Raw genomic sequence first — 57,671 nt, forward strand, 5'->3', positions numbered from 1 at the left:
GGATATGACAAATTCCTGAAATGCATTTTCCTGAAAATCAGCCACTCCATTTTCAGCTTGAAGTTCCTGAATTCTATTCTCCGCTATATCGCGTTTGCGGTCAAAATCCGCTATTTCACGGGCTACTTTTTCCGCATCAATTGAATGCCGGAATAAGTGAATTAATTGTTCCTCATCCCTGAATCCATGCTGTACTTTCAGCGATTCAAATTCTGAGGTGAGTCTTTCAAGCTTAGCTTGGCTTTGCTCCCACAGCCGGATGAAATTTTCTAAATCCGCCAGATTTATATCTCTTTTGCTTCTTTGGTCGCGAAGATGCCTTTGCTTTCCTTCGAGCAATTGCAGTGCTTCTTCTATGTCCTTCTCCACTTTGTCAATAGTGGCTTGGATTTGATCGGGCTCTTTGGTGAAAAACTGCTTGCAGAAGGCCATATCCCGGATTTCTTCTTTCTTGGAAGAAATATTGGACTGCACAGATTGCAGTTTCAACTGCGCCTGCTGAAGTTCTTTCTCGGACTGAGTGATCAGTTCCCGATCAGCTTCCCAGTTTTTTCGAAGTATTTTTACTTCTTTGAGAAGTCGCTCCCGCGCCTGACTGCTGTGTTCTATAGCGCTGATTTTGGCTTGCAGACTCTCCTGAGAATCTATCTCATGATCAGTGAGTCCGGTTTTTAATGCGGTAAAATTCTGTGTTAGGAGATGAATTTCATCGTTCTTGGCACCTAGGGTTCTTTGATGGTTTTCGAGTTTGTAGAGCAATTCATTTTGCGTAGAAGCTAAAACTTGAGTTTTCTCAAGTAGGGATTTGGCTTCATGGATCTCATGGGATTTCAGCTCCAGCTCATTTCCTCCATCACCATCCAAGGGATCTGGGTGCTCCAAAGCACCGCAAAGTGGACAAGCTTCACCTTGATGGAGTAAATGAACGTGAGCGGCAAGCCCTTGCTTTTGTATGAGCAGATCCCGCTGCTCTTCCAAATTCCTTATGCTGTTTTTTTGTAAAACAACCCATGTTTCGAAAGAATCGGCTACATCAGGAATTCTATGCTTAAGTTCATTTAGTTTGAGCTGAATTTCTTCCGCTTCTCTTTTTGCCTCCTCTGCTTCAAGCTGAACTTTGTTTAATTGGTTTGTCGTGTGCTGCCAGTCTTTTGCAGAACTTAAGAGTTGTGCTAAAGATGTACTGTCTACGGTATTTACCTTTTCTGCCTGATTCTCCAGATCAGCGATTTTTGTTTCTAACTCTTTCTGGCTTTGCTTTTTGGTCTCTATAGCCGGTGACAGTTTCACTAAAGTTGAATTTACATCCTCGCGTTGAGTTTCCAGCTTTTGAATCTCAATGACTTTCTTCAGGTCTCTGATTTTACTTTCCCGCAGAGGTCTTTCCTGATTCTTCTTCTTTAGCTCTTCTTCTTCTTTTTCGAGGTCAGAGACTTCCTTGGCAAATTCAATTTTGAAGCGCTCGCAGTCAATGACACTTACTTTATACTTTTCAAAGTCTGATTTGGTATCCCTGATCTGCTCCCATACCGGTCGCAGATAAGTGGTGGCAGTAATGAATTCTGAGTGCAGCTGGCGCTGTTTTTCTATTTCCGGCAGTTGAATATTTAAGTTCTCCCGCTCAGTTCTGAACTTCAGCAATTGCAGATATTTATCCTGGAGGTTTTCTTGGGTTCGGATTTCTATTTCTGCAGTTTTCAGCTTGAGAGAAGCTTCGGTCGCTTGGCTTTTCAATACTGAAAATTGCGCTTGTTTTTCAGTGAATATTTCTTCTGTGATCTCCTCCAGTCCCTGCAATTGAGTTTCAAGTCGGATTTTCTGTTCTTTGACAGTTTTTAATAGAATTCCGGTCTTGAATGAAAGGTCAAATCTCTCCAAGCCAAAAAGCTCCTTCATCATCTTTGCCTGGTCTGTGGGTTTCTGATCGATGAATTCACGGAATTTTCCCTGAGGAATAATGACAGTCTGCTTGAAGTGCTCCTTACGCATGCCGATTATCTCCTCGGTCCTGGCTGTAATTGGTTGCCAATTCCCATCTGTTTTTTCATAGAAGGTGTGTTCGGCGGGTTTGATGTCGTCAAAGTTTTTGGTATTCCTCTTTGCAGCATAGCGGGCCAGGTAAGTTTTGGCATTGTTTCTTCCTGAGCTGAATTCGAAGTTTACGAGCAACTGATCGCTTTGCAGATTGACCATGCTATTCTTTTCTCCGCGATCAGAAAGACGCTCAGTACTCCCGTAAAGTGCCAAAAGTACCGCCTCCAGAATGGATGATTTCCCGCTGCCTACCGCACCAAAAATCCCGAACAGTCCGGCAGCCGTGAGTTTGTCAAATTCTATGGTCTGTTTTTCTTTATAGGAATATAATCCCTGAATATCGAGTTTGATAGGAATCATATTTCTTCGTTTTGGCTGATGACTTCTTTGAAGATTGCGAGTAGTTCTGCGTTTGGTTTCTGGCCTTTGTCGCTTTCATAGAAAAGTTTGAAGAGGCTTTCCATGTCTTTTCCCAGATCTTCTACCTGCAAACTTTGATTTTCCCTGCCCAAAGGGTTTTTGATTTGTGGGATTAGATTGACGATGCCGTCGTGGGCTTTCATTATCGCTTTTCTAGTCGCGGCTTCAATCGAATTTTCGGTAGCATAGGTTAATTCTACAAAGCAATAAGGGTTTTCTTCCAGCCAAGCCAAGGTTTCGGGTAGCTTATCGAAGGTTTTGCGATAGAGGGGTCGTCCTTCTTTGAGACCGATGGGATGGAAATGTACGGGATTGCCCGGCTCTGCTTCGATGATCACCACTTGCTTCTGTTGGTCTGCTTCGCTGAAGGAGTAGGCGAGTGGCGAGCTGGAATAGACGACAGGGCAGTGCTCGTGGCTTACAGCATGATAGCGATGCAAATGGCCCAATGCAGCGTATTGGATCTGATGGGGAATGTTTCTGGTGAAAAGTGCCTGAGTTCCCCCTACATGAAGTATTGGGCGCTCGGACTCAGGTTCAGGTTCTTGCTTTTCTCCTTCTTTCATAAAGAAAAAATGTCCTGCAAATAGATTCACACCTTGTTCATCACAATACTGATCGGCCAGATTTTTCCAGTTTTTCCCCATTAGATTACGGAATTCCTCCTCACGATCAACTTCTCCGAGATAGGTTTTCATGGAGACTTCATTCGCATAAGGTGCCAGAATGATCCGAACCGGAAAATCAAATTTGGGAAGTTTTATTTCTACGAATCCCATGGCTGATTGAGTGATTTCTATGCCGTTGTCCAGCTTCCCGCTAGGGATTATGGTGTCGTATTTACCATAGAAAAATATTCCCATTTCCCGGGCCAAGGGATCGGGAGCTTCAACGAACTGTATACTGTCATGATTTCCGGAGATGGCAACAATCGGACGCTTACCTCCATTGGTAAGTCTTCGAAGTGATTTGTAAAGTAATTCTACCGCTTCATGACTTGGATTGAATGTGTCAAAAATATCTCCTGCCAAAAGAATTAAATCGACATTTTCGCGATCTGCTATAGTCCTGATTTCCTCCAAAACCAATTTTTGCTCTTCTAATCTGGAGAATTCCTGAAGCCTTTTACCCAAGTGCCAATCTGCCGTGTGGAGTATTTTGATCATATACGTAGCCTAAAAATGAATGAAAGACTAAATTACTTCAGCAGATCACCAGCTGCAAGCCATTTGGTCTAAATGACAATAATTGGCATCTTTATTGAAAAGGCAGGCGATAATCCGAGAAAAGTTTATGTGGAATTGGTTTCTGATATTGATAGCAGCTCTGTCGTCTGATACTTCTCCGTCAGCATTACCCCCTGATGCTTTATTGATACAGGAAGGAACGGCTAGTTTTTATGGGAGAAGATTTCATTTAAGAAAAACCTCCAATGGCGAGATCTTTCATATGGACAGTCTTACCGCGGCTCACAAAACTTTGCCTTTCGACACCAGAATAAAAGTAACAAGAGTAGATACCGGCGAATTTGTCTGGGTAAGGGTGAATGACAGATTGCCTAAAAACTCCAGGCGCATCATAGATTTGTCCCGTAAAGCCGGGACTCAGCTAGGGCTTCTTCACGATGGAATTACCAAAGTAAGAATCGAAGTAGAAAATCCCGGAGAAATAAATCGACTGATTGAATATTTTGGAGAGGAACCTCCTGCTACTTTGCGGCTGCGGCCTGTGGAGGAACCGATCAAAGTCCCCGAGGGTGGACTGGATTTTTCAGTAGGAAGTCTTTAACCTCGATAGTGCTGAGGGGTATAGCGTCCCGAGCTATAAATGATCTGAAAATGAGATTTATGCCTCTCCATCGGGAATTTTATGGATACGGCAAATTTATTTCCGCCAACTGATAGCTAGGGTTATAGATAATTCACTTTTTTTAACTGTATTCGTGCAATAAAGATTTTGACATTGAAGAATTAGTTAGTTTCTTAATAGTCGAAACTACTATTTAAATGAAAAACTTTACTCCAACACTTTTGGGTTTTTTAATAGTCCTATTCTCTGCCTGTCAAGAAGATACGAAAAAGTCCGAAGAAGCTCCTACAGAATCCTTTCGAAACCAGGTTGCTGCTACTGAAGTGAATGTTGCCACTGCGGAGCGAAAAAGCTTTGATTATCTGATCAATGCTCCCGGCAAACTCGAAGCCGGAGCGGAAGTTCTGGCTGTGATAGAGCAGGCAGGTTATCTGCTCGAGGTCCATGTGCGGGAAGGACAGTCAGTGAGCAAAGGTGATGTAATAGCGAAGCTGGATCCTACCGAGCCGGAGTTTAGACTGGAAAAAGCTAAAATTGCTCTTCGAAATGCAAATGCAAATTATGAATCAGACAAGATGGGCTTTCCAAATGTGTTTTCATCAGAGGATATTGACGGGCAAACTATAATAGATGAACAGCTGAAAGCCAAAAATGGCGTTTTCTTATCAGAATTAGAGCTTAAGGAAGCTCACATGAGCTTCGATAGAAGTGTGGTGCGGGCACCTATCTCAGGGCAAATTGCTGACCTGAAATTCAAAGCCGGTAGTTTGGTGGGTGCGAACGAAGTGCTTTGCCAGATTTTAGGAACCGATCAGTTTATTCTAAAGGTAAAGGTGCTGGAATCCGACATCAGTTTTATTTCCCTCAATCAGAAAGCAGAGGTTTATCCTATATCAAATACCCAAGCAGCTTTGGAAGGGAGGGTGACCGGGATCAACCCAAAAGTAGATGAAAGTGGTTTGGTGCAGGTTTCTATTACCCTGCCGGCCAATAAGGCGTTGCTTCCGGGAATGAACGCCAGAGCAGTCATCCGTTCTCCGCAAAATAATTCTCTGGTGGTACCTAAGGATGCGCTGGTCTATAGATCCGGCAGGGCAGTGGTCTTCACCATAGAAAATAAGGAGTCTAAATGGAACTACGTGGAAGTGGGTAAAGATAATGGGGAGGAAGTGGAGATTCTTGAGGGAATTGAAGAAAACAGCACAGTAATCACCACCAACAATCTGCAGCTTGCACATCAGGCACCGGTTCAAATCATAAAAGAATAAGCCATGGTTAGATTTTTACTGGCCCGGCCTATAGCAGTTTTTATGACTTTTGTGGCGCTGATGGTGTTTGCTTTTATCGTTTTGCGTACGCTGCCTATTTCGCTTTTGCCCCCGATCGATGTACCGCAGATCGTGGTGAAAGTCAATTATCCGAATGCCTCTCCCGAGGCTATCGAGCAAAATGTGTTGAGCCGAATTCGTGAAGGATTGATCACTTTGAATGGCTTACAGGAAATGGATTCCAAAGCAGGATCCGAAGTGGGTACGATCCGATTGACATTCGACTACAACACCAAAATGGAGTTGGCTTACATAGATGTCAATGAGAAAATAGACAGGTTGACAAATGGATTGCCTGCAGATCTGGGACGCCCGGAAGTGATCCGGATCAATACCTCTGATATACCTGTGGCCAGAGTGCAGGTGGTACCAAGGGCAGGAGTGGATGAGGTGGAGGTAAGTCTTCTTTCAGAGAATGTCCTAAAAAAGCGGATAGAGCAATTGCCGGGTGTCTCTCTCGTGGATATCAATGGGAAAAAGGAGCGGATCATCACGGTAGAGCCCAATGTTGAGGCTTTGTCTGCACTTGGAATTACTCAGCAGAATGTAATCTCCGCGATCGAATCAGGCAATAGAGAACTTCCGGGGATCTCTGTAAAAGACGGTCAATTCCGCTATTACCTTCGTCTGGCGACCCGGGTGGATACACCAAGGGATATAGAGAGTCTTCCTGTAGCAGCCCCCTCGGGAGTAATTGTCCCTTTGGGAAAACTGGCTAAGGTAAGTTATGAGACGCAGGAGACACTTGGCTATCATCTTTTCGGAACAAAGGAAAGTCTGGTAATAACTGTTCATAAGCAGGCTTCTGCCAAAATGAATGAGTTGATTCCTGAGTTGAAAAAATCCCTGGAGTTGTTCAAGGCGGATTATCCTCAGGTGGAATTTGAGCTTACCCAAGATCAGTCCAATCTCCTGAATGCTGCGATTTCCAACTTGGAAACGTCCTTACTTTTTGGAGGTGTTTTCGCATTTGCAGTGCTTTTCCTTTTTATGAAGGATTATAGGATTCCGTTGATTATCGGTGTGAGCCTACCTTCTTCTTTATTGATCAGTTTCTTGATTTTTTACTTCTTTGATCTATCCATTAATATCATTTCCCTTTCGGGATTGGCGCTGGGAATAGGGATGTTGATCGATAATGCGATTATTGTCTTGGATAATATCACCCGCAAGCGTGAAGGTGGCCTGCCGCTTTTCGAAGCATGCGTGGAAGGAGTGAACGAAGTAATGGGTGCATTGATCAGTTCAGTACTTACTACGCTAGCGGTATTTGTGCCACTGATATTTCTGAGTGGGATCTCAGGCGCGTTGTTTTTTGATCAGGCAGTAGCGGTGACAGCGATTCTGTCAGTGTCCCTTGCAGTGGCTTTTATTCTATTGCCGATGCTTTATTTCCTGATGTTTTCCCGGAGCAAAAAAGCCTACGATGATGGGGAAGGTGTTTTTTTTAGCAAGGTGTTGGGCTTGTATGAATTTGGCTATCGCAAAGTGATCCGAAGCAGAAAAGTGTCCATGCTGGTATTTTTGCTTTTGATTCCGCTTATGTTGGCTGTCAGTTTGATGCTGAAAACGACCGGCTTGCCGGAGATAGAAAAGCTGGATGCTACGCTGGATGTGGATTGGAGTGAGCCGATTTCCGCAGCTGAAAACAGAGACCGTGTGGTTATGCTTTTGAAAAGCATGGAAGGAAGCTATTCTCAGGTAGAGGCGGATGTTGGGGTGAAACAATTCCTGCTTTTTGACGGAGAGAATTCAATACAGCAATCTTTGCTTTATTTCCTTTTTCCTACTGTGGCAGAAAAAGAATCCGCTATCAAGGAATTGGCGGCAACTCTAAAAAAGAATTATCCTGAAGCGGCTTTTAACCTTGGTGATGCGCCAAATGCTTTCGATCAATTGTTTAATTCTACCATGCCTTTTTATGAGGTGAGATGGAAAGACTTGGGCTCAAAAGAACCGGTGCCGGAAACTAAGATGGATCCTTGGCTAAGTCAGTTTCCTGTGCAGGAATGGGAGCGTGGCCCTGGATTGCAGAAAGAAGCTTCTGTGGTCTTTACGCTTCGGGCGGATAAAATGGCTACCTACCAAATCCCAGTTGATGCAGTCCAAACGCAGATTTCCAGGCTTTTTGGCAGCTTCACGATTACGGATATCAGACGTTTTGGTCAGATTACCCCGATTCGCCTGAAAGAGGCCAATGCACGATTTGAAGATCTATTGCGTACTACCAGGGTGGTTGCCTCGGATACGACTTCTTATGTGCTGGGGGAATTTGTGGACTATCAATATGAAGATCATTATAAATATGTGACTGCTGACAAAGGGGGGATTTATCAGTCGCTGAATGTGACCACTGAGAATCCTGATGAGCATGCCCGTGAGTACATTCGCTGGGGTCAGGACAAAAATCTCGGAGTCACCACCGTCGGTCAGTATTTCAAGGACAAGGAAAATATCCGTCAGCTCATTGGGATTTTGATGATTTCAGTGTTGCTTTTGTACTTTATTTTGGCTGCACAATTTGAGAGTTTTATCCAGCCTTTGATAGTGGTATTTACACTTCCGCTTGGCATAGGAGGAGCATTTTTGGTACTGTTTGTTTTCGGAGCCTCGCTGAATGTGATGTCTGCCATTGGCTTGGTGGTGATGCTGGGAATCATGGTGAATGATGCGATTCTGAAGATCGATACGATCAACCGACTTCGTAAAGAATATGTGGAATCGGATACTGTTTCAGCCGGGGAAGCATTGGAGATGGCTTTGCACAAAGCGGGACAGATTCGTCTCAAACCAATCCTGATGACTTCGATTACGACGATTCTGGCATTGATACCGATTGTGTTTAGCAGTGGTTTGGGAGCGGATTTACAGAGACCTTTGGTATTTGCGGTGATTGGTGGCTTGACTATAGGTACACTTACAGCTTTGTATTTTGTGCCGTTGGCTTATTGGTTTACTGTTTCCAAGAAATCTCTGAAAACGACCTAATATGACCCCATTCAGAATCCTGATAGTCTTTGTGGTCGTGTCAATTTTGGGATTGGCGGTGATTCCTATGCTTTCTGTGGATTTGAACCCCAAAGAAAAATCTCCGGTTCTCTCCATCGGGTTTGGGATAAACAATGCTTCTCCGGAGATCGTGGAAAAGCTGGCTACTTCGCCCTTGGAAGGGGCTTTTTCAAGGCTATCTGAGCTCAAGGAAATCACATCAACATCTAATTACAATGGAGGGTCTATTAGGCTGACTTTCGATAAGAAAGCCGATATGGAGATGAAGAAGTTTGAAATTTCTTCTATGATCCGCCAGATTTATCCACAGATGGATCCGCGGGTAGGATATCCCACGGTCTCACAGACTGATCAAGCTCGGTCAGATGCCAAAGATCCTATTCTGATTTATAGCGTCAATGGACCTTTTGTCTCGTTTGAGATCAAAAAAATAGCGGAAGACATCCTGAAGCCGGCACTGACAGGCTTTGAAGAAGTGGAGGAAGTGATTGTACGTGGGGCAAATGATCTGCAGCTTTTTGTGACTTACGATATCCAGAAGATGCAGGCTTTTGGTGTCACCAGAAGTCAGGTGGAATCCAGTGTGAGAAGTGCCTTTGGATTGACATTCCCCGGCGCGGTGATAAACAATCAGGGCCAGACGCTTTTCGTCCAAGTGGATCGTTCCCTTAAAGGAAAAGACCAGCTGGAGAATTTGGTCGTAAGCGAAAAGCATGGGATGGAGGTACGACTCCGTGATGTGGCCAGCTTGACTTTGGAAGAGGCTGAACCTGAGAGATTCTTCAGGATCAACGGAAACAACTCCGTCACCCTCTCGGTGTACAATCGTGATGGAGTCAATAAAGTCCTGCTCGCACAAAACCTGAAGCAAGCCATCCAGAATGCCGGTGAACTGCTTCCTGCAGGCTTTGAAGTACGATTGGAAAATGACGATACCGAATTTTTAGAAAAAGAGCTGAATAAAATCTACAAGCGATCCGGGCTATCTATTCTGATTTTGGTTGTGTTTATATTTCTAATAAACAGGAATATTAAGTATTTGACTATTCTTTTTTTGGGGATTCTGGCAAATCTTAGCCTATGTGCAATTGTGCTTTATTTTCTCAAGGTCGATGTTCATATGTATTCCTTGGCAGGATTGACAATTAGTTTTGGTTTGATCGTGGACAACGCGATCATTATGATTGACCATCTGCATAAGCACAAAAACCGTCGGGTTTTCCTAGCACTTTTGGCAGCTTCACTCACCACTATTATGGCGCTGATGATAGTCTTTTTCCTACCTGAAGAAGAGCGGAAAAACCTGACCGAATTCTCCATTGTCGTTTCAGTAATGCTCGGAATTTCTTTATTGATCGCATTGGTTTTTACCCCCGCTTTTTATCAGGTGATGTTCAAAGAATCTGTGCGTCAAGGAAGAAAATTGACTGTTCCAAAATTGAGAAAACGGGTCAAAGCTTTGCGAGGCTATGAAAAAGCAATTGGCTGGACGGCCAGATACCGAAAGACATTTATTATGCTATTGGTCTTGCTTTTTGGGTTGCCGGTGTTTTTCCTCCCGGCCAAATGGGAAGGCCACGAATGGTATAACAAGACAATCGGTAATACCTTCTATCAGGAGGAGATCCGGCCTTATGTGGACAAGGCATTGGGCGGTTCTATGAGAATGTTTGCCAGGGGGGTGTATGAAAAAGGCGGCTATAGGGAGGCAACAAAGACAAGGCTTTACGTTTATTGCCGATTGCCCTTTGGGAATACGCTGGAGCAGATGAATTTTATCATGCGCGAGTTTGAGACTTACCTGAAAGACGTGGAAGGCATAGACCAGTTCGTGACTACCGTGAATTCCGGACAAAGTGCCATGATAGCAATCACCTTCAAGGAAGCTTATGAAAATGGTGCCTTGCCCTATCAGCTTAAGGGTAAGCTCTCTGTGAAATCAACTGATTGGAGTGGCGCGCAGTGGAATATCTACGGTGTGGGACAGGGATTTTATACCGGTGGGGGCGGAGATCAGATTCCTAGCTACCGGGTGAAAATGATGGGGTACAATTTCGATGAACTGGAGCGGCAGGCGAATGTATTGGCTGAGAAACTTTTGGTCCATAAGCGGATACAGGAGGTGAAAACCAATGAGCGAATGGGCTATGGGGAGCAGAAAACCGAAGAATATGTCCTTCGTCTGGATCAGAATAAAATTGCACTTGGACAGACCAACCAAAACGAAGTGATCACGGCCATGCAGGATATGTCCAAGCCAACTTCCTCATCGACTACGCTGACATTGGACAACAAAAACTATGAACTTGTAGTCCGTGAGCGCAAGTCCGATGGTTTCAGTAAGTTCGATCTGGAGCAAAAAGGCCTGATAGGAGGAGAAAATAGGGTTTTTAAAATAGCTGACTATGGCACACTCACAAAGGAGACTACAACTAATTCCCTTAATAAAGAAAATAGACAATACATCCGTATAGTCGCTTTTGAGTACATGGGGTCTGCGAAATTTGGCAATGAGTATCTCGAAGAAGTACTTGATGAGATGAAGAAGACCATGCCTATAGGATATGAAGCCAAGAAGGATTCCTATTCTTGGAATTTCGATCAACAAAAGCGTCAGTATTCCCTCCTGGGACTGTTGATTATCGGGGTTTTTATGATTTGCTCAGTATTGTTTGAGAACCTCAAACAACCGGTATACATCATCGCGATTATTCCGATTAGTTTCATTGGCTTATTTCTGATTTTTGCTCTCTTCGATTTTTACTTTGACCACGGAGGTTATGCTGCTTTTGTGATGCTGGGAGGATTGGCCGTGAATGCCGGGATCTTTATTGTCAATGATCAGAACAATCGAAGTCAGGGACTTTATAACCGAAATGTGCTTAAGTCTGTAGCAGGAAAAGCAATTCCGATTCTGTTGACGATTATGTCCACCTGCTTTGGGTTGATTCCATTTATCATGGAAGGGCAAAATGAGGTGTTCTGGTTCTCCCTTGCCATCGGGACGATTGGCGGATTGACATTCAGTATGGTAGGGGTCTTTTGGGTGTTGCCCGTGTTGTTGTGGAAGAAGCCTAAGGTGATGGTGAAGGAAGTAACTCCCGCAAAGTCGCCAAGGCGCAAAGGGGTGTTTAGGTTTTTCGCGCGGCGACACGACAGATCGCAATAACCTTTGGTCTTTTTTATGACTTGCTGTAGGGAGAAATGCATCATCTGAAAAGTCTAGCCAGAAAGCACTTCCATGAATTTCTGTAAGCCCACGACCTGAATGTTATTTGCGATGGGATAATTTTCGTCTCTGGGAATAATGACATGCAAAAGCCCGATTCCTAAATCTTCTACTGCAGTATATGTTCCTTTGGTGAGTGTTGGATTTACGCTGAATTTGATCTCTGCAGCAGCTAGCCATAGGTTATTACGTTCGTTGAATCATCCCTGCAAATTTAAATACAGTATTTAAATTTGCAGGGATGATTCGTTTTGTCTTAGAGCGGTTCTTGAATTATTTTTCTTGTATCTCAAATTGGTGATTTGGCTCCCTCGAACCTGTCAAGGAGCAAAGAGTTTAGTCTACAAATCCTTCAATTTTTTTGAGTGATGGTATATTGTCCAATCATTCTTGTCCTATAAATCCCTTTCTTCCCGACTAACTATAAATTCATTGCTATGATCAAATCCATTCTTTTTGTATTTATTGCTCTTATTTCAGTTACACTTTTTTCCTGCTCCAAAGAAGAGTCCACTACCACCTCTCTTGATCCAATCCGTGAACTTCAGTTTGAAGTGGTTGATTCGATCATGGTGGATGTGATGGAAGATTTGGTGATTTTAGATTATCAGGAGAAATTGGATCAGTTCCTTATGAAGGAACGTCGCGGGGGTAAAATTTTCCTGGTAAATGGAAACGGAGAGATGATCGGGGAAGTAGAGCTGGCGGGAGAAGGTCCCAACCAAGTTTCGATGATCTGGGAAGGTAGATTTTTGGGTAAGGATCGGTTTATTTTTAAGGAGATATCAGCGACTATGGATTTCCATATTTTTGATAGGGACTTTAAAAAACTGAAAAAAATCAACGGACCGGCTATTGGGTTAAATGCTATTTTCATTTCTTTTTTTAGACAGACGTTTACTGCTTGGGTAGAGGAGGGAAATGACTTTATTCTGGGAGAGGAAGTGAATTCATATAATCCGGCAGATGTGGAGCCTGACAAAATTGGAGGGGACTTTTATAATCTCGTGAAAACCGGGTTCTTATATGATTTGGGCCAAGATTCCATCAAGTATTTGAATTTGTACCCCGAATCATGGGCGCCGCGAAAGACCACCCGTTGGATTGGGCAAAGTTTCCCTTTTTTGACAGTTGATTTACCTAGAAAGAAGGCTGTAATTCTTCCTCCGATAGGAGATCATCTTTTCCTGTATGATTTTGACGGGAATTCATTGACAAATGAAAAAGCGGTGGCACTCTCTCATCCTGATAGACGTCAGGAAATCCCTGATGTATCTCGGGAGCATGTGTTGTATCCTTCTTTTAGTGATGTGAAGAGTTTTGGAGATTACCGGTTGGTGATTTTTTATACGGCAGTTCCGGAAGATGTATTCAATGAGTTCCGGGCAAAAGGGGAGAATTATTGGCAAGATCCCGAGTGGGGCAAAGCGCAGGCTAAGTATAGAAATCCACGCTACATTGTCGTAGAAGGAGACCGGCAAATTGGGATACTAAATAAACTTCCGGTAGAAGGTAATGTCAATCTGGGGCTTTTGGACGGAACCCTTATCGTAAAAGCCGACGATGGAGAAGTGGAGCGGGATTACAATCTGTTTTATAAGCTCAGGCTGGTGGAGAAATAATCAGGACCTTTTTACCTAAATACGTCATACAATACTAGTCCCACTGAAGATATAAAAAGAAAAAGGGGAATGAGTATGAATTTTCGCATGTCGTATCGTTAGGGTAGCATACGGGAGAGGAGTAGGGGTTTGTTTAGTTTAGTACTTAAAAATGCTCCTAAGTGAATATAATTGTTCTTAGTTTCAGTCCCCGAGTTGATCGGCTTTATTATCTTAAGCTTTTCAAACCTACAATAACCCATGAACACCTCAGACTCCCGTAGGGATTTTCTCAAGAAATCCGCATTACTCGGCACAGGCCTTGGCTTAGCTACCGGTACTTCACTTCAGGCTTTTGCCGAAATCGCCAAATCCAAAAACAAACTGCCTGCTTGGAAGGGGTTTAACTTACTTGATTTTTTCTCTCATGATCCTAAAGGAAGCAGGCCTACCAAACCCCAATATATCCAATGGATAGCGGATTGGGGATTTGATTTTGTTCGGATTCCTATTTCTTATCCAAGTTACCTTGATATAGATCGCTCACGACCGATTCGTCCCGATGAAGTTCTGAATTTTGATGAGAGCCGCTTGGAGCAAGTTGATAAACTTATCCAGCAGTGTATAGATCATGGTTTGCACGTAAGTTTGAACCTCCATAGAGTGCCCGGGTTCTGCATCAATGCAGGCTTCATTGAGCCTTACAATCTTTGGAAAGATAAGGAAGTACAGGATGCTTTTTGCGCACACTGGGAGATGTGGGCTGCCCGATACAAAGGGATTTCCAAGAAGAAATTAAGCTTTGATTTGGTGAATGAGCCCTTTCAGCGTCTCGATCCCAATGATCAGCATAGTCCCGGCGGACCGGTGGATATACAGGATTATTATCGAGTAGCTGAAGCTGCTTTAGACACGATCAAATCCGTGAAAAAATCCAGGTTGGTGATCGCCGATGGAAATGGAGGAGGGGGCACAGCCATGCCGGAATTTTCGGATTTGGATCTGGCACAGAGCTGTAGGGGGTACCATCCATTTCCGATTTCACATTACAAAGCAAGTTGGGTCTACAAGGACCCGTCTTCTGTTCCACCGGTGAATTGGCCATTGACTCAAGATGGAAATGTCTTGGGAATTGACAGTATTCGGGAGTACTATGCGCCATGGAAAGCTTTGGTAGATCAAGGGATTGGGGTGCATTGCGGAGAGTGCGGGTGCCACAATGAAACTCCCCACGATGTTTTTCTCAGCTGGTTTGGTGATGTGCTGACCGTACTGAAAGAGAATGGGATTGGCTTTGGAATCTGGGAATTCTCCGGATCATTCGGGGTTATGAATTCCGGACGTAAGGATGTGGAATATGAAGATTGGTATGGAGAAAAGCTGGACAGGAAGTTTTTGGAATTGCTTAGAGCGCAGATTTGATATTCTTTTATGTGATTATCCGCAATGATGTCAGGCTCCTTAGTGCCTTGGCTTATTTGGCAGGAAGACAGGAGACCGAAGACAGAAGTATCAGAACTGGTTTTTCCGAATAGTATGACACCTTTCTTCCATTACTGGTAGAAAAGGGGATAATCATATTCTTTTAACTAAGCTAATAAACTCCATGTCGGAGCTTATTTGTTTAGAATAATCTCATTTGTAAAGAGGGACTTTGATGCCCACATACACATCTGTGCTTTTAGAATTGTTGGAAATTAAGTTGGTCCAAATGGATCCTGATCCCACTATCACCGGACCTGCTCTTACGCCGATTCCCCATGCTAAGCTTGAGTCGTATTGCCTTACACTGAATGGACTGTAAACGCTGATCCATCTTTTTTCAAACCTAGGCGTGACTGTGAAGGAATTAATGAGGTTGTTGACCGGATTTTCCCTATTGTTTTTTATCGAAATAGCTCCTTGCGCGCTTACAAAGAATTTCCCGTCGATATTATAATCCACAAACATCTGAAGGGATGTGGGAAGTCCTATTTTTGTTTTAGTTATTAGTTCAGTCCCCTCAAAATTATCTTCCAGCACTTCTTCCAGATTTTTGAGTTCAAATTCTTTGGTATTAACGCTGGCATTCATGGTATAAATTCTGCTATTCGTCTTATCATAGTTGACCGCTCCGACGTCCATTACTGATAGGCCGATTTTGAATTTATAGGGATTATAATAGGTGTTGACATGCTGCTGCTTGAATTCATATACGAGACCTATGTCTGTGCCAAATCCGGATTTGATGTCCGAGAAAGTAATGTTATTTGAATCAAATCCAGAAGTATGACCATAGTTCAAGACCCCTGAAGTAGTCAAGAGATTGGATTCATTGTCAAACTGGGCATGTAGCATTTGACTCGATCCAAAAGTGCCTCCCGCGCCGGCGAGATGCTTCAGAGTTATGCCTGCCTTGAGGGCATGAGTACCATCTTCTATGATCAATCTCCCATAGGTGGCTCCGATCTCAGCCCATGCGTGGACCAATCCAGAAGCGTCTTCCATGGTAAGATTAAAGTTAGTCCTATCGTTATAATCCAGATTGACCAGCTCATAAAGATCTCCCCCCACATTGGTGATGTTGAAGAAAGCCCGAGCCCTAGTCGTGAATGCAAAGCTATTCTTATGATCTAAATTGAATAGAACTGATGGGCCAAGGATATCCACATTTCCAAAGAAATTATTGTGGTTGGAAGAGTTTCCGTTTCCTTCTGACTTAATTTCAAATCCATTGCGAAAACTGTTCAGATTGCTCAGATCGACACTCAGGTAATCACTTCCGACAAAAGCACTGGTTGAGATCAGGTTGATATCCCATCTCATTTTTGAATCCACCGCAGTGGCAGGATTAAGAAGAAGGGAATGAACTCCGGCATGACCGTCAATTGTGCTCCCAATAAAAGTCTGAGCAATAGTAGTAGAACTAAAAAACTGCAAAATCAGCAGGCTAGGTAAAAGGCAGTGGAAAAATCTTTTCATTATCAAATAGTAAAACTTGAGTGGTTCGAGGTTAGAAACAATAGTAAGCTCACTACAGGAGCGGTAGATTTTAGATCAATTAGTATTCCAAAAGGCGGGACACCTTTTCTTTAAATCGCTCCACGGGCAGAAACTGTTTTTCCAGATTAGGGGCAAATGGAACAGGAGTGTCCAAGCTGCCTTCCCGCATCACAGGAGCGTCCAAGTATTCAAAACAATGCTCCGAAATCCATGCGCAAATTTCCGCACCGATTCCGCCTGATAAGCAATCTTCATGAAGGAAAATCACCTTGCCTGTTTTTTGTACAGTTTTTCTCACTGCTTCCTTATCCCACGGTAAAAGGGTGCGCAGATCCAGAATATCAGCCGAAATACCTAAATCCTTCACGGCTGTACTGGCCCAGTGAACTCCCATTCCATACGTGATGATAGAAAGTTGGTCTCCGGCTATTGATAGCTCAGCTTTGCCAATTTCAACTGTATAATAATCATCAGGAATTTCTGCTGAAAGGGATCTATACATGCCTTTATGCTCAAAGTAGAGGTAAGGATTAGGGTCCTCGATTGCCGCATTCAGCAGCCCTTTGGCATCATAAGGGTTGGATGGGTAGACGATTTTAAGACCAGGGGTGTGAAAAAACCAAGCTTCGTTGGACTGTGAGTGAAAAGGTCCGGCGGCCATGCCGGCACCTGTTGGCATTCTGACTACTATGTCAGCATTTTGCCCCCAGCGGTAATGGATTTTGGCGAGATTATTTACGATCTGGTTGAAGCCTACGCTTACGAAATCTGCAAACTGCATCTCGACCATGGCTTTGTAGCCTTTGATAGAAAGTCCCAGTCCGACTCCAATGATAGCACTTTCACATAGTGGCGTGTTTCGTACTCTATCCCCTCCGAATTCGGCCTTGAAGCCATCAGTAATCTTGAAAACTCCTCCATAATCTCCGATGTCCTGCCCCATAAGAATGAGGTTAGGGTACTTTCTCATCGATTGTCGCAACCCGTCAGAGATCGCATCTACCAGCCGCTTTGGAGATTTGCTTCTATTTTTTGGAGGGGATTTTAGCTTCTGCGAAAATGGCGCATAGACATCCATAAGTTCCGTTTCTAGGTTCGGAGAAATTGCTTCTTCGGCAAAAGCAATGTCCAAGGCATCGTTGATGGCATTCTTAACTTTTCTATTTATTCTATCCTTAGTCTTTTGATCTAAAATTCCTGTTTCTTCCAAAAAGCTTTCGTAGTTTTCTACAGGATCCAATTTGCTCCAATCTTCCATGAGTTGTTTTGGGACGTATTTTGTACCGGAAGCTTCTTCGTGTCCGCGCATTCGGAAAGTGATGGCTTCCACGAGAACCGGACGCGGATTATTTCGGATATCTTCTGCCAGATTTTTGATGGTTTCATAAACCTCCAGCACATTATTTCCCTGAATTCGAATCGCTTCCATTCCATACCCAGGCCCTTTATCTGTAAAATTTTTGAATGCAAACTGCTCTTCACTTGGAGTGGAAAGTCCATAGCCGTTATGTTCTACCACGAATATCACGGGCAGTTTCCATACTGCTGCCACATTCAAACCTTCGTGAAAATCCCCTTCCGAGCTGGCACCATCACCGGTAAACACGACGGTAACCTTCTTTTCAGTTGAAAGTTTGTCTGCCAGTGCTATCCCATCAGCAATTGCGAGCTGTGGTCCCAAATGTGAAATCATTCCCACCACATGATGCTCGATCGATCCAAAATGAAAGGAGCGGTCCCGACCTTTGGTAAAACCTGATAGCTTTCCCTGAAACTGGGAGAAAAGCCGTTGCAATGGCATGTCTCTTCCCGTGAAAATCCCAAGATTTCTATGCATGGGAAGGATGAACTCCTCTGCTCGGATGGCATGTACTACTCCGATGGAAATCGCTTCCTGCCCCCATCCGCTAAACCATTTAGAAATCCGACCTTGACGGAGCAGAATGAGCATTTTCTCTTCGATCCGACGAGGCATTAGGAGAGATTCATACAGATCCAGCAGTGTTTTGTCAGAAAGATTTTTACAGTCAAAAAAGAGTGCAGCTGAAGTAGTTTCCATAGTAAGGTGATTTCCATTCTAAGTTACAGGAAGCAGGGAGAAAGGCAAAGTGTGTGACTTGTGTCCTGCAAAATGGCCCCGATATATGAATCGGGGCGAAAAATAAATGCAAGGAGTTAAAAAGTTTGCTGTACGTATCAAAAGTAGAAAAAAGCGGTTGCTCTAAATCACTAAGCGAGTTAAGCTTAGTTTAACAATGTGTCATGTGAAATGATCTTTAGATAATATTGGCTTTTGCGCTGAAAAAATCAGGTGTTATGATCCCTGCTTGTCAGCATAGCCAAATACTTTTTGGAGTAATATGGTGCTTCTGGCGGCAGCATTTTCCCTGATTTTCAATTCTTCTTTTGCAATCTCGTAGAACAAGCCATCTATTGCTTTTTGAGTCACATAGTTTGAAAGATCCGTTTCTATTGGAGTAGCTAGCGGGATTTTATTGTACCTGCCGATTACATCACTCCAGTACTTGGTAGCACCTACTTTCGTCAAGCTGCTTTCAATAATAGGTTTGAACTTGCCTTCCAAAGAAGTGGTGGTTTTGCTCTCAAAATATTTTGTGGCGGCATTTTCAGAACCGAGAAGAATGTTTTTCACATCGGTGATACTCATGTCTTTGATCGCTGCTACAAATATGGGTTTTGCTTCGATTGCTGCATTTTCTGCTGCCCGATTTACACTGGTGATCACTTGATCACAAAGGCTTCCGAGACCAAGGGAACGCAGTGTGTTTTCCACTTTTTTAGCCTCTTCGGGAAATAAAATTTTGATGGCTATATTACCCAGATAACCATCTTCTTTCGAAAGACGGTCCGAGGCATAGCTCGCTCCATATTCCAAAGCCTGCTTCAAACCGGAGTTGATCTCGGAATCGGTTGGAGTTCCCAGATCCAATGCGCTTCCAAGTTGACTAAGCGTATCGCAGCCTGCAAGCAACAGAGCGGTAACCAGTGAAAAGGTGATTGAGAATTTCTTGAATGGGGTATTTTTTGATTTCATGGAAATTGAGTTAGATAGTTTTAGATGCACTCAACAATGATACCTTAATTAAGTTTCAATGTGATTTAAGACAATAGCCTAAGATAAAACAGGAGGAAGGATTAATGAATTATTTTTTCATTTTATCAATAAAAATGTGATAATTTTTGAGATATCGTAATTATTTATTAAAATAGATGATAAAGTGCTAATGAAATGAATCTAAGACTTAATTCTGAATTCGGTACACTCAAAGCTGTTTTGATGCATAGACCGGGAAAAGAGATTGACAGACTTACTCCTTACAATAAGGAGTTTTTACTGTTTGACGACGTGCCTTATCTGGAAGCTCTGCAGCGTGAGCATGATACTTTTTCCAACCTGATTAAGGAATCCACCGGAGCCAAGGTCTATCAGTTGCGTGAATTATTGATCCGGGTGCTCTATGATCAGAGCATTTTGCTTCAGCTGATGCGGGAGTCATTGAAAAGATCAGGTATGGTCCATCTGGCGGAGGATATCTTGGATCGGTATTCTACGGCAGAATGTGCCGGGATCTTGACTGCAGGACTTAAGGTACACGAACTTCGAAGAAAACTACCGAAGTTGAATGTGGGCGAGCTTATGGAGTTTGCCTTTGTGATATCTCCCTGCCCAAATTTATACTTTCAGCGTGATCCTATGGCCTTGACTCCGGGAGGGGTTATTTTCTCCAGCATGCGGATGGAGGGAAGACAGCGAGAGGCGGATTTGCTTCGGACTATTTTTGAGAATCACGTTGATTTCAAGGACAGTATCAATCAATTGTACCCAGTACTTGGCCATGATAATCCACCAAGTATAGAAGGTGGTGATGTGATAATTTTATCTCATAAGGCCGTGGCAATAGGCAATTCCGAGCGGACGGATGAAAAGGCTATTTATCATGCTGCCAAAGCAATGCTAGCCGAAGGAACTGTGGAGCGGGTGTATGAAGTTCACTTGCCTCAAAAAAGACAGTTTATGCACTTGGATACCGTGTTTACGATTTTGGATGAGAATCTGGTGCTGACCTACCCCGATGCCATGAATGCAGTGTTGCAGACTTCTCTTTATACCCTGAAAGAGATCAAGGATGATAAAGTCCATATCAAGCGGGAGGTGCTGAAGGAGTCTTTGCTTACTGTTCTGGAGCGGGAGATTCCACATTTGGAGATCCTGCACACAGCAGCAGGCAATCCGGATTATGCCATGCGTGAGCAGTGGTTTGACGGTGCCAATGTCTTTGCAATAGGTCCTCGAAGAGTGATTTCTTACAACAGAAACATACACACAAATCGGGCCTTGAGAAATATGGGAGTGGAGGTATTGGAAATTCCTTCTTCAGAGCTTTCGAGAGGCTTGGGCGGGCCGAGATGTATGACTATGCCTATAAGCAGGTCGAGAGTTTGAAGGAAGTATGAAATAGAAAGAGGCTGTCTCATAATCAGTTTTTCTTGTCAGGTTGAGTAATAAAAAATTAGAATTTACAAAAGAGTAGTGACAGCAAGGTAATTAGGGACAAATTAAGGTCATCCTGAGCGAAGTCGAAGGGTTCTCGACTTCGCTCGAACTGACACAATACCAATACCTGCTCACTCAGATTAAATCTGTCATTGGTAGCAGCTTGCCTCGCCTTGGCGGGAAGTCGAAGCCTTTTAGAGGCTAATTAAGCCCATTTCGACTTCTCTCAATGTGACCATGAGTTTTGAGACAGCCTCTTCAAAATTCAACTTTCTGAATAGTACCAGTGTAGTATTAACCAAAACCTGACAGGTTTATCCGGTGCTTTTTACACTTAACATAGCACTAGTTATCGAAGAAAGACCTTCTTCTGGATACTTTAAGGTCCTGAAGTATGCTTGATTTCACACGTATGTCGATATTGTAGGAAGTGAACGCACCAAAAGGAACCCAGTTGACATTCATCTGCCAGCAGTGAAGATCTCTGGCGATACCGATCATAGTTTGGGTAAGTTTTCTCGTTTGTGCATCAAAACCGGTATTGAAATTCATTTTCCATTTGTCGGACAATGAAAAATCACCGTTCATGTTAATGGTTTGCGTGATATTTTGCCTTCCTGATACAGGTTTGCTGTAAGAAAGCACATACCCAAATGAAACATTCCATGGGATATTCCAATCGATGTATTGGCTGGGATCGGTAGCTATTCTATTGATTTCACTTTCCACAAATTCGTTCATCACCCCGCCTTGCTGCATAAATTGATTGGTCATTTCATCCCTGACTTCTCCTTGGGTTTGTGCACTGCTGGGATTGATGGAGGCATTCATATTCAGTGAAGCACTTCTTATAGTTCCCAGCCCCTGGCCGTTTTTCCAAGCGAATGTATTAATGGATCTGACCGTAGGCTCTCCACCGGTATTTACTGATGGTCCGGTGGCGTATGGATCCAGTGTGGAACTCATGTTTACAGATAGTTTTCTGTTGAAGAAACTTGTCCGTGCACTGATCCGAATAGGGGCAAGGTTAAAAGAATCAGCAGCAAAGTTATAGCTGGAACTTAAATCGATATTTTCCAAGAGTGGGATTTTCTTGGTAGCATTTTCTCCGGTAGAATCATTCTTGTCGATAACTTTTGCTTCCAGAACACTTCGGATACTGAAACTCATAGCTCTGCTTTCTCCCAATGGAGCTCCACTGTAGGAAAAGCCCTGATGTCTCGACATTAAACGAGTCTCCCCTTTATCATTGATCGGTACTTCCTGATAATAACCAAAAGAGGATGCTGAAAAATCCGGCGAATAGTTAAAACTAAGAGAGGGCTGTATATGCTGACGTATAGTTTTGATATTTCCTTTTTTGAAATTGAAAAAACCATAAATATTGGTGTTCATACTGAAAGAGGTGGAATAAAATGTCACACGGTTAAATCCATCTTCCATGATTTTATCTACCCGCTGCTCTTCAGGATTATAGAAGTAATTGATCCTTTGGAGGTACCATAGCTCAGTTAAACTGGCAGAAGCTGTTCCTGTAAAGTACTTAAACAGCCTGAAGTTGGAACTTACAGGAATTCTGTTTCTGGCGCCGTTGGTTGCATTCTGAAGCAGGTAGCTAAAGTTGGATGGAGTAAACGGTACCAAATCCGGCGCTCCGGTATTGTCAACCAAGTCCGGATCTACTCCAAACTCCTGTGTGACCTTGTTTGTAACAGTATTTTGAAGGTCAAAATTGTACGCGATATTTAAGGTTTTTAGCGGCTCAAATTTCATGTTTTTGAATGGGCTTTGCCTATTCATACTTAGGTTCATTGTAGGCAAGTTAAGTTGCACTTCTCCTGTCTGTACACTTTGGGAATGCCGCATACTTGCTCCAAAGGAGAACGGAGTGCCTGTGAATGTCTTGCTGTAGTTGATATTCGAAGACAAATCCGCAGTTACATTATTCACGAAATTATTCGGGTTGACGATATTGTTGAAGTAACTGGTGGATCCGGCATTGACAGAAGCAGAAAACCTGCTGTTGCCGCGGGATTCCGGGGTGTGAGACCACTGGATTCGAAACGTATTGTAGTCCACAGGATTCAACTCAGTCTCAGGAGACTTGAATTTTTGAAAATCAATATTGAAGGAGCCGCCAAATCTATAACGCTTTTTGTAGGCAGCCTGAGATTTGAGACCCCAGCCACCGTTGGAAAAAATATCTCCTGTCACACGGGCATGCACATAGTCGTTGATGGCAAAATAATAGCCTAAATCACGGAGATAAAGCCCCCTCCTTTGTTCTTGTCCATAGGAAGGAAAGATCAGTCCTGAAGCTTTTTCATCAGGCGTGTTGGGTATAATCCCAAACGGCAATCCTAAAGGAGTGGGTATTCCGTTGAAATAAAGATTGAAAGGACCCGAGACCACCTGTCCACCTTCCACAGACTTGATTTTATTGGAGGAAATATGCCAGTGTGGTGTCGTTAGTTTACAAGTAGTATAATAGCCATGATCCATGTAGATGCTTCCATCTTGGGTTTTTTTAATGGTTTCGCCCCGGAGGATGCCGTCTTGCTGCTCCGTGACCACATCTTTGATGATCGCTTTTTGGGTTTTGAAATTGTACCGCATTTCCTTGCGGATTTCATATGAAGAAGGGCCGTCCTTAAAGAATGGGTTTCCTGTCACATTACCCAAGCTATCCGTGACTCCTGTCGCATACAGTTCGGAGTTTTTCCAATCAATAACAATAAGATCTGCCTCCAGTCTCATCGTTCCATACTCAAACCATGCTTGGTTGTAGAGATATATTTTATTCTCTGTGAAATCAGAGACAATACTATCTTCGCCGTAATAAGTAATATCTGTGGAAATATCACTCCTGGGCATCATTTTTGTCGAGTCAGAAACCGCTAGCGAATCAATGGGATTTGGGATAGTATCTAATGCCGTCAATTCCTGCGAAGGCGGCATCAACGTATCCGGAAGAGTTAAAGGTTTTTCTTGGAGCGGACGGACGGGATTTTGAGCAGTCGCCATCAACGGTACAACCAATAGCCCCAAAAAGCAAAATAAAAAGAGCCTGAATCCCTGCACTGTTGCTTACGCTTTATTTAATTTGAGTGAAATTTCGTGTAAAGTTAATTTTATTGCCCTCATGGAACGGTCCAAAAACAAAAAAATTATTCTTAGTCTGATTTTATGCATTCCCTTTGTATTCGGCGGATTCATCACCAACGAAACAATGATGCCGAAGTTTCGGATGAAAAAAATCGTTCTTGATGCCGGACACGGTGGTAGAGACCCCGGAAACCTGGGTTCAAGATCCAAAGAAAAGGACATTAATCTGGCTGTAACTCTGTTGGTTGGGAAATATATTAAGGAAAATCTGCCGGATGTAGAAGTAGTGTATACTCGAAAAGACGATAGCTTTCCTACGCTGAAGGAACGGCCAATGATTGCAAATAAAAACAAAGCTGATCTTTTTGTTTCCATTCATTCTAATTCCGCTCCAAATAAAACTGCTTATGGTACCGAGACATTCGTTATGGGAACCAAGCATTTTGAATCCAACTTCGATATTGTAAAGCGGGAAAACTCGGTAATTCTCTTGGAGGAAAACTATGAGGAAAACTACGAGGGGTTTGATCCGTCTTCTCCGGAATCCTATATGATGTTCAATTTGATGTCAAAGGTTCACTTCGAAAACTCAGTATCATTAGCTGACAACATAGAGAAGCAATTCAAAGACCGGGTAGGCCGTAAGAGCAGAGGGGTAAAGCAAGGTCCCTTCTATGTACTCTGGACTCCGTCCATGCCTTCTGTACTGGTGGAGCTGGGATTTCTATCCAATACCACTGAAGAGAAGTTCTTGATGAGTCAAGAAGGTAAAGAATACATGGCATCTGCCATCTATAGATCCATTAGGGATTATAAAGAAGCTATTGAATCAAATTAACTATTAGTCTTGTTTTAATAAATAGTTTGCCCTTTCCTTCATCAGGATAGGGCTTTTTTATGCAGGTCTCTACCTTACCTCGATGGACATGGAGGCTCTCACACTGGACATGGCTTAGTTCTGATATTTAGACTAAGCATATTTCTATCTCCCGGAGTGCTTGCGGAGGGTACAGCCTACCCCGACTTTTCGTCTTTAGGTAAGAAGCACTACTTTCAGGAATGTTTTTTAACTTGAATATTAAACTAAACTTGCACAGAACGAGTTTTTAAGCTTTAAACCCAAATTTGACTAATGACGCCAACCAACAAAAACCCAAACCCAGGCATGGACGATTTGCTTCAAGCACTACAGGCAAAATACGAACAGGTAAAACTGGGTGGAGGCACCAAAAGAATAGAGAAGGAACATGAAAAGGGCAAGCTCACTGCCCGTGAGCGGATTGACTACTTGCGCGATAAAGACACTGATTTTCTAGAAGTAGGGGCATTTGTGGCAGATGGTATGTATGAAGAAGAAGGGGGATGTCCTTCCGGCGGAGTGGTGACCGGGATAGGCTATGTAAGAGGGAGGATGTGCATGATCGTCGCCAATGATGCGACAGTGAAAGCAGGTGCTTGGTTTCCTATGACTGCCAAAAAGAACCTTCGCGCTCAGGAAATCGCCATGGAGAATCGAATTCCTGTGATCTATCTAGTAGATAGTGCCGGTGTCTTTCTCCCTATGCAGAATGAGATTTTTCCCGACAAGGAGCACTTTGGCCGCCAATTCCGAAATAATGCAAAAATGTCAGCAATGGGAATTGTACAAGTAGCTGCGATTATGGGGAGTTGCGTCGCAGGAGGGGCTTATCTGCCCATCATGTCTGATGAGGCGATGATCGTTGATAAGACAGGTTCTATTTTTCTAGCTGGTTCTTATTTAGTGAAGTCAGCTATAGGTGAGACGATCGATAACGAGACACTGGGCGGTGCTACCACACATTGTGAGATTTCGGGAGTGACGGATAATAAATACGATACAGATCAGGATTGTTTGGACGCGATCCGACGGATTTTTGATAAAATAGGTCATGATCCAAAAGCGGGTTTTGACCGTGCCGAATCACAAAAGCCAGGTTTGGGAGGAAAAGAGTTGATTGCCTCATTTCCAATAGATCGCGTGAAGCCTTATGATATGCTTCAGATCGTGAAGGGTCTTGTAGATGCAGGCGACTTCGATGAATACAAAGAAGAATATGGAAAAACACTGATCTGTGGAACTGCCAGAATCGATGGCTGGGCTGTGGGAATAGTAGCAAATCAGCGAAAAATTGTCAAAACGGCCAAAGGTGAAATGCAGATGGGAGGAGTGATTTACTCTGACTCAGCGGACAAGGCGGCCCGGTTTATCATGAATTGCAACCAGCGAAAAATCCCTTTGGTATTCTTGCAAGACGTGAGCGGGTTTATGGTGGGAAGCAAAGCAGAGCATGGAGGCATCATTAAAGATGGTGCGAAAATGGTAAATGCGATGGCTAATTCTGTAGTGCCAAAATTCACTTTCATCTTGGGCAATAGCTACGGGGCGGGGAACTATGCCATGTGCGGAAAAGCCTATGATCCAAGACTGATCTACTCTTGGCCTACAGCTCAAATGGCGGTGATGTCAGGCGCGGCTGCGGCAAATACTTTGCTTCAGATCAAGGTAGCAGGATTGAAAAAGAAGGGACAAGAGATTTCTTCCGAGGATGAAAAGACGTTGCTGGATGAAATCACTTCCAAGTACAATCAGGAATTGAGTCCCTATTATGCTTCCTCCCGACTCTGGGTGGACGGAGTGATTGATCCCAGAGACACCCGAAAAGTAGTCAGTATGGGAATAGAAGCGGCAAATCATGCCCCGATTACAGAAAGATTTAATGTAGGAGTGATCCAGACTTAAGGCAATTTTTAGTATATTATTTAACAGCTTTATTCCATTATCCGTAGCTTTTTGACTATGAGTGAATTGACACCTGAAGAATTAAATGCCTTGGTTTCCCTGTTGGATGATACCGACCGCGAAGTGAGAATGCACGTGCGGGATCGAATTATTTCTCTGGGGAATGAAATTATTCCTTTTCTGGAAAAAAAATGGGAGAACAGTTTCAATCCTGCTATACAGAAAGAGATAGAGGAATTGGTGCACGAACTTCAGTTTTCTCTGCTGAAAGCGAGGCTGACAGACTGGCGGGATACTGACGACCGGGACTTGCTGACCGGACTGTGGATCATCAATACCTATCAGTACCCGGATCTGGAATATGCCAAGCTGAACGCCGAGATGCACCAGATATACTTCGATGTCTGGACAGCTTTCAAAAATGACCTGACTCCTTACGAACAGGTTCGTGCGATCAACAATGTGCTGTTCAATACCCTTCGTTTTTCTGCCAATACCAAGAATTTTCATTCACCGGCCAATAGCATGTTGTCGTCTGTGCTGGACTCCAAGCGTGGCAATCCACTGACTCTATGCTCTATCTATCTGCTCGTCGCGAAGAAATTAGGATTGCCAATCTACGGTGTAAACCTTCCAAATCTGTTTGTGCTTACCTACAAGTCTTCGGATGTTACTTTTTACATCAATGCCTTCAATAAGGGGTTGATTTTTAGTCGAAAGGATATTTTCAATTACTTGGAGCAGTTGAAAATAGCGCCCAAAGAGGAATACTTCGAGCCCTGTGCCCATTTGCAGATCATGCTGAGAATGTTTAGGAATTTGGAGAATTCCTTCGAAAAACTGGGAGAGACGGACAAAATGCGTGAAATTCAGGAGTTAATTGAGCTGCTGAACGCTCAGTAGCTTCGTAGATTGCAGCCCACAGCTCTGGCTTGTGGAGGATTTGGAGCTTCTCCCTTTAGTATGGAATCCATCGCTCTATCCAGGTAGTGCGTGGACACGGCACTTTCAGCCTGGGGATTGTTATCCAAGGCACCCCTGTAGCTAATGGTAACCCCTTCTGATGAAGGGATAAGTAATATGACCTCAGGAATTTTTGTGATTTTGTAGAGCTTACTTAAGGTCTGCTTATCATCAATCAGGTATGGTGTATTGATGCCGGATTGATCGATGTAGCTGCGCAAATCAGTTTGGTCTTTCTCATTATTGCCGACTTCGGGATTTACCAGTATAAAATTAAAGCCCTGGCTTTGGTACTTGCTGCGCAATGCGATCAAGCGCGATTCATACATTTTGGCGAATGGACAGTCCAAACTGTGGAAGATCAACACCAATCCCCTGCCTTTCACCTGTGACTGAAGATTAACGGCTTTACCGGCGACTGCATCGGTGAGACTGATGTCTTGCAGACTTTGGGCTGATAGTGCGCAAAGGGAAATTAGGATAAGAATAAAGACTAAGCTTAATTTTTTCATTTACCAAATGGTGTAAGTGAGTACTACATCCGAGATCACCCGAACCTGTACTGTGTAATGATGATCTGTAAAATCAGTCCCTCTGACCTTACCTTTAATTATTCCCGTATTCGAATCAAACGGATCCAACAGTATGTTTTCCCGAAAGGAGACACCCCGTTTTCCCTGACATTTAAAGATAGACTCTTTAGCTGACCATGCCATGGTATAGTGAAGCGGATCTTTATCCAAAAAGTCTAATTCAGAGGTGTCAAGAAATCGAAATCCGATCCTCAATATTTTCTCCCGAATCAAATCCATATCTATTCCGACGGGATTGTCCCGGTGATAGATCGCTCCAGCGTAGCCCATCGTATGAGAGAGGGACATGTAGCCGTGGCCATTCATCGCTTGGGATTTGCCATGTTCATCCTTGAAAAAACCCGGATAGGGTACATGCAATACATCCAGTGCATCCCGGATTGCCATTCGGGCTGTAGCCCATTCCCGCTTCTTTTCCTGATGGGAAATATTTGCATAAGCCAGTTTTTCTCTAAAGCTGAGGAAATCCAGCTCATTTTCGTCCTGAGTTTCGATAATCTTGATGGCCAAAGCCGAGGAAGAATCTATTTTTTCTATTTTTGTTTGCATAGGCCAGAAGGGCACCAAAGTCTCCGTCCAATATATGTCAAAAATAGAAGTTAATAAATTACAAACACTAACAGGGCACAATGACTGTATCTATGCATTGACAGAAGGCTGTGATCCCCGATTTTTTTACACCGGTGCAGGAGATGGCATGGTAGTGGAGTGGGATTTGGATCATCCTCAGGACGGGAAATTGATCGCACGGCTTCCGCACTCAGTCTATGCCCTGGCAATTGACTCTCTCAGAAATTTACTTTTCATCGGGCACAATTTTGAAGGAATCCACGTAATAGACTTGACTGAAAGTAAAGAAGTCTGGTCGCTGAAGCTGACAGACCAGGCAATCTTTGATATCAAGATTTTTGGGGATGAGGCCTATATCGGTACAGGAGACGGCGTACTGATTGTAGTGGATATCAATTCTAAAAGCATTAAAAAACATATCAAGCTGAGCGCGAAAAGTATCCGTGTTATGTCCTTGGCGAAGGATAGAAGGCAGCTGGCAGTAGGGTTGAGCGATCACACCGTGAAAATACTGGATTTAACGGATGATTTCCTGCCTATTGCTAATTTGACCGGTCATACCAACTCAGTCTTTGCGCTCTCTTATTCTCCCGATGAGTCCATGCTGGTCAGTGCAGGCAGGGATGCGCGGTTGAAGTTTTGGGAAACGGGCAGCTATTCTTTACAAGAAAACATTGTGGCACATATGTATGCCATTAATTATTTATATTTCAAGGAGGACGGAAACCTCCTAGTCACCTGCTCCATGGACAAATCAATCAAGGTTTGGGATGTAGTGGAGAAAAAACTCCTCAAGGTCATCGATAAGGCAAGAAATGCAGGCCATGGTACTTCCATAAACAAAGTGGTTTGGAGTAGCTATCAAGGCAATGTAATTTCGGTGTCTGATGACCGTACTATTTCTATTTGGCAAATTGAAGCGAATTAACTTATGAAGATCACACCAGCAGCCATCCGGCAAAAAACCTTTGAACTTGGATTCAGGGGATATGAAAAAAGAGATGTAACCTTATTTTTGGATGAAATAAGTGAAGTAGTGGACGCCCTTCACAAGGAAAATATGGAGCTTAAGACCAAGCTTCAGAATACCGAGGCAGAGGCAAAGCGCCTGAAAGATGTGGAGGAATCACTTTTCCGGACATTGAAAACAGCTGAAGACACCGGCGCGGCAATCATCCTAGAAGCAAATGAAGCTGCGGACTTGATCATAGCAGATGCTAACGAAACGGCGGAGAATGCTACCAAACATATAGATCAATTAGTGTCCGATTCAAGGAGGCAGGCTGAGGAGCAAGCTGCGGCTATCATAGGCGCGGCAGAGACAAAAGCTAAGGAAACTATCATAGAGTTGAGAGAAAGCATGCAGGGACTTGTGAGATCTTATGAAGGCCTTGCTGAGCAAAGAGAATCTATGGTGAAGAGTCTCAAGAGAATTGCTCAGGACACCTTAAATCAAATTGATCTTTCTGAATCTCATTTTTCCAGAATTGATGCCAAGGCGCATGCCAGGGCTATTGACGAATTGAGCAGATCCCAGCTGTATACTTTTGCAAATCTGGAAAAACTCGGATATGAATTTGAAGAAGAGGAAGTGACGGAGCAAATTGATGAAAGTCCTCTGGCAGAAATGGAAGTGATCGAGGAGCAGCTAGAACTGGAGGATCACGATTCTACCCCTGATGTGGAAGTGGAAATCAATGAAGAAGAAAAAGAGGAGCTGGAAAGGGAGGATACCAAAATGGAGGTGGAAGACGAGATTCTCGAAGAGGATATAGAGGAACTCGAAGAGGAGAAGAAAAAACCGATTTCGGAAACTGTGGCCCCTCAGGCAGCTCAGCCAAAATCCCCGGAAGATCCGAAAAATCAGGCAGGATCCTTTTTTGACCAGTTTGACTGATGGGAAAGGTAAGCCTCGAAGGGATAGAGTTTCATGCGTATCACGGTGCTTATCCGGAGGAGACAGTGCTTGGCAACCGCTTCACTTTAGATCTTGAGCTGGAGACTGACTTTCGTGAGGCCATGCTACATGACGATCTAAGTGCTACGGTGGATTACTCTAAACTTTACAAATTGATCAAAGCCAGAATGGATGTAAAAGTGAAATTGCTGGAGCATCTCGGGCATATGATCGTGACGGATATTTTGGAAGCATATCCGAAAACCATCAAAATTAGATTGACACTCAAAAAACATCACCCTGCATTGGGCGGCTTAGTAAATTTTTCCTCTGTACAAATTCAATACCCTGAAGATTATGCGTAATTGTTTCTTGGCTATCCTCTTGGTGCTTGGTTCTATCGGAACACTGAGAGCCCAGGGAGAAGCTTATCAGTTTTTTACAAGTAAAGGCAAAAAGATAAATCTCAGCCAAGTGCTCAAAGAAGCAAGGGGCACTGATGCTGTGTTCTTTGGAGAGCTTCACAACAATAGTTTGGGACATTGGTTGCAACTGCAGGTGTTGAAAGGGTTGCATTCTGAAAATCCGGATTTGGTAGTGGGGTCCGAGATTTTTGAGCGGGAAGATCAGTTGAATTTGGACGAATGGTTTTCAGGTCAAATTACTGAAAGTAGTTTTGAGGCTGAGGCTAAACTTTGGAAGAATTATGCCATGGACTACCGTCCTGTTTTGCGCTTCGCAAAAGAGAAAGGACTGAAATTCATTGCGACAAATGTTCCAAGGAAATATGCGTCACTAGTCAGTAAATCTGGCTTGGGGGGATTGGATTCGCTTTCTTCTCAGGCGAAAAGTTACATTGCCATGCTGCCTGTGGAAGTGGACATGAGTTTGCCCGGATATGTAGCGATGAAGGATATGATGCACGGGGCACCGGGTAATCCTGAGTTTATGATCCAGGCGCAGGCATTGAAGGATGCCACCATGGCGGAGTCACTTTATGAACCTTTGCGGGCTGGCAAACAAATCTATCACATTAATGGGGCTTATCATTCTAAAGATGGTGAAGGGATACTTTGGTATCTGAAAAGGGAGTTTCCAAAGGTGAAGATTTTGAATATTCATACCGTAACACAAGATCAGCTAGACAAGCTGGATGATGAAAACGCCAAAAGTGGGGAAATCATTCTAGTCTTACCAAGTGACAGCCATACTACGTATTGAATCTTGTACAGTAAAGCTGAAACATCGAGAATCCGATCGGAATTTTGGATCGCTTTTGGGCAATACATGAAGCCCATTCCGAATGCGGAAGGGAGAAGAATCAACTGGCCAAATTATAAGACCGGAGTGCGCAACATTTATTTTCGGATGAAGGCAGAGCGTGATTTTGCGTCTATTGGAATAGAAATTGGCCATCCCGACGAAGAACTGCAGGAATTGTATTTTGATCAATTTGGCACGTTTAAAAAAATGCTTGAATCTACCATAGGAGAGGAGTGGGATTGGAAATTACATCAGGTGAATGAATTTGGGCAGCAGGTGTCTAAAATCGAAAAAACTCTTCCAGATGTTAACGTGATGGATTCGGAGGACTGGCCAAAAATCATCTCTTTTCTCAAACCCAGAATCATCGCGTTGGATGAGTTTTGGCAGAATGTGAAACCGGGTTTCGAGAATTGAAATATTACTAATCAGTATTATATGAAAATTCATTCTCCTTCCAAAATAGGTGTGTTTTGGGCATTGCTGGCTATCCTTACTTTGTATGGTTGTGATAGGAGTTCTGCCCCGCAAACACACTTTTACTATTGGAAAAGTAATGCACACCTTGGTGAACTTGAAAAAGAAACGTTTGAAGCACTTCAAGCAGAGAAACTATACCTCAGGTTATTTGACATTGACAAGAAACCGGGAGCGCAGCCTGAGCCCGTGGGTGTTATCAATGCTTTTGATACGACAGGGTTAAATGCTGCTTACATTCCCGTAGTGTTCATTACAAATCGGGTATTTTCCGGATTAGCTCAAGAAGAAATCAAGCAACTTGCAGTAAATACACATCAACTTATCGGGCAAATTTCCGAAAAAAGTAAGCTTGTAAACTACGATGAAATTCAGATAGATTGTGACTGGACGAATAGTACACAATCCGCTTTTTTCGCTTTTTTGGAACACTTAAAGCAACTTTCAAACACTGAGATAAGCTGCACTTTGCGACTTCATCAAGTAAAGTATAAGGAAAGTACGGGGATCCCGCCTGTGGACAAAGTGTATGTGATGGCCTATGCGACTTCAAGCCCTTTGGAAGATACCGAACTTAACTCCATACTTGATTTGGCTTTGCTTGAAGATTATTTGCAGACCATCAACGAGTACCCTTTGCCTTTTGATGTTGCGTTGCCGCTTTATTCCTGGGCGATAGTTACCAATCATCTGGGCGAAAAAAAACTGATCAACGGTGTAAGCATTCAGGAATTGGAAAATGAAAATTTTGAAAGGAAAAACAACGAGACCTACACTGTGCAGCAGGATGTTTTTGTAAGAGGAATGTGGCTCAACAAAGGGTTTACGGTTAAAGTAGAAACCATCAGTCCACAATTATTAAGGGAAACTAAATCGTATTTTCGGAAGAAATTAAAACAACCTTACAACCTTATTTATTATCATTTGGATAGCTTGTTTCTAAAGCGATTTTCAATAGATGATTTGAAAGGTTAATTTTTGACCTTTGCGATAAGACCCAAACATAAACTTCAAAACCGATGAACAAGATATTTTTTATCCCCCTGTTTTTTGTAAATGTGTTTTTTGCGTTCGGTGAAAAGCCTGTTTCCAGTGTTGCTTTTTGTGCCGGAGGTTGGGGAGAAGACTATTACTACTACAACCTTTTTGCCCAAGAAACAATTGATGAGCCCCAGTACCTCCCTTTCTTAATGACGTATGATGCAGCTTATTATACTTCTGAAACGACAACGGACAACGAAAATATTCAGGACTGGCAACGGTACTTTGACATTTCTTACCAACAAGCCTACGAGTTGGTTTTTACAGCATCCAAGAATGAAATTGATGCCCTTGTGAAAGGAAACCCTATAGAAAACAACTCCTTGTCATTTGCCAATCCTTCTTTCGTAAAGAAGCACAAGCAAGCCTTGCTTTATCTTTCTTATGCCAAATACCTAGAGCCTTATATGGCGGTAAAACACACGGAGGGATATAGCTGGTATAGCCGCCCGGACCGCAGCGTTTCTGAGCTGGATTATGCACAAGTGATTAGGGTGCTAGAGCGAAGCTGGAAGGCTGAAAGCGATGTGGATCTAAAATTGCGCTATGGCTATCAATTGGTGCGCTTTGCCCATTACAATCTTGAGTTTAATGATGCGCTTGACTATTTCAAAACCCACGTAGAAGTACTCAACCATCGCCCTATAATGTACTATTATGCACTGGATCACAAAGCCGGTGCAGAGCGTGGTTTGGGCAATCATATGCAGGCCATGCATGATTTTTTTCAGTTTTTTACGCACACAGCCAACAAAAAAGACCAAGCGTTGACTTCGATGAAGGTAACAATGGATCTTGATTTTGAGAGATTGCTGCAAGAAGCCACGACCACTCATCAACAAAACGAACTATATCTTTTATTGGGGTTTAAAGAGTTTAACAATCCATTGGCAGCTTTTGACAAAATCATCAGCAATGACCCAAATGCACCCCAAGCAAAAGTCTTAATGGCGCGTGCAATCAACCATCTGGAACGCTCCTTTTTGCCTACGGAATATTATTGTCCATATGACAAGCCGAACTGTTGGGAAGGTGTAGCAGATCTTCGGATTCCTCTGGGAGCAAACTCCCAGTCCATCGTTTTTCTAGAGCAAACGCTTGAGGCTTCATTGAACCAGATAAAAAATCCGAATATTGAAGACGTTGACTTCTGGCATCTTACGTCTGCTTGGCTCTATTTCATCCAAAAGAATAACACTGCATCCAAAGCCCAGCTGGACTTAGTAAAACAGACTAAATACCAGCCTCAAAAAGACAAACTGGAGATGCTGTTACTTATAATTGGTCAGCCTATTGTCAGCTCTGAGTTTGAGGAAATATTAGTGAATCGTTACAAAATCTTCAATGATGCTGAAGATGAGGAGAGAGATTCTTATTGGCCTTCTACTAACGATTTTATCATAGATGTACTGGCTAATCGCTATGTTCTGCAAAAGGATTATGCCAAAGCATTTCTGTTGCAAAACTCCATCCTAAATCTGGAGTACAACCCTGATTTAGAGCTTTTGGATGCGATAGAGGAATTATATTATAAAAAAGGGAAAAATGTACTGGAGCAACATTTGGTAGCATCTATCACACCGAAGCATTATGACTATAATATTCGGAAATATGTCACTGATAAAACCTTCGATTTTCCTGTTTACATTGCTTTTGTCAAGGGCAATACTTTGCTGCGCCAAGGGAAAGCCAAGCAGGCAAAGGAACAGTTTGAATTGGTGCCGGACGACTACGCAAGGGTCAAAGACTCTTACAGTACAGCTACCCAGCAATACGAACCACTTTACAACGGCTATGCCAATGTACCCGCAAGTATTTTTGGTTACAATCGTATCGAGTGTTTTGAATGCCCGGAAGACATGCTTATAGGTGAAACCCAAAAAGCAGTAGAATTAGATTGTCTGGATGATTTTCCATTCATCAAGCCTATGATGAATAAAGGTGAGCTTGCAGAAGCTGTCCTTCAGTTAGAAAAAGCAGCAAACAAAAAAGGGGAAAAAGCTGCGAAAGCTCATTATTTGCTGGGTAATTTCTATTACAATACGACTACGATTGGCTATTACCGCCATATTCTGGCTTTTGATAGCTCCAATGGAAATGGAAGTAAATACAGCAACTACCTGAGCTGGAGCGGTCAGTACGTAGTAAAGAAACCAACCTACCCATTATATTTCAAAAACTACGGCTTCCAGTCATGGTTTCCCGACAATTTCCACTTGCCTTTGGAACATCTGGACAAAGCCTTAAAACTTGCCAAAGACGATGAATTGAAAGCACAAATTCTCTTTGCTGCCGCCAAATGTGAGCAGGGTATCTTTTATAGTACGCAAGATGATGATGAGCTGAACAATCTGAAATCTTTGAATTATCAAGATCGGTATAACAAACGCCTGGAAGTAAAAAACACACGCTATAGGGAATATTTCAAAAAACTGAAAGACTACGACCATACCGCGTTTTATGAAGAGGTGAAGACCTATTGCAAGTATTTTGACTATTATACCAGTCATTTTTAATTCCCGGCTGCTTTTCCATGAAAGTATTTGAAATAATAAAAAACAACTATACATGAAATCGAGCCTGCCTTCTGGTAGGCAGGCATGATCCCGTACCTACGGTAACACACACTGGGATGATTATCTGTTATGCGAGATTCCATATGGCCACTGAAAAACAATTATAATCATATGAAAAGGCTTTTTTTATATCTCTCCCCTATAGCGTTTTATATGCTTCTCTGTTGCTCCGTCAAGGAAAACACTCATCAAATCACTATAGTTGAGTCAGGGGTGGATAGAATTACCTATTCTATCGGGCAGAATGAGGAGAGAAATTGGATAATTACGCCGGAATTAAATCCGGACAGATTGTTCGTGGAATGTCCCCTGGGTGAAAGCCAATCTGTGGTGTTCGTTACCGACAAAGATTCTGTTGGATTTAAAGTTAGTTTGGGGGACACTATCCGCTTTGCCATAGTATTGCCGGAACAGGATACAGCTTTCACTGAAATAATTGGCTTGAGGAAAAATGTTAATTTCAACAATGACTATGTGACTTCCCATATAGGGAAGTTCGATGTAGAAGTACCTGAAGTGCATGAGCTTGTAAATATTGCTGTTGCCATCTCCGAAATCGGTCAGCAGGATTCAAACCTTGTGGATATGACCACGCTTTATTATCGGCAGGTGATGGAACACTTTCTTCCTTTCAACAACCATCCTTTATTGGAAACCATAAACAGGAATATCACTGAAGTTCTTGGGGGCGAAAGCTATAACTATTATTATGCTTTAAAAATGAATGCCTGCGGTTACAACTTTACAAATGCAGATTCGATTGTGAACAAAGGCATTATTTACAAGATGGATTTTTCCAACAACCCTGATCCCATAGAGGGAAACGAGGACTTGTTTATGGATTTTGCAGAGAAGACCAACTTCAGGGAGTTCTACAAAAGCCAGTCGGAATACTATGACTCATTAAAACAAATGTATGAAGCGCTGAACCCAGTGGATAAAATGTGGGCATGGCTTGAAGGACAGTTTCCCGAAAAATACAATTACTACCATATCACTTTTTCTCCATTAGTCCATGGAGCACACTCGGCTCAAACATATATGGACAACGGTTTTAGGCAAATCTCCATGTTCGTTGCACCGGCCAAGATGGTTGATTCCAAAAACAACTTCTTAAACGAGATGAGGAATTCCCGTGTGGTTTTTACAGAGATAGACCACGGATATGTCAATCCTATATCAGACATGTATGCTCAACAGATCAACGACGCTTTTGGGGATAAGGAGAAATGGGCCATGGGCGAAAATTCTGGTTTGTACAGCTCGCCCGTGCTGACTTTCAATGAGTATATGACCTGGGCTGTCTTTTCTCTTTATTGCCTTGATACATATCCGGAGTATGAAGTTTATTCCTTTATTGCACGGATGGAAGAACAGATGGTCGATGGGAGAAGATTTAACAACTTCAAAGCGTTCAACCGACAACTTATATCCCTGTACAAAAAGCATGGCAATTCCAAGAAAGTATATGAGCTCTATCCTGATATTCTGGCATGGTGTGCCAAGCAATAGATTTCTTCCAAAGTATAAATTGGCTTAAAGTGACCTAAAATCGCAACACCTATGGCAAATCATAAGCTATCTTATTATTCAATTTTCAGTTACCCATAAGGAAAGTTGGATAGAGTAAGAGGATAGCCTAGAAATCATGAGACGAAATCAAAAGTTTGTATGCAAAAATGGTCTTGTTAAAAAATAAGCAGTTTTCTTTTCCATCATTGAGGCGGATGTTGGTGGATAATAGATACTTGCCTATAACAGCCCAAATACGTCGCTAGACAAATACATTCAACTATTCGTCCATTTTGCCATTGGCTCAAGGAAGTAGGTTTGATATCTAATAGACCATCAAGTAAGGATGAAAATATTTTTGAAATATTCGTTCTCATTTTCAGTGTATTAGGTGTGATGGGTTAAAATGTGTTTGCTTAAAAGAAAATAGAAATTACCTTTGCATTCCATTTGAGACACAATGGGAGTTTAGCTCAGTTGGTTCAGAGCATCTGCCTTACAAGCAGAGGGTCGGGGGTTCGAATCCCTCAACTCCCACATTCAATAAGGTTTCCATACGAGGAAATGGCATATCACTCTTGGGAGTTTAGCTCAGTTGGTTCAGAGCATTCCGATGCAATCGGAAGAGTCGGGTTTCGAACCTCTCAACTTTCACATGTCATTATTGTACTCTGAAGTGAGTATTGTCAAATTATTGGGAGTTTAGCTCAGTTGGTTCAGAGCATCTGCCTTACAAGCAGAGGGTCGGGGGTTCGAATCCCTCAACTCCCACATTCAATCCCGAATTCTTCGGGATTTTTTTGTTTTATGGCATGTTACTTTTACATATTGCACTCTACCCTACTCGACAGATTCTACATCGGGCATACCTGTGAAACTCTTGCCAAAAGACTGAGAAAGCACCTATCCAACCACGGCGGATTCACCTCCAAATCCAACGACTGGAAACTGGTTTATTCCGAAGAGTACCCTGACAAAAAAAACTGCCCACCTAAGGGAAAGAACAATAAAAGCTTGGAAAAGCAAAAAGAAAATAATCGAATTGATCCAACCCTATATCTAAGCTCAGGCTTTTCTCAGAGCATTCCGATGCAATCGGAAGGGTCGGGGTTTCGAATCCCTCAACTCCCACATTCAATCCCGAATTCTTCGGGATTTTTTTTGCCCAAAAAAAAAGACTGTCTCAATCATGAAATAGTCTCTCTTTGTATGGAATAGCTACTTTTTTTACTCCAAATTCAGCATAAAGCCTGCCCTAAACCATCTTCCCGGCATTTGGACAGTGCCTGCTTCTAGGTAATCTGTGTTGGTAATATTGGAAGCTTCCGCAAAGAATCCCACTTTTCCGGCACGGTTATAATCTACCCGCATATCCAGCAAATAATAAGGATCTTGGCCCATTCTTTCCAAATACCTCATTTTGGTGTTCCATTCGATTTTTTGGCCTATACCTGCAAGTACTCCTCCGATGACTTGATTTTTTAAAGCTGAGAAAGAGTATAGTGTTTCGATTCCGGGTTGATTGATCAGATTTGCATCAATGTAATTATAAGCAACCATAAATTCCTTGATCTGAAGAGCCCTTCCATTCGGATTTACACGGTAATTTAAAGACGCTTCAATTCCGTTGAATTTCACTTTATTAAAATTCTGAGGCATCCAGGGAGTCCCCTGATCAGGTCTAGTCCATTCGATCAAATTATCTGTGTTTCTGTTGAAGTAGACCAATTCAGCAAAAAATCCCGATTTAGACCATTTTGCCCCGATTTCAAAGTTCTGCGCTTGTTCAGGTTCAAGCTGATCGTTTCCGACATTCGTTGGGCCTTGATAGTAGAGGTCGGTATAAGTTGGGATTCTAAAACTTATGCCATAGCCGGAATATATCCGTAATTCTTTGGTTGCTTGAAAGCCCAGTTCGGCCCCCGGAAAATGCTTCCATCCATAACCTGTATAGTAATTGGAATATACTCCTGCACGTAAATCCACTTTCGTTCCAAAATTGATCATCTGTTCTAGGAATATACCGGTCAGCGTACGTTCCCTGTCCCCGAGATTGGTGCTTTCTATGGATTCTCTTCTGGTTTCTATCCCAAATCCGGTGGTGCCCAGACCGGTTTCAAAATTACCGTTTGCTTCCAAGGCGAAAACATCTGTCGTGTGGTTGTTTTTATAGAATTCCGGCTCATTCCGTCTGAGTACATATTCATCCCGGTTTCTTCGGAAATATCCACGGGTATTCAAATAGAACTTATTCAGTGTCAGCGTATGACTTAATGAAGCCAAGGTCGTTTGTATGCTTTCCCATTGATCGGGAAAAGCGCTGGAGTAAAAACCATTCGCTCCAAAATCCCTGTCTGTGTAGGCAATCATACCTTTTACGGTGTTCTTCTCATCCAGGTCAAGCCCGCCTTCGTAGAAAATATTGCTTACCTGATAATCTGAGTTATACCAATGGCCATTTGAGTCATCGTAGGATATGGCAAGGTTCTGTTTGTAGTTTCCCACAGGCAGAGAGCCTGCAAAATTAATCCCCTTCATTCCAAAGTCGCCTGCATATCCCTGAATTCTGGCGTATTTTCTATCACTGAGCTCAGTAATCACATTGATAGCTCCTGCATATGCATTTTGGCCGAATACCCGGGATGCCGGACCTTTCAATACTTCCACTCTATCTATATTCACCAACGGAACAGGGATATTCATCATGTGGTGCCCGGTCTGAGGATCGCTTAGCTTGATGCCATTAAGGAGCATGAGCGTCTGTTCAAACGATCCGCCACGGATACTTACATCTGCCTGCACGCCGGTCACCCCACGCTGGCGAATATCCAGACCCGGCACGAAAGACAGTACTTCGGGAAGGCTACGGCCCGGAGTGGTTTCTATTTGGAGTTTGCTGATTAGTGAGATGTTTCTGCTTTGCTTCGAAAATGGAAGCTGAATCCTGTTTTCTTGGATCATCACTTCACCTAAATCCTGAGTGGTAGTGTCAGTTTGGGCATTTGCAGCAAAAATTAATGCCAGAAAAGTGACTAAGAGTACTGGTTTTTTCATGTGTTTATAATTTGTCTTTCAATGGCCACATAGCCTGTCCCGATCCGCCGCGGCGGATCGGGAGAATCTCGCATGCATTATAATCATCCCAGTGTGTGTTACCGTAGGTACGGGATCATGCCTGCCTAAAGGCGGTAGGCAGGCTCGATTTCATGGGTAAAGGTTGTAATACTAATTCAAAAGTGGGCTGAAAATATGCTTTTTCCAATAATGATACTTTTCTAAATATTCGTTAAAGGGTTTACTCTCCTGTAAAATTTACTGGAGCTTAAAATCGCAATACTTACTTTTGAGACTAAATCAATAAATAATATGTGCAGGAAAATTATAGTTAAGCTGCTTTTTGCCGGAGCATTGCTCGCAGGAATCAGCAATTCTTTTGCTCAAGAAGTAAAAGAAAACAACCAAAAAGAATTTGGTGAATTCATCGACAGAAAAGGAACCTATACCCGATCTGCTTCCGGAAAACCCAACATTGGTTATTGGCAGAATAAAGCTGATTATCAGATCGCGGTGACGCTGGACGAAGAGGCGCACACACTTTCCGGAGCTATTACGCTTACGTATACCAACAATAGCCCTGAGACTCTTGATTTCATCTGGATGCAAATGGAGCAAAACAGATTTACTGAAGATTCCCGCGGCACACTTACTACTCCTATCCAAGGGAATCGATACAATGGCGATACGGATGGAGGATTTGATGTGACTAATCTAAAGGCAAAAGTCGGTGCTAAAGGATCTGTGTCTACCAAGCACATCGTGTCAGATACCAGAATGCAGGTGTGGTTTAACGAACCAATCCCGGCAAAGGGAGGTACAGCGACAGTTTCTATGGATTTTTCGTTCAAAGTTCCGGTAGAAGGAATGGATAGAATGGGAAGATTGGAAGTTGAAGATGGGTGGATTTATGCTTTTGCACAGTGGTATCCTAAAGTAGCCGTATTTGACGATGTGGAAGGCTGGAATGTGGAGCCTTATCTTGGAGCAGGAGAGTTCTACTTGGAATACGGGGATTTTGATTACAAAGTGACTGTTCCTTATGACCACATCGTGGTGGGATCCGGTGAGCTGTTGAATCCAAAAGAAGTTTTGAGTAAAGAACTTCAGAATCGTTATGCAAAAGCAAAAGACAGCGATACTACGGTAATGCTGATTACTGCGGACGAATTAGGCAATACAGAATTGACCAGACCTAAGCAAGATGGAACTGTCACCTGGCACTTTGCCATCCAAAATAGCCGAGATGTGGCTTTTGCTACTTCTAAGGCATTTATCTGGGATGCAGCGAAAATTAACCTGCCCAGTGGAAAAAAAATCGTGGCACAGTCTGTTTATCCCAAAGAATCCAATGGGGTAGAAGCTTGGTCAAGGTCAACCGAATATAGCAAAGCTTCGATAGAGCATTATTCAGAAAAATGGTTTGAATTCCCGTATGCTACTGCAACTAACGTGGCAGCAGACATAGGAGGAATGGAATATCCGGGATTGAACTTCTGTAGCTACAATGCCAAGGGCGAGGGGCTTTGGGGAGTGACTGATCACGAATTCGGTCACAACTGGTTTCCAATGATTGTAGGTACCAACGAGCGTCGGTATGCCTGGATGGATGAAGGCTTCAATACCTTTATTAACCATTACAGTACGCTGGCATTCAATGAGGGAGAGTATCCTTCTACGCTGAACCAGACCCGTAGATATGTGAATTTTTTCACCAGCGAGACCAGAGAAGGAATCGATACGTATCCGGATGTAGTGGATGTCAATAATCTTGGAATGCTGGCTTATAACAAACCTGCGTTCGGCTTGCTGATGCTAAGAGAATATATCCTGGGGCATGAGCGATTTGACAATGCATTCAAATCTTACATCAAAACCTGGGCTTACAAGCATCCTCAGCCTACGGATTTCTTCAATCATATGGAAAATGTAGCCGGTGAAAACCTGTCTTGGTTTTGGCAGGGATGGTTCTATGGAACAGGCAATATTGACTTGGCTGTAAATGCAGTTATTCCATATGCAGGCAATTATGTTATTGTACTGGCTAATAAAGGTGATATGCCTATGCCGGTGCAGTTGGAAATCACGTATGAAGACGGTACTAACGAGCGCAAGATGCTACCTGTAGAAATCTGGCAGCGAGGTGATACTTGGAATTACTTGCATAAGACAGATAAGCAAGTGAAGTCTGTAGTAATCGATCCGGATAAACTTCTTCCTGATGTGAATCTGGGAAATGATAGCTGGCCACAACATGTGTATGAAGATTAAAAGAAAATCCCGGATGCAAGTCCGGGATTTTTTTATTAGTCAATAATCATCATTGATTTCAAGCCATAGCCCATCAGGATCCTGAATGTAGATTTGGCGGATACCATCCACCCGGGTAGTGATTTTTCCCTTTTCTCCAGGCCAGCTCTCAAAGGGATGACCTGTGTCTTGAAGAGTTTTGATAAATGCATCCATGTCCTGCATGCTGAAGCATAGATGGTTCACTTTGGAGATTTGTGTAGGAATATTCGGTGCTTCGATGATATGGAGTGCAGCTCCTCCTCCGATATCATACCAAGCATGTAGCCCATCTTTGAAGGGTTCCTCGATTTCTTCCAAACCGACTATTTTCTGATAGAATTCCTTACTGGTATTTAGGTTACTTACATGGACAGCAATGTGATTGACTTTGATTTGGGCAAAAGTACTCATAGTGATTCCTAGCAATATAAAGGTGAATAGGGCTTTCATAGATTTTTGGATCATAAATTAATTGGAAAGCTTAATGTTAGCGCATTTGAGAATAGATTGAAAATAAATGCAGAGAATAAACAGGAAAGCATCCGTCTGGACGAATGCTTTCCTGTTCTCAACTTATAGAATTACCTGCTATTCTTCCTCTTCTTTATGGAGATCAGTAGCTAAGGCTAGTTTCTCCGCTTCATCAAATAATTTGATGGCTTGGAGATAGACTTCATTGATGTCATTGACTACTTTGTAGAAGGCGCTGTCATCATAGATTTGTCTTCCCAGATGCGCTTTTACCAAGATTTTAAGATAATCTTTAGACTTGTTGAAATCCGTCTGATCAAATTCCACCTTATTTTTCGTGCCATATTTTACTAATTCCTCAAGCATAGCATCACTCACAGTGTAATCTGTATAGAACTGGTCTAAGCTCATGTTTTCAAATTTGGATTTGTTTTCATTCACAAAGTCAAGAATAAATTCTCTAGATGAATCAGAGTTGAAAAGCTTGCTCACATAGGCTGAGGACATGGTAGTATCCCACGGAACAAAGTAATCAGGCATGATTCCGCCGCCGCCGTATACTGTACGTCCTTTTACGGTTTCATACTTCAGGCTGTCATTGAATTTAATGCTGTCCGCTGAGAAGAATTCGCCATGCTCAAAACGTGCAACCCAATCTCTTTCATAAGCTTCGTAATTGGCTCCATAAGGCTTTTGGATAGATCTTCCGGAAGGCGTAAAATATCGTGCGATCGTCAATCGTAACTCCGCTCCATCAGACAAATCAATCGGCATTTGAACCAAACCTTTTCCGAAGGATCTTCTCCCTACGATCAATCCTCTGTCGTTGTCTTGAATAGCTCCTGCCAGAATCTCTGAAGCTGATGCAGAACCTTCATTTACGAGAACTATTACAGAACCTTCCTCAAATATGCCGGGCTTGAATGCATATGCTTTTTGATTGTATTGCTCTACTTTTCCTTCCTGGGACACGATCAAAGCTTTTTCTCCCAATAGTTCATCTGCCATATTGATAGCTGCTCCCATGTATCCACCCGGATTTCCCTGAAGGTCAATAACGAGTTTTTTCATCCCTTTGCTTTTCAAATCAGTAATGGATGCTTTGAACTCATCATAAGTGGTAGCGGCAAATCGGGTTACTTTGATGTAGCCGATTTCATCATTGACCATATAGGAGGCGTTGACACTGTATTGAGGGATTTTGTCGCGGGTTATCTTGTATTCTATAAGATCTTTTTGATTTTTGCGCTTCATGTCCACCACTACCACAGAGCCTTTTGGCCCACGCAGTTTTTCGAATACATCACGATTAGTCACTCCTACACCCGCTACGTTTTCTCCATCTACCCGGATGATTTGATCACCCGACTGGATTCCAAGTGCTTCCGAAGGACCGCCGGTCAGCGGAGCCACCACATAGATCGTATCCCGTATGATACCGAATTCCACACCGATCCCATCGAATTCTCCATCCAGTTGCGATTTTGCCAAAGAAGCATCCTTAGCAGGGATATAGCTTGAGTGTGGATCTAAGTGTTCAAGCATTTTGTTGATGCCGTATTCCACCAGTTCATTGGTATTGACACTGTCCACATAGTCTCTATTGACATAGGTCATTATTTCCTGGAGCTTGTAAAGTGCAGCCCTCAGATCATTTTGATTTCCTTTTGGCTCAGCAAAAGTTGCCCCAATCCAAATTCCTGCTGAAATGGCCAAGGCCAAAATTATAGGAAGTCTGATTTGGGATTTAGTGTTTTTTGTCTCGCTCACAGCTTTCTCTTTCAGTTGGTTATATTTCTTTATTGTTACGGTAAACTACCCAAATTCACCCTCTTTTTAAGGAGTCATTTGATAAAGCTAACAAATGTTTATACGAGGGGAAGGTATAATGGCTCAATTTATTCCCCTTTTTTCTGTTAAAAAAAATTATTTTTGCAAGATGCGAACTGTTGATGATTTTGAAAAGGCCCTGGTGGGAGACTTAGTTTCTGAAAACTATGTCTTTGCTTCTGTGCTGCATTATTTCGGAATCAGCTTTTATCAGTATCCTACGGAGTCTCTTGAGTTGGTTTGCAAGAAACACAAAGTGCATTCCAGTCAGTTGATTACGGAGCTGGAATCATGGGCTCAGCGGAAGGAGCCTTCCACCGAAGAGCTTTACCTGAACCCTATAGAAATTTTGGTCGCATACTTGAAAAAGAAGCACTACTATTTCGTGCGACAGGAATTGCCTTTTCTTTCCAATATCATCTCCGGAATAGTACCGGATCCCCAATTCGCATCCTTGATGGCGGATCTTCGGATTATGTTTCCGCTATTTGTGGAGGATTTTATCCATCATATACATGAAGAGGAAAGCAGGCTTTTCAAGAGAATTGAGTTACTTCAGGATATCGAGGAAAATAGATTTTCGTTGAAGGACGCAATTACGATTTTGGAAAGGGATCCTGTTCATCTGCTGGCTGATCAGCATGAGATCCATGAGGATGAAATGGAAGGAATCAGAAGACTGACCACGGATTATTCGTTAGGGGCGGATGCCCCACTTACCATGAGAGTGCTCTACCATGAGCTGCAGAATTTCGAACACGAACTTAAAATCCACGCGAAAATCGAGGACGAACTTCTTTTTCCGAAGGCTGTGGAGCTGGAAAGAGAAGCGCTGCGCCAGATTCGTAAAAAAATGGGAAAAAACTGATGCCCAGAATACTTGCGATTGATCTGGGAACTAAAAGAACGGGACTAGCCGTTACAGACCCGTTGAAAATATTGGCGAATCCTCTGGAAACCATCGAGACCTCCAAACTTCTTGAGTATCTAAGCACCTACTGTGCAAAAGAAGAAGTAGATACGCTTGTGCTGGGCTATCCGACAAGATTGAATGGTCAGGACAATGAGATGACTCCCAAAGTGATTACCATGAAGGATAGACTTTCGAAGGCTTTTCCTGATAAAAAAATTGAACTTGTCGATGAGCGGTTCACTTCCAAAATGGCCATGCAGAGCATGATTTCCATGGGAAGTAAGAAGAAAGACAGAAAAGAAAAAGCCGGAAACTTGGACAAGGTGAGTGCGGCAATTATTCTACAATCCTATTTAGAGAGACGATGATTTACCCAATAGTTGCCTACGGTAACCCTATATTGAAGAAAGTGGCAGAAGAAATTACCGAAGGGACAGCACTCGATGAGCTGATTAAGAATATGTTTGCCACTATGGATAATGCCAGTGGTGTAGGTCTGGCCGCACCCCAAATCAATCAGGGGATTAGCCTTTTTGTGATAGATAGCACGTTGATGCTGGACGAAGAGGATGAAGAAGTCGGGATTAGACGGGCTTTTATAAATCCGGTAATTTTGGATGAATATGGAGATGATTATAGCTTCGAAGAAGGCTGTCTGAGTATTCCTGAAGTTCGTGCCGAGATCACGCGTCCGGAGACGTTGACTATCGAGTATTACGACGAAAACTGGAATCTGAAGGAGGAAGAGTTCTCCGGAATGACAGCCCGTGTGATCCAGCATGAATACGATCACTTGGAAGGAATTCTATTTGTGGATTACCTGAAAGGTCTGAAGAAACGATTGGTGAAATCCAAGTTGATTGACGTAAGTAAAGGCAAGGTATCCACTGATTACCGAATGATTTACCCATTAAAATGACCAAAGCTTCCGAACTCACCATAGCGCTTGTACAAACTGACCTTCATTGGAAAGATAAGGTCGCCAATCTGGCTATGCTGGAAGAGAAGCTTTGGGGGGTAGAGGAGGGAGTGGATTTGATTATTCTGCCGGAAATGTTTCCTACGGGATTTAGCATGGATGCTGCCGAACTTGCGGAGCCCATGAATCTCACTGTCTGCAAATGGATGCGACAGATCGCTGAGCAGAAAAATGCCACCGTTACTGGAAGCGCAATTATCCAAGTGGATGGGAAGTTTTACAATCGCTTGCTTTGGGTGAGTCCTGACGGAATGATTCAGCACTACGACAAGCGGCATCTGTTTAGAATGGCAGAAGAGGAAAAGTCTTTTACTGCGGGAGAGCGACTGCCAATTTTTACTTTGCAAGGCTGGAAGATTTGCCCTCAGGTTTGTTACGATCTTAGATTTCCTGTCTGGTCCAGAAATAGGATGATCGATGGGGAATTAGCTTATGATCTTATTTTTTATATTGCTTCATGGCCGGCAGCGAGAGTTTCCGCTTGGGATGCGCTTTTGCCGGCAAGGGCTATAGAGAATTTGTCTTATTCCATTGGGGTGAATAGAGTGGCAGAGGATGGGAATGGAATAGCTTACAACGGACATTCTGCCGTCTACGACTTCAAAGGAAATCAGCTTGGTTTTTTGGGAGAAAGCGAGAAAATCACCCTAGTGACCTTAGAGGCGGAGGCATTGGATGGCTATCGGGAGAAATTTCCGGCGTGGATGGACGCAGATGATTTTTTGGTCAAGTAATCCTTTTTTCAGACAGTCAGTACTTTATGCGAGCGGAATTTGAAACAAGGATATTTTCCGTATTTTAGCCGCGATATTTTAAGACCCTGTTTCTCTTTTTCCATTCCATTTTAAAGTAAATGAGTAAGACCGAAGAATGGTCGATTGAAGATTCAGGGTGTAACTAGCCTTTTTGAATTCTTAAAACCATGAGTAACCAAACTCCAAAAATCCTTTATACGCTGACTGATGAAGCTCCGGCTTTGGCCACGTATTCCCTATTGCCCATTGTAGAAGCATTTACCAAATCTGCCGGAGTATCGGTAGAGAGCCGTGATATTTCGCTTTCTGCCAGAATCATCGCCAACTTCTCAGAGTTTCTGACTCCTGAGCAGCAGCTGCCGGATACCTTGGCGGAATTGGGTGATATTGCCAAAACTCCAGAAGCCAACATCGTAAAGCTTCCGAATATTTCTGCATCAATTCCTCAGCTAAAAGCTGCGATCAAGGAGCTTCAGTCGCAGGGATATGGACTTCCTGATTATCCGGAAGAGCCAAAAACTGAAGAGGAAAAAAATATTAAAAGTAAATACGACAAAATCAAAGGTTCTGCAGTGAACCCCGTACTCCGTGAAGGAAACTCAGATCGTAGAGCTCCCCAAGCGGTGAAAGCTTATGCACGGAAGCATCCGCATTCTATGGGTAAGTGGTCGGCAGACTCCAAGTCTCATGTGGACAGTATGACGGAAGGTGATTTTTACGGAAGCGAAAAATCCCATACCATGGCTGATGAGGCTGTTGTTTCTATTGAATTGCAGGGTGCGGACGGCAGGAAAGAGATCCTTAAATCAGGCTTGAAGATTCAGGCAGGTGAAGTGATAGATGCTTCCACCATGAGCATTGCAGCTTTGACAGCATTTCTAAGAAAAGCAAAAGCCGAAGCGAAGGCCCAAGGTGTTCTTTTTTCTCTGCATATGAAAGCTACAATGATGAAGGTATCTGATCCTATCATCTTTGGACATGCGGTGAAAGTGTTCTTTGAGCCGGTTTTTGCCAAGCATATTGCTAGCTTCAACGAGGTAGGAATTGACGTGAATAATGGATTCGGAGACTTGATCTCCAATCTGGATAAACTTTCTATTCCGAAGAGAACCGAGGTAGAGGCAGATATTGCTGCTTGCCTTGCAGATAGTCCGGACTTGGCTATGGTTAATTCCGACAAGGGGATTACCAATCTACATGTGCCAAGTGATGTGATTATCGATGCTTCTATGCCTGCGATGATCAGGACTTCAGGTCAGATGTGGAATAAGGCCGGTAAACTTCAAGATACCAAAGCGATCATTCCGGATAGATCTTATGCAGGGGTTTATCAGGCTACGATTGATTTTTGCCGCACGCATGGAGCTTTTGATCCATCTACGATGGGTTCTGTACCTAACGTGGGTCTGATGGCCCAGAAAGCTGAAGAATATGGTTCTCATGATAAAACTTTCGAAATCCCCTATGCAGGTACTGTAAAAGTGCTTGATCAAAAAGGACATGAAATCTTCTCACATGAGGTGGAAGCAGGAGATATCTGGAGAATGTGCCAGACAAAGGATGCACCTATTCAGGATTGGGTAAAGCTGGCCGTGACCAGAGCAAGACTTTCCAATACACCTGCTATCTTCTGGTTAGATCCTCAGCGCGCACATGATGCAGAGTTGATCAAAAAAGTAAATAAATACTTGTTGGATCATGACCAGACGGGATTGGAGATTTCTATACTTTCACCTGTGGAGGCGACAAACCTTTCTTTGGCTCGCATCAAAGAGGGGATGGATACGATCTCTGTCACAGGGAATGTATTGAGAGATTACTTGACGGATTTGTTCCCGATATTGGAATTGGGTACTTCGGCCAAGATGCTTTCTATCGTACCGTTGATGAACGGCGGAGGGTTGTTTGAGACCGGAGCAGGTGGATCTGCCCCTAAGCATGTGGAGCAGTTTGTGACAGAAGGTCACTTGCGTTGGGATTCATTGGGAGAATTCCTTGCATTGGCTGTTTCTTTAGAGCATTTGGGTCAAACATTCCATAACGACAAAGCTTTGCTTCTTGCTGAAACGCTTGATCAGGCAACAGGAAAATGGCTGGAAAATGATAAGTCTCCTGCAAGAGTGGTAGGTAAATTGGATAACAGAGGAAGTCATTTCTACATCGCACTATACTGGGCGGAAGCGCTTGCCGGGCAAAATAAAGATGTGGAATTGAAAGCCAAATTCACTCCGATTGCAAAGGCCTTGGCTGATAAAGAAATTGCAATTGTAGACGAATTGAATGGCTCTCAAGGTGTGCCGGTGAATATCGGAGGGTATTTCAGACCGGATGCAGCATTGGCATCTCAGGCAATGAGGCCAAGCGCTACGCTAAATGATGTGCTGACACAATTGGTATAATTATCGATTTTTACAATAAAAAAAACCGGGTTTTCACCCGGTTTTTTTTATTTCTAGCCGCACAACTAGATGAGAAGAAATAAAATCTGTTTTTAATCACCAAATCCAATAACCGTGATTCAGAAATCAGATTACTCCTCCTCAAAATCCACTTTATTATCCCGCATAAAATCCTTGATCACTGATACGTGAATGCATTCCCCCAAATGAATAAATGCGTAGTCATTTACTTTTTTGGCTTTACCATGGGCGATGATCGCTTTCTCTTCTATATCAAATCCCAAGTGCAAATGTTTGGTTTGGCTTTGCATACCGCATATTTTTCCCGAAGCATCAAAAAGAGGTCCTCCGCTTTGACCTCTTAGACCAGGCGTACTCATTTCGATTCCATAGACTTTCCCTTTCTTATCTCCCAAAAATCGTGTCAGCATCCCTTCGATGGGAAACCTGGGAGAGCGCATGGCTCCGCTATTTGTCCATTCCAAGCATTGATTTTGCTGATTTAGCTGGAAGTTTGAGAACTCGGGAAATGGAAATCCCAGTCGACAAAGCATCGCTCCGGGATTGATTTCAGAATGATCCTTTTTGAATTTGGGAGTATTGGCGAATAGCGTTTTTTGAAACCCCTCAAATTTGATCAACGCTAGATCGTATTCCGGATGGATGAAAAACTTCATGTTTTTGATCTGATCCACACAATCTACAAAAGTGATACGCATCTCGGAGGTGGCATCGGCTTTCAGTTCCAGTTTTTTGGCTAAGGAAGAGCGCTGCCCTCCGCTCAGTTCTTTGCCTTGCTGAAGGAACGCGGTGTATTTTTGGTTGATCTTATCGGCTTGACTCAGTCACTGGGCCACATGCTTGCAAGTCAGGGCATAACCTTCTTGGTTTACGAAAAACAAGGTGGCAGAGCCTCTTTGGATTTGAGTGCTACCAAAATTTCTGGAAATAGAATGTATTGCCCGGGTAAATCCTGCGGTTTCGATTATAGCTTTTTCAAACATTAAAAATTGCTTATTTCAGATTTCAAAATAGGCAAAAGCATTGTAAAATGAGATTTTTCAGAATTTTTAAGAAAAAAATAATCACCGAAATCGATTGTATTTAATCTGGCTTTTATTGGATTGCCAGATAGTTTGGGCTAGCCAAATAAATGTAATAACTTAGCCATCCCACAGAGATTTTTGGCCAAAAGAGGCATATCCTCTAAGGGGAGATTTAGGAATCAAACCTATACGTAAAATCAAAATAACAATGAGCAAAATTAAAGTTGGAATCAACGGATTCGGTAGAATCGGACGTTTGGCGTTCAGAGTTGCACAAGAAAGAGAAGATATCCAGGTAGTAGCGATCAATGACTTGATCGACGTAGACTACATGGCATATATGCTGAAGTATGACTCTACTCACGGTAACTTCAAAGGCACTGTAGAGGTGAAGGACGGTCAATTGGTAGTAAATGGAAATAGTATCCGTGTCACTGCTGAGAAAAGCCCGGCTAACCTTAAGTGGGGTGAAGTAGGAGCTGACTATGTAATCGAATCAACCGGTATTTTCTTGACTAAAGAAACTGCACAAGGCCATATCGATGCGGGTGCGAAAAAAGTGGTAATGTCTGCGCCTTCAAAGGATGATACTCCGATGTTCGTAATGGGTGTGAATGAAGATTCTTACACTTCTGACATGGTTTTCGTGTCTAATGCTTCTTGTACTACAAACTGTCTGGCTCCAATCGCCAAAGTATTGAATGACAACTGGGGAATCGAGGAAGGCTTGATGACTACAGTTCACGCGACTACTGCAACTCAGAAAACTGTAGACGGACCTTCTGCGAAGGACTGGAGAGGTGGACGTGGCGCAGGTCAGAACATCATCCCTTCTTCTACCGGAGCTGCTAAAGCGGTAGGTAAGGTGATTCCTGAGTTGAACGGTAAATTGACCGGTATGGCATTCAGAGTTCCTACTCCTGATGTTTCCGTTGTAGATTTGACAGTTAGATTGAAAAACCCGGCTACTTACGCTGAAGTTTGTGCGAAAATGAAAGAAGTTTCTGAGACTACCATGAAAGGTGTTCTTGGATACACTGAAGATGATGTCGTTTCTAATGACTTCCTTGGAGATGCAAGAACTTCCATCTTCGATGCAGGTGCAGGTATTCAGCTTTCTGACAAATTCTTGAAAGTGGTTTCTTGGTATGATAACGAGTGGGGCTACTCCAATAAAGTAATTGACTTGGTTAGCTATATTGCTAGCAAATAAGTCTTGCTAAACCCATATAATGAAGCCGTCCACGTAAGTGGGCGGCTTTTTTGCTGCAATTATTTTTAACCACAGTGAGCACGGTGATTTTCGCAGTGGGTATGGGTTAGTGATATCCAAACGCAATTTTTATGGTGGGCGTTATCCTGCTTCTCCTGAAGCTGGATCTACTTGGAAGCCACTTTGGTCTTGCAGCTTTATAAGGAAGTAAATGAAGGAGTAGACCTTATTCCTGATAATTATGTGATTTAATCTTGCTTTACTATCTTCTGCACTCGTATCAAATCATCCGTTGCCTGAAGGATTTTGTTTTTTAAGATAGGGTTGTAATCCGGATTTACCTCTAGAAAGCCTGAAACGATTTTGGCAGCCTCAGGGGAGGTGTATTGTCCCACCGTAACCGATGCCCATCGTTTTGGGAAAAAGATGTCTCCGGTCTTCTGAATGTTCACCAGCAGATCCAGTGCCAATGGGACATGCTTAATTGCCGAGTGCTGACGCAATGGATGATGAATGTAGCCACAGGCGGACAAGACCCAAGCCTCTTTTTCCCGATTAGTCACGTTGCGGAACGATTGGAAGAAGGTGTCCCTTGCTTTTTCATTTTGGGATAAGGCAGGCTGAAGAAAATCGAAGCGATCAAGTTTGTCCGGGTTGCTTATTCTTGTCCGTTCTTCGGTTAAGATTTCAGATGACATAGCATGTCCATACAAAGCCAACGTCATAGCCAGATCCGTAAAGTTGTCAGGGTTGAGCTTTAGGTCCTTGATCTCGATATCCCTTTTCCAGATTTTATAAAGTCGATCCTGACCGGTCCCGGAATAAGCAATTCCGCTGTATAGAGAGAAGATAGTTTTCTTCAGATTGGTGGGGAGGTCTGTTTGCAATTGATTCCATAATTGAACTTCCAAGCCGGGAAGGACTTTTTTCCGTTGGTCTACCGTGAGATATTTCCAGAAAATCGCGCTGAGTTCAGAAGAAATCAAACTTGCTAAAATTTCATTTCCTTCCCTTGCTATTCCTTTTTGAAAAGTCTCAAAAGCCAGAATCGGTTCTATGTTTCCGGAAAGGGTGTTTTCATATAAGTTGATGTATGATTGGCCGCGCATCACCTCATCTGCAAGGTCTGGGATTGTGGCTAGCGATTGTTCGTCAATGGGAAAAACCCCATATCCAAGACCGTTGCTATTGTAGAGGATTCCTGAGGGTCGTTGCTCGCCGATAGCTTCTTTCAGATTCAGGGATTTACCTGTCATAGAAACAGCCAAGGTCTTGCTGGTGTCAGGATAAAAGAGTGTAATCTCGAATAGCTGAGGCCATATTTTGTCTGAGCCATCTTCGGCTTTTTGGAAAATTTCAAATGAACTTATGGTTCCGTCCTTAGCGAGTTCAATGTTGTCGGTAAGGATTGGTCTTCCGGATTGATTCACCCACACTTCACTCCAATGGTGAAGGTCCATTTCTGTATTTTCATCCAGAAGCGCTATCAGATCATTCCATGTCGCATTGTCGTTTGCATAGGTCTTGATGTATGCTTGAATACCTTTTTGAAATGCTGCTTCACCCATGGCTGTCTCCAATTGGCGCATCATGATCGGAGCCTTGTCATAAATTATGCTTCCATACAGTGATCCCGCGTCCTTTAAATTGGCTAGTTTTTGACGGATTGGGTTGGTCCCTAGTGTACGGTCCTCTCCGTAAGCCGCAGGATAATGATTGGTTAGAAATAACAGCTCGTGATTAATCTCGGGGTAGGCGGGGTTGACTAGTTTGCCGGCCATGAAGTTGGCAAAAACCTCCTTCATCCACACATCATCAAACCAATCCATCGTCACCAGATCTCCAAACCACATATGAGCGGTTTCGTGACCTATAAGTTTTGCGCGGCTTAGCAGCTGGGAGTCTGTTGCATTTTCATCCAAGAAAAGAGAGGATTCCCGATACTGGATCGTTCCTACATGTTCCATTCCTCCATATTGGAAAATCGGAATCGTGGCAAAATCAAGTTTCTGAAAAGGAAAAGGATAAGCAGTGTAGTTTTCTAGAAATTCTTTAGCCTTCTGATGGAGACGGAATACTTCGGGGATACTGGATGCTATTTTTTCAGCGCTCGTTTCCCGATACAGCATTGTTTGAGCATAGCCGGAATCAGCCTTTGCCAGATCGAATTTCCCCGCTACAAAGGAGAATAAATACGTACTCATCAAATCAGACTTGGCAAAGCGGTGCGTGGTGAATTCACCTTTGTTATCAGCCCCAATTTCAGGTGCTCCTGCCAAGACTTTCCATGCGGTAGGCGCACTGATGGTCAATGTGTAGTTTGCCTTTAAATTTGGCTGATCAAAACAGGGGAAAAGCGTTCTTGCCCGATCAGGAACCAGTAGAGTATAGAGAAAATCCCCGTTTCTATTCAGCGAAAGCTCTCCTGCCAGGAAATCAAGCTCAATGGAGTTGAATCCCTTTTTAAGCAACTCCTCAGGAATGATGATGTGCTCGTCCCTATGAGCGATTTCACTCTCTTGACCGTTCACTTTCAAGGAAAGTAAGTGGGATGATTTCTCATGGAAATCCAAGATCAAGGGATGGCTGAGGTCACTGAGCTCAGCTTCCAAAATTAGATGTGCAGGAATTGGATCTGATTTCCTCGAAGGAATATCAAATGACAGTTTGTAATGGATATTCGCTAGTTGCTGTTTTCTGAATTTTGCCAGTTCTACCGAGATCCCCGGATCATAAAAATGTTCATCTGAAGGAGATGTCTTGCAGGAAAAGAATATAAGCGCAAGCCCAAAAAGCACAACTAGTTTTTTCATGTGATTATAATTTGTTTTTCAAAGACCACATGGAATCTCGCATGGTAAATAATCATCCCTCTCCCGAAGCAAGTTCGGGACAAGTTGTGTGTCGTCTTCGGCATGCTTGATTTCATGTCCCAACAACCAGCATATTTTGAAGGAATAGCAAAGTGATTTCCATTAGTGTTTTTCAAATGGACTTACATTCGTGTAACATCTGATTTCTTTATGTATGCACTTTTATCCTTCCAGTCAACTTCGTACCAGATATCCTTGCTGGACTTGATATTCACTCGATGTCCGGGTTCTACCCTGTCTATCAGTTCACCACCAGCAGATGGTTTGCTTACAATAAAAGTAGGACTGCTGGTAATAAGACCAGTTCGGGGGCCGTTCAGGAAATTGTTGGCTAAGAAGATTAAGATGATAAGTAGAATAGTTGGCCAGAAGGTTTGAGTCTTCTCCGATTTTCTGCCGGTGATCCAACTTAGTATAATAGAAACCACAAGGAAAATCGCCAAAACGGCTACAATATATTCCTGGTATTCAGTAAGAAAAATAAGAAATCGTTGTGCATCACTTACTTCGTATCCTATTAGGGAACTTTGGCCAGTTAGACTTTTAATCTTGGTTATTGCCTGTGGATTAGGATCTAGATCGTAGTATTTGCTCAGGAAAAGAGTAGCTCGTTCTTTGTCTCCAATACCTTCCGTGATGAAGGCCATTTTTAGCAACATTGCCGGGGAATAAATCCCGGATTGATAGTTAGAGTCATAGATTTCCATTGCTTCCTTGTAGCTTCTGGCATTAAACAAAGAATCTGCTTTTTTTAGATCAATTACATCTGCTTGACAATGAATACTTTGTATTGATATCGATAAAAATATCAAAAGTTTTGTGAGAAAGATTGATTTCACGTTTGGCATTTAAAATTTGTCCCCTTATTTTTGCAGTCCAATTACGGCAATGATCTGGCAAAAAGCAAGGCTAGGGAGTCAATTTGAAAGGTTTTTGATCACCGGAAAGTAGTTAAAATTTCTGAAAATTTTCAGAACTAACTAGTCTCACTCTCCCTGATGATTATAGGGAGGTAGAGCATCCCCGATGGCTATCGGGAGGGTGCAGGGTTGGTGTCAAGAAATAAAAATACCTAAGTGGAAAAAGATTCACTTGAAATAATATGATTCCGTAGCTCAGCTGGTAGAGCAATACACTTTTAATGTATGGGTCCTGGGTTCGAGCCCCAGCGGGATCACAGAATGATTACAGAAATGACAAGGCGCACGTCATCAAAAATAATCACAGAAATTAACTTACAAGGAGTTAAAAAGAAAGTTTCGGGGTGTAGCGTAGCCCGGTATCGCGCCACATTTGGGATGTGGAGGTCGTAGGTTCGAATCCTGCCACCCCGACTTTATTTATTTCTGTTTTGTCAGTAGTCTAAAGATTTATTGACATTACTTATCCGGTCCTGTAGCTCAACCGGATAGAGCAACTGCCTTCTAAGCAGTAGGTTTCAGGTTCGAGTCCTGACAGGATCACTTCTTAAAAGCGGAATTGCGTTCCGCTTTTTATTTTATTGAGTATTTGATTCCGTAGCTCAGCTGGTAGAGCAATACACTTTTAATGTATGGGTCCTGGGTTCGAGCCCCAGCGGGATCACAAAAAAGCAGTCCAAATGGGCTGCTTTTCTTATTTTTAGCCAACTGGTACTTAACATGGCAACTCTTTACATTCTCTTTTCTGAAGAGCTGAACAAGTTCTATGTAGGCGCATGTTCAAATCTAGAAAGGAATATGTAGGAGCACAACGTCGGGCAGTTGAAATTTACTGCAACGGGAATTCCCTGGAAGCTGATTTATAAAGAAACGTTCGAGGATTTACAATCAGCCAAGCGTAAATCAAGAAGATGAAATCCGGAAATAGAAGTTTTAATATGCCTTTCAATGGTTAACCTTTTTTCGCAATCTCACCAATGATCTCAGCTGTTTTGTACACAGCATAAATAACTCATCAATCCTTCATGTTTTTCAAAGAGGATTGTCGGTTTTTTTAATAAACCAGCCCACTTTTACTAGTCTAGATAAAGCTCAATCTGAGTCCTAATCCTTGCTTCCGGCTTGGTCATCAAGATCTCTTTCAATAAAGATTAAGACAAATTAAAGGTCTGATTGTAAATTAATTCATTTTAGTATCTTACTCCTTGGCTAGTAACGACACGTATTCTATTCATCATGA

42 protein-coding genes and 7 tRNA genes (2 of these 49 cut by a window edge) are annotated in these 57,671 nt (G+C 42.8%); 34 read left to right on the forward strand and 15 right to left on the reverse strand.

Going from position 1 to position 57,671, the window contains the following annotated elements:
• A protein-coding gene (locus tag J2X69_RS08190; protein WP_310101330.1) for an SMC family ATPase crosses the window boundary here: on the reverse strand, positions 1–2,394 show its 5' portion. The gene continues 648 nt to the left of window position 1, outside the view; 2,394 of the gene's 3,042 nt are visible here — the first part of the coding sequence; the start codon lies at positions 2,392–2,394; its stop codon lies beyond the left edge, outside the window.
• Entirely contained in the window at positions 2,391–3,620 is a 1,230-nt protein-coding gene (locus tag J2X69_RS08195; RefSeq protein WP_310101333.1) for an exonuclease subunit SbcD, read from the reverse strand. Before J2X69_RS08195 ends, J2X69_RS08190 begins: the two co-directional genes overlap by 4 nt.
• A 127-nt stretch (positions 3,621–3,747) precedes the next feature.
• On the opposite strand from J2X69_RS08195, the gene J2X69_RS08200 reads away from it, so the two are divergent.
• From J2X69_RS08200 to J2X69_RS08225, 6 genes are all read left to right on the forward strand, one after another.
• Positions 3,748–4,242, forward strand: coding sequence for a septal ring lytic transglycosylase RlpA family protein (locus J2X69_RS08200; RefSeq protein ID WP_310101335.1), 495 nt, complete (start codon positions 3,748–3,750; stop codon positions 4,240–4,242).
• A 218-nt stretch (positions 4,243–4,460) separates the two neighbouring features.
• Positions 4,461–5,531, forward strand: coding sequence for an efflux RND transporter periplasmic adaptor subunit (locus J2X69_RS08205; protein WP_310101339.1), 1,071 nt, complete (start codon positions 4,461–4,463; stop codon positions 5,529–5,531).
• Positions 5,532–5,534: 3 nt separating this feature from the next.
• The gene (locus J2X69_RS08210) at positions 5,535–8,579 is read left to right on the forward strand and encodes an efflux RND transporter permease subunit (RefSeq protein ID WP_310101342.1); all 3,045 of its coding nucleotides are present in this window, start codon (positions 5,535–5,537) and stop codon (positions 8,577–8,579) included.
• A gap of 1 nt (position 8,580) precedes the next feature.
• Positions 8,581–11,769 (forward strand): efflux RND transporter permease subunit, encoded by a 3,189-nt coding sequence (locus J2X69_RS08215; protein WP_310101345.1) that lies wholly within the window; start codon positions 8,581–8,583, stop codon positions 11,767–11,769.
• Positions 11,770–12,266: 497 nt separating this feature from the next.
• On the forward strand, positions 12,267–13,451 hold the full coding sequence (locus tag J2X69_RS08220) for a hypothetical protein (RefSeq protein ID WP_310101348.1): 1,185 nt from the start codon (positions 12,267–12,269) through the stop codon (positions 13,449–13,451).
• A 240-nt stretch (positions 13,452–13,691) separates the two neighbouring features.
• Positions 13,692–14,852, forward strand: coding sequence for a cellulase family glycosylhydrolase (locus J2X69_RS08225; protein WP_310101351.1), 1,161 nt, complete (start codon positions 13,692–13,694; stop codon positions 14,850–14,852).
• A gap of 213 nt (positions 14,853–15,065) precedes the next feature.
• Here J2X69_RS08225 and J2X69_RS08230 read toward each other — a convergent pair whose 3' ends face one another.
• From J2X69_RS08230 to J2X69_RS08240, 3 genes are all read right to left on the reverse strand, one after another.
• Complete coding sequence (locus J2X69_RS08230) at positions 15,066–16,391, reverse strand: hypothetical protein (RefSeq protein ID WP_310101354.1); 1,326 nt, start codon at positions 16,389–16,391, stop codon at positions 15,066–15,068.
• A 79-nt stretch (positions 16,392–16,470) separates the two neighbouring features.
• Positions 16,471–18,471 carry a dehydrogenase E1 component subunit alpha/beta gene (locus J2X69_RS08235; protein WP_310101357.1) on the reverse strand — a complete coding sequence of 667 codons (2,001 nt, stop codon included), beginning with the start codon at positions 18,469–18,471 and terminating at the stop codon, positions 16,471–16,473.
• A 255-nt stretch (positions 18,472–18,726) separates the two neighbouring features.
• Complete coding sequence (locus tag J2X69_RS08240) at positions 18,727–19,467, reverse strand: DUF4197 family protein (protein ID WP_310101360.1); 741 nt, start codon at positions 19,465–19,467, stop codon at positions 18,727–18,729.
• A 195-nt stretch (positions 19,468–19,662) separates the two neighbouring features.
• Between J2X69_RS08240 and J2X69_RS08245 the strand changes: the two genes are divergently transcribed.
• The gene (locus tag J2X69_RS08245) at positions 19,663–20,877 is read left to right on the forward strand and encodes an arginine deiminase family protein (RefSeq protein ID WP_310101363.1); all 1,215 of its coding nucleotides are present in this window, start codon (positions 19,663–19,665) and stop codon (positions 20,875–20,877) included.
• Between the two features lie 396 nt (positions 20,878–21,273).
• Here J2X69_RS08245 and J2X69_RS08250 read toward each other — a convergent pair whose 3' ends face one another.
• A complete protein-coding gene (locus tag J2X69_RS08250) occupies positions 21,274–23,952 on the reverse strand; it encodes a putative LPS assembly protein LptD (protein WP_310101366.1) in 2,679 nt (892 codons plus the stop codon).
• A 118-nt stretch (positions 23,953–24,070) separates the two neighbouring features.
• Between J2X69_RS08250 and J2X69_RS08255 the strand changes: the two genes are divergently transcribed.
• From J2X69_RS08255 to J2X69_RS08265, 3 genes are all read left to right on the forward strand, one after another.
• A complete protein-coding gene (locus J2X69_RS08255) occupies positions 24,071–24,871 on the forward strand; it encodes an N-acetylmuramoyl-L-alanine amidase (protein WP_310101370.1) in 801 nt (266 codons plus the stop codon).
• A gap of 327 nt (positions 24,872–25,198) precedes the next feature.
• Positions 25,199–26,794: a carboxyl transferase domain-containing protein gene (locus tag J2X69_RS08260; protein ID WP_310101757.1), complete on the forward strand. Its 1,596-nt coding sequence runs from the start codon at positions 25,199–25,201 to the stop codon at positions 26,792–26,794.
• A 57-nt stretch (positions 26,795–26,851) separates the two neighbouring features.
• A complete protein-coding gene (locus J2X69_RS08265; RefSeq protein WP_310101373.1) occupies positions 26,852–27,697 on the forward strand; it encodes a transglutaminase-like domain-containing protein in 846 nt (281 codons plus the stop codon).
• Here the strand turns inward: J2X69_RS08265 and J2X69_RS08270 are convergent.
• Positions 27,691–28,269: a redoxin domain-containing protein gene (locus J2X69_RS08270; RefSeq protein ID WP_310101376.1), complete on the reverse strand. Its 579-nt coding sequence runs from the start codon at positions 28,267–28,269 to the stop codon at positions 27,691–27,693. The two genes, J2X69_RS08265 and J2X69_RS08270, sit on opposite strands and share 7 nt — an antisense overlap.
• The gene (locus J2X69_RS08275; protein WP_310101379.1) at positions 28,270–28,899 is read right to left on the reverse strand and encodes a 4'-phosphopantetheinyl transferase superfamily protein; all 630 of its coding nucleotides are present in this window, start codon (positions 28,897–28,899) and stop codon (positions 28,270–28,272) included.
• Between the two features lie 34 nt (positions 28,900–28,933).
• On the opposite strand from J2X69_RS08275, the gene J2X69_RS08280 reads away from it, so the two are divergent.
• The 12 genes from J2X69_RS08280 to J2X69_RS08335 all read left to right on the forward strand — a co-directional run bounded on the left by J2X69_RS08280 (position 28,934) and on the right by J2X69_RS08335 (position 38,904).
• Complete coding sequence (locus J2X69_RS08280; RefSeq protein WP_310101382.1) at positions 28,934–29,848, forward strand: WD40 repeat domain-containing protein; 915 nt, start codon at positions 28,934–28,936, stop codon at positions 29,846–29,848.
• A 3-nt stretch (positions 29,849–29,851) separates the two neighbouring features.
• Entirely contained in the window at positions 29,852–30,817 is a 966-nt protein-coding gene (locus J2X69_RS08285) for a DivIVA domain-containing protein (RefSeq protein ID WP_310101386.1), read from the forward strand.
• A complete protein-coding gene (folB, locus tag J2X69_RS08290; RefSeq protein WP_192348390.1) occupies positions 30,817–31,182 on the forward strand; it encodes a dihydroneopterin aldolase in 366 nt (121 codons plus the stop codon). Before J2X69_RS08285 ends, folB begins: the two co-directional genes overlap by 1 nt.
• Positions 31,175–32,038 (forward strand): ChaN family lipoprotein, encoded by an 864-nt coding sequence (locus J2X69_RS08295; RefSeq protein ID WP_310101392.1) that lies wholly within the window; start codon positions 31,175–31,177, stop codon positions 32,036–32,038. Before folB ends, J2X69_RS08295 begins: the two co-directional genes overlap by 8 nt.
• Positions 32,039–32,041: 3 nt before the next feature.
• Positions 32,042–32,497, forward strand: a complete 456-nt coding sequence (locus J2X69_RS08300; RefSeq protein ID WP_310101396.1) for a DUF4268 domain-containing protein — start codon at positions 32,042–32,044, stop codon at positions 32,495–32,497.
• A 21-nt stretch (positions 32,498–32,518) separates the two neighbouring features.
• Positions 32,519–33,532, forward strand: a complete 1,014-nt coding sequence (locus J2X69_RS08305; RefSeq protein ID WP_310101400.1) for a hypothetical protein — start codon at positions 32,519–32,521, stop codon at positions 33,530–33,532.
• A 44-nt stretch (positions 33,533–33,576) separates the two neighbouring features.
• Positions 33,577–36,114, forward strand: coding sequence for a hypothetical protein (locus tag J2X69_RS08310; protein WP_310101404.1), 2,538 nt, complete (start codon positions 33,577–33,579; stop codon positions 36,112–36,114).
• A gap of 171 nt (positions 36,115–36,285) precedes the next feature.
• On the forward strand, positions 36,286–37,686 hold the full coding sequence (locus J2X69_RS08315) for a DUF4932 domain-containing protein (RefSeq protein ID WP_310101407.1): 1,401 nt from the start codon (positions 36,286–36,288) through the stop codon (positions 37,684–37,686).
• 462 nt (positions 37,687–38,148) lie between these two features.
• Positions 38,149–38,223 (forward strand) — tRNA-Val (locus J2X69_RS08320).
• A 43-nt stretch (positions 38,224–38,266) separates the two neighbouring features.
• Positions 38,267–38,340 (forward strand) — tRNA-Cys (locus J2X69_RS08325).
• Between the two features lie 42 nt (positions 38,341–38,382).
• Positions 38,383–38,457: transfer RNA gene (locus J2X69_RS08330), tRNA-Val, on the forward strand.
• A gap of 36 nt (positions 38,458–38,493) precedes the next feature.
• On the forward strand, positions 38,494–38,904 hold the full coding sequence (locus J2X69_RS08335; protein ID WP_310101411.1) for a GIY-YIG nuclease family protein: 411 nt from the start codon (positions 38,494–38,496) through the stop codon (positions 38,902–38,904).
• Positions 38,905–38,913: 9 nt separating this feature from the next.
• Here J2X69_RS08335 and J2X69_RS08340 read toward each other — a convergent pair whose 3' ends face one another.
• Positions 38,914–40,740, reverse strand: coding sequence for a TonB-dependent receptor domain-containing protein (locus J2X69_RS08340; RefSeq protein ID WP_310101414.1), 1,827 nt, complete (start codon positions 40,738–40,740; stop codon positions 38,914–38,916).
• 312 nt (positions 40,741–41,052) lie between these two features.
• Here J2X69_RS08340 and J2X69_RS08345 point away from each other — a divergent pair, with 312 nt between their 5' ends.
• Positions 41,053–43,011 (forward strand): M1 family metallopeptidase, encoded by a 1,959-nt coding sequence (locus J2X69_RS08345; protein ID WP_310101417.1) that lies wholly within the window; start codon positions 41,053–41,055, stop codon positions 43,009–43,011.
• Between the two features lie 39 nt (positions 43,012–43,050).
• On the opposite strand, the gene J2X69_RS08350 is transcribed toward J2X69_RS08345, so the two are convergent.
• Together J2X69_RS08350 and J2X69_RS08355 are read right to left on the reverse strand one after the other, a co-directional pair.
• Complete coding sequence (locus tag J2X69_RS08350; protein WP_310101420.1) at positions 43,051–43,482, reverse strand: VOC family protein; 432 nt, start codon at positions 43,480–43,482, stop codon at positions 43,051–43,053.
• A 138-nt stretch (positions 43,483–43,620) separates the two neighbouring features.
• On the reverse strand, positions 43,621–45,273 hold the full coding sequence (locus J2X69_RS08355) for a S41 family peptidase (protein ID WP_310101423.1): 1,653 nt from the start codon (positions 45,271–45,273) through the stop codon (positions 43,621–43,623).
• A gap of 169 nt (positions 45,274–45,442) precedes the next feature.
• On the opposite strand from J2X69_RS08355, the gene J2X69_RS08360 reads away from it, so the two are divergent.
• The 5 genes from J2X69_RS08360 to J2X69_RS08380 all read left to right on the forward strand — a co-directional run bounded on the left by J2X69_RS08360 (position 45,443) and on the right by J2X69_RS08380 (position 50,379).
• Positions 45,443–46,201 carry a hemerythrin domain-containing protein gene (locus J2X69_RS08360; protein ID WP_310101426.1) on the forward strand — a complete coding sequence of 253 codons (759 nt, stop codon included), beginning with the start codon at positions 45,443–45,445 and terminating at the stop codon, positions 46,199–46,201.
• Complete coding sequence (gene ruvX, locus J2X69_RS08365) at positions 46,201–46,614, forward strand: Holliday junction resolvase RuvX (protein WP_310101428.1); 414 nt, start codon at positions 46,201–46,203, stop codon at positions 46,612–46,614. Before J2X69_RS08360 ends, ruvX begins: the two co-directional genes overlap by 1 nt.
• Entirely contained in the window at positions 46,611–47,165 is a 555-nt protein-coding gene (gene def / locus J2X69_RS08370) for a peptide deformylase (protein WP_310101432.1), read from the forward strand. The genes ruvX and def overlap by 4 nt, the downstream gene beginning before the upstream one ends.
• A complete protein-coding gene (locus tag J2X69_RS08375) occupies positions 47,162–47,959 on the forward strand; it encodes an amidohydrolase (RefSeq protein WP_310101434.1) in 798 nt (265 codons plus the stop codon). The genes def and J2X69_RS08375 overlap by 4 nt, the downstream gene beginning before the upstream one ends.
• Before the next feature lie 188 nt (positions 47,960–48,147).
• Complete coding sequence (locus tag J2X69_RS08380; RefSeq protein WP_310101436.1) at positions 48,148–50,379, forward strand: NADP-dependent isocitrate dehydrogenase; 2,232 nt, start codon at positions 48,148–48,150, stop codon at positions 50,377–50,379.
• Between the two features lie 131 nt (positions 50,380–50,510).
• On the opposite strand, the gene J2X69_RS08385 is transcribed toward J2X69_RS08380, so the two are convergent.
• Both J2X69_RS08385 and J2X69_RS08390 read right to left on the reverse strand, forming a co-directional pair.
• On the reverse strand, positions 50,511–51,056 hold the full coding sequence (locus tag J2X69_RS08385) for a hypothetical protein (protein ID WP_310101439.1): 546 nt from the start codon (positions 51,054–51,056) through the stop codon (positions 50,511–50,513).
• Positions 51,057–51,224: 168 nt separating this feature from the next.
• Positions 51,225–51,383: a hypothetical protein gene (locus J2X69_RS08390; protein ID WP_310101442.1), complete on the reverse strand. Its 159-nt coding sequence runs from the start codon at positions 51,381–51,383 to the stop codon at positions 51,225–51,227.
• Between the two features lie 250 nt (positions 51,384–51,633).
• On the opposite strand from J2X69_RS08390, the gene gap reads away from it, so the two are divergent.
• Positions 51,634–52,638 carry a type I glyceraldehyde-3-phosphate dehydrogenase gene (gene gap / locus J2X69_RS08395; RefSeq protein ID WP_310101445.1) on the forward strand — a complete coding sequence of 335 codons (1,005 nt, stop codon included), beginning with the start codon at positions 51,634–51,636 and terminating at the stop codon, positions 52,636–52,638.
• Between the two features lie 248 nt (positions 52,639–52,886).
• Here gap and J2X69_RS08400 read toward each other — a convergent pair whose 3' ends face one another.
• Complete coding sequence (locus J2X69_RS08400; protein ID WP_310101447.1) at positions 52,887–55,451, reverse strand: M1 family aminopeptidase; 2,565 nt, start codon at positions 55,449–55,451, stop codon at positions 52,887–52,889.
• A gap of 182 nt (positions 55,452–55,633) precedes the next feature.
• Entirely contained in the window at positions 55,634–56,248 is a 615-nt protein-coding gene (locus J2X69_RS08405; protein ID WP_310101450.1) for an SH3 domain-containing protein, read from the reverse strand.
• A 367-nt stretch (positions 56,249–56,615) separates the two neighbouring features.
• On the opposite strand from J2X69_RS08405, the gene J2X69_RS08410 reads away from it, so the two are divergent.
• From J2X69_RS08410 to J2X69_RS08430, 5 genes are all read left to right on the forward strand, one after another.
• A tRNA-Lys gene (locus J2X69_RS08410) sits at positions 56,616–56,688 on the forward strand.
• Between the two features lie 83 nt (positions 56,689–56,771).
• Positions 56,772–56,845, forward strand: a tRNA-Pro gene (locus J2X69_RS08415).
• A gap of 55 nt (positions 56,846–56,900) precedes the next feature.
• Positions 56,901–56,974, forward strand: a tRNA-Arg gene (locus J2X69_RS08420).
• A gap of 48 nt (positions 56,975–57,022) precedes the next feature.
• Positions 57,023–57,095: transfer RNA gene (locus tag J2X69_RS08425), tRNA-Lys, on the forward strand.
• A gap of 572 nt (positions 57,096–57,667) precedes the next feature.
• Positions 57,668–57,671: the 5' portion of a PAS domain-containing protein gene (locus tag J2X69_RS08430; protein WP_310101453.1), read on the forward strand. The gene runs 1,484 nt beyond the window's last position; the window shows 4 of its 1,488 coding nt (coding positions 1–4); it begins with the start codon at positions 57,668–57,670; its stop codon lies beyond the right edge, outside the window.

The organism is Algoriphagus sp. 4150 (assembly GCF_031457395.1).
Classification (GTDB): Bacteria; Bacteroidota; Bacteroidia; order Cytophagales; family Cyclobacteriaceae; genus Algoriphagus.

Bases quoted from the DNA above. Each gene is read 5' to 3' on its own strand.
- J2X69_RS08195 (WP_310101333.1), bottom strand. From the start codon at position 3,620: ATGATCAAAATACTCCACACGGCAGATTGGCACTTGGGTAAAAGGCTT.
- J2X69_RS08200 (WP_310101335.1), top strand. From the start codon at position 3,748: ATGTGGAATTGGTTTCTGATATTGATAGCAGCTCTGTCGTCTGATACT.
- J2X69_RS08205 (WP_310101339.1), top strand. From the start codon at position 4,461: ATGAAAAACTTTACTCCAACACTTTTGGGTTTTTTAATAGTCCTATTC.
- J2X69_RS08210 (WP_310101342.1), top strand. From the start codon at position 5,535: ATGGTTAGATTTTTACTGGCCCGGCCTATAGCAGTTTTTATGACTTTT.
- J2X69_RS08215 (WP_310101345.1), top strand. From the start codon at position 8,581: ATGACCCCATTCAGAATCCTGATAGTCTTTGTGGTCGTGTCAATTTTG.
- J2X69_RS08220 (WP_310101348.1), top strand. From the start codon at position 12,267: ATGATCAAATCCATTCTTTTTGTATTTATTGCTCTTATTTCAGTTACA.
- J2X69_RS08225 (WP_310101351.1), top strand. From the start codon at position 13,692: ATGAACACCTCAGACTCCCGTAGGGATTTTCTCAAGAAATCCGCATTA.
- J2X69_RS08230 (WP_310101354.1), bottom strand. From the start codon at position 16,391: ATGAAAAGATTTTTCCACTGCCTTTTACCTAGCCTGCTGATTTTGCAG.
- J2X69_RS08235 (WP_310101357.1), bottom strand. From the start codon at position 18,471: ATGGAAACTACTTCAGCTGCACTCTTTTTTGACTGTAAAAATCTTTCT.
- J2X69_RS08240 (WP_310101360.1), bottom strand. From the start codon at position 19,467: ATGAAATCAAAAAATACCCCATTCAAGAAATTCTCAATCACCTTTTCA.
- J2X69_RS08245 (WP_310101363.1), top strand. From the start codon at position 19,663: ATGAATCTAAGACTTAATTCTGAATTCGGTACACTCAAAGCTGTTTTG.
- J2X69_RS08250 (WP_310101366.1), bottom strand. From the start codon at position 23,952: ATGGCGACTGCTCAAAATCCCGTCCGTCCGCTCCAAGAAAAACCTTTA.
- J2X69_RS08255 (WP_310101370.1), top strand. From the start codon at position 24,071: ATGGAACGGTCCAAAAACAAAAAAATTATTCTTAGTCTGATTTTATGC.
- J2X69_RS08260 (WP_310101757.1), top strand. From the start codon at position 25,199: ATGGACGATTTGCTTCAAGCACTACAGGCAAAATACGAACAGGTAAAA.
- J2X69_RS08265 (WP_310101373.1), top strand. From the start codon at position 26,852: ATGAGTGAATTGACACCTGAAGAATTAAATGCCTTGGTTTCCCTGTTG.
- J2X69_RS08270 (WP_310101376.1), bottom strand. From the start codon at position 28,269: ATGAAAAAATTAAGCTTAGTCTTTATTCTTATCCTAATTTCCCTTTGC.
- J2X69_RS08275 (WP_310101379.1), bottom strand. From the start codon at position 28,899: ATGCAAACAAAAATAGAAAAAATAGATTCTTCCTCGGCTTTGGCCATC.
- J2X69_RS08280 (WP_310101382.1), top strand. From the start codon at position 28,934: ATGTCAAAAATAGAAGTTAATAAATTACAAACACTAACAGGGCACAAT.
- J2X69_RS08285 (WP_310101386.1), top strand. From the start codon at position 29,852: ATGAAGATCACACCAGCAGCCATCCGGCAAAAAACCTTTGAACTTGGA.
- folB (WP_192348390.1), top strand. From the start codon at position 30,817: ATGGGAAAGGTAAGCCTCGAAGGGATAGAGTTTCATGCGTATCACGGT.
- J2X69_RS08295 (WP_310101392.1), top strand. From the start codon at position 31,175: ATGCGTAATTGTTTCTTGGCTATCCTCTTGGTGCTTGGTTCTATCGGA.
- J2X69_RS08305 (WP_310101400.1), top strand. From the start codon at position 32,519: ATGAAAATTCATTCTCCTTCCAAAATAGGTGTGTTTTGGGCATTGCTG.
- J2X69_RS08310 (WP_310101404.1), top strand. From the start codon at position 33,577: ATGAACAAGATATTTTTTATCCCCCTGTTTTTTGTAAATGTGTTTTTT.
- J2X69_RS08315 (WP_310101407.1), top strand. From the start codon at position 36,286: ATGAAAAGGCTTTTTTTATATCTCTCCCCTATAGCGTTTTATATGCTT.
- J2X69_RS08335 (WP_310101411.1), top strand. From the start codon at position 38,494: ATGGCATGTTACTTTTACATATTGCACTCTACCCTACTCGACAGATTC.
- J2X69_RS08340 (WP_310101414.1), bottom strand. From the start codon at position 40,740: ATGAAAAAACCAGTACTCTTAGTCACTTTTCTGGCATTAATTTTTGCT.
- J2X69_RS08345 (WP_310101417.1), top strand. From the start codon at position 41,053: ATGTGCAGGAAAATTATAGTTAAGCTGCTTTTTGCCGGAGCATTGCTC.
- J2X69_RS08350 (WP_310101420.1), bottom strand. From the start codon at position 43,482: ATGAAAGCCCTATTCACCTTTATATTGCTAGGAATCACTATGAGTACT.
- J2X69_RS08360 (WP_310101426.1), top strand. From the start codon at position 45,443: ATGCGAACTGTTGATGATTTTGAAAAGGCCCTGGTGGGAGACTTAGTT.
- ruvX (WP_310101428.1), top strand. From the start codon at position 46,201: ATGCCCAGAATACTTGCGATTGATCTGGGAACTAAAAGAACGGGACTA.
- def (WP_310101432.1), top strand. From the start codon at position 46,611: ATGATTTACCCAATAGTTGCCTACGGTAACCCTATATTGAAGAAAGTG.
- J2X69_RS08375 (WP_310101434.1), top strand. From the start codon at position 47,162: ATGACCAAAGCTTCCGAACTCACCATAGCGCTTGTACAAACTGACCTT.
- J2X69_RS08380 (WP_310101436.1), top strand. From the start codon at position 48,148: ATGAGTAACCAAACTCCAAAAATCCTTTATACGCTGACTGATGAAGCT.
- J2X69_RS08385 (WP_310101439.1), bottom strand. From the start codon at position 51,056: ATGAAGTTTTTCATCCATCCGGAATACGATCTAGCGTTGATCAAATTT.
- J2X69_RS08390 (WP_310101442.1), bottom strand. From the start codon at position 51,383: ATGTTTGAAAAAGCTATAATCGAAACCGCAGGATTTACCCGGGCAATA.
- gap (WP_310101445.1), top strand. From the start codon at position 51,634: ATGAGCAAAATTAAAGTTGGAATCAACGGATTCGGTAGAATCGGACGT.
- J2X69_RS08400 (WP_310101447.1), bottom strand. From the start codon at position 55,451: ATGAAAAAACTAGTTGTGCTTTTTGGGCTTGCGCTTATATTCTTTTCC.